The 44,329-nt window shown below is 68.3% G+C and carries 40 protein-coding genes; 26 read left to right on the top strand and 14 right to left on the bottom strand.

Annotation, left to right across the window (positions count from 1 at the left end; all coding sequences use genetic code 11):
- The first annotated feature begins 254 nt into the window (after positions 1-254).
- The 3 genes from B9S61_RS42570 to B9S61_RS24835 all read left to right on the top strand — a co-directional run bounded on the left by B9S61_RS42570 (position 255) and on the right by B9S61_RS24835 (position 4,661).
- A complete protein-coding gene (locus tag B9S61_RS42570) occupies positions 255-692 on the top strand; it encodes a transposase (protein WP_258039675.1) in 438 nt (145 codons plus the stop codon).
- Complete coding sequence (locus B9S61_RS24840) at positions 671-1,603, top strand: IS110 family transposase (RefSeq protein ID WP_258039676.1); 933 nt, start codon at positions 671-673, stop codon at positions 1,601-1,603. Before B9S61_RS42570 ends, B9S61_RS24840 begins: the two co-directional genes overlap by 22 nt.
- A gap of 535 nt (positions 1,604-2,138) precedes the next feature.
- The gene (locus B9S61_RS24835; RefSeq protein ID WP_103544238.1) at positions 2,139-4,661 is read left to right on the top strand and encodes a hypothetical protein; all 2,523 of its coding nucleotides are present in this window, start codon (positions 2,139-2,141) and stop codon (positions 4,659-4,661) included.
- 103 nt (positions 4,662-4,764) lie between these two features.
- Here the strand turns inward: B9S61_RS24835 and B9S61_RS24830 are convergent, their stop codons facing one another.
- Together B9S61_RS24830 and B9S61_RS24825 are read right to left on the bottom strand one after the other, a co-directional pair.
- The gene (locus B9S61_RS24830) at positions 4,765-6,378 is read right to left on the bottom strand and encodes a site-specific integrase (protein ID WP_103544237.1); all 1,614 of its coding nucleotides are present in this window, start codon (positions 6,376-6,378) and stop codon (positions 4,765-4,767) included.
- A complete protein-coding gene (locus B9S61_RS24825) occupies positions 6,375-7,034 on the bottom strand; it encodes a helix-turn-helix domain-containing protein (protein WP_103544236.1) in 660 nt (219 codons plus the stop codon). The genes B9S61_RS24830 and B9S61_RS24825 overlap by 4 nt, the downstream gene beginning before the upstream one ends.
- 92 nt (positions 7,035-7,126) lie before the next feature.
- Between B9S61_RS24825 and B9S61_RS24820 the strand changes: the two genes are divergently transcribed.
- From B9S61_RS24820 to B9S61_RS24810, 3 genes are all read left to right on the top strand, one after another.
- Complete coding sequence (locus B9S61_RS24820) at positions 7,127-7,411, top strand: hypothetical protein (RefSeq protein ID WP_103544235.1); 285 nt, start codon at positions 7,127-7,129, stop codon at positions 7,409-7,411.
- A 485-nt stretch (positions 7,412-7,896) separates the two neighbouring features.
- A complete protein-coding gene (locus B9S61_RS24815; RefSeq protein WP_103544234.1) occupies positions 7,897-8,463 on the top strand; it encodes an ATP-binding protein in 567 nt (188 codons plus the stop codon).
- A 307-nt stretch (positions 8,464-8,770) separates the two neighbouring features.
- Positions 8,771-9,601 carry an RNA methyltransferase gene (locus B9S61_RS24810; RefSeq protein WP_103544233.1) on the top strand — a complete coding sequence of 277 codons (831 nt, stop codon included), beginning with the start codon at positions 8,771-8,773 and terminating at the stop codon, positions 9,599-9,601.
- A gap of 10 nt (positions 9,602-9,611) precedes the next feature.
- On the opposite strand, the gene B9S61_RS24805 is transcribed toward B9S61_RS24810, so the two are convergent.
- From B9S61_RS24805 to B9S61_RS24745, 12 genes are all read right to left on the bottom strand, one after another.
- A complete protein-coding gene (locus tag B9S61_RS24805) occupies positions 9,612-10,613 on the bottom strand; it encodes a glycosyltransferase (protein ID WP_103544232.1) in 1,002 nt (333 codons plus the stop codon).
- Entirely contained in the window at positions 10,610-11,509 is a 900-nt protein-coding gene (locus B9S61_RS24800) for a glycosyltransferase (RefSeq protein WP_103544231.1), read from the bottom strand. The genes B9S61_RS24805 and B9S61_RS24800 overlap by 4 nt, the downstream gene beginning before the upstream one ends.
- The gene (locus B9S61_RS24795) at positions 11,506-12,261 is read right to left on the bottom strand and encodes an HAD family hydrolase (RefSeq protein ID WP_146064942.1); all 756 of its coding nucleotides are present in this window, start codon (positions 12,259-12,261) and stop codon (positions 11,506-11,508) included. Before B9S61_RS24795 ends, B9S61_RS24800 begins: the two co-directional genes overlap by 4 nt.
- Positions 12,258-13,280 carry an NAD(P)-dependent oxidoreductase gene (locus B9S61_RS24790; RefSeq protein WP_103544229.1) on the bottom strand — a complete coding sequence of 341 codons (1,023 nt, stop codon included), beginning with the start codon at positions 13,278-13,280 and terminating at the stop codon, positions 12,258-12,260. The genes B9S61_RS24795 and B9S61_RS24790 overlap by 4 nt, the downstream gene beginning before the upstream one ends.
- 108 nt (positions 13,281-13,388) lie before the next feature.
- The gene (locus B9S61_RS24785) at positions 13,389-14,621 is read right to left on the bottom strand and encodes a polysaccharide pyruvyl transferase family protein (protein WP_103544228.1); all 1,233 of its coding nucleotides are present in this window, start codon (positions 14,619-14,621) and stop codon (positions 13,389-13,391) included.
- A complete protein-coding gene (locus B9S61_RS24780) occupies positions 14,618-15,673 on the bottom strand; it encodes a glycosyltransferase (protein ID WP_103544227.1) in 1,056 nt (351 codons plus the stop codon). The genes B9S61_RS24785 and B9S61_RS24780 overlap by 4 nt, the downstream gene beginning before the upstream one ends.
- Positions 15,670-16,713 (bottom strand): glycosyltransferase family 2 protein, encoded by a 1,044-nt coding sequence (locus B9S61_RS24775; RefSeq protein ID WP_258039841.1) that lies wholly within the window; start codon positions 16,711-16,713, stop codon positions 15,670-15,672. The genes B9S61_RS24780 and B9S61_RS24775 overlap by 4 nt, the downstream gene beginning before the upstream one ends.
- A complete protein-coding gene (locus B9S61_RS24770; RefSeq protein WP_181007513.1) occupies positions 16,710-17,402 on the bottom strand; it encodes a phytanoyl-CoA dioxygenase family protein in 693 nt (230 codons plus the stop codon). Before B9S61_RS24770 ends, B9S61_RS24775 begins: the two co-directional genes overlap by 4 nt.
- Positions 17,403-17,419: 17 nt before the next feature.
- Positions 17,420-18,424, bottom strand: coding sequence for a UDP-glucuronic acid decarboxylase family protein (locus B9S61_RS24765; RefSeq protein WP_103544225.1), 1,005 nt, complete (start codon positions 18,422-18,424; stop codon positions 17,420-17,422).
- A gap of 599 nt (positions 18,425-19,023) precedes the next feature.
- A complete protein-coding gene (locus B9S61_RS24760; RefSeq protein WP_258039842.1) occupies positions 19,024-19,530 on the bottom strand; it encodes a GNAT family N-acetyltransferase in 507 nt (168 codons plus the stop codon).
- Positions 19,531-19,544: 14 nt separating this feature from the next.
- Positions 19,545-20,396: a hypothetical protein gene (locus B9S61_RS24755; RefSeq protein ID WP_103544223.1), complete on the bottom strand. Its 852-nt coding sequence runs from the start codon at positions 20,394-20,396 to the stop codon at positions 19,545-19,547.
- A gap of 613 nt (positions 20,397-21,009) precedes the next feature.
- Positions 21,010-21,426 (bottom strand): hypothetical protein, encoded by a 417-nt coding sequence (locus B9S61_RS24745; protein ID WP_103544221.1) that lies wholly within the window; start codon positions 21,424-21,426, stop codon positions 21,010-21,012.
- A gap of 611 nt (positions 21,427-22,037) precedes the next feature.
- Here B9S61_RS24745 and B9S61_RS24740 point away from each other — a divergent pair.
- The 20 genes from B9S61_RS24740 to B9S61_RS24645 all read left to right on the top strand — a co-directional run bounded on the left by B9S61_RS24740 (position 22,038) and on the right by B9S61_RS24645 (position 44,273).
- Positions 22,038-23,441, top strand: coding sequence for a helix-turn-helix domain-containing protein (locus tag B9S61_RS24740; RefSeq protein WP_181007511.1), 1,404 nt, complete (start codon positions 22,038-22,040; stop codon positions 23,439-23,441).
- A gap of 63 nt (positions 23,442-23,504) precedes the next feature.
- Positions 23,505-24,503, top strand: coding sequence for an asparaginase (locus tag B9S61_RS24735; RefSeq protein ID WP_103544219.1), 999 nt, complete (start codon positions 23,505-23,507; stop codon positions 24,501-24,503).
- 33 nt (positions 24,504-24,536) lie between these two features.
- The gene (locus tag B9S61_RS24730; RefSeq protein ID WP_103544218.1) at positions 24,537-25,004 is read left to right on the top strand and encodes a PPC domain-containing DNA-binding protein; all 468 of its coding nucleotides are present in this window, start codon (positions 24,537-24,539) and stop codon (positions 25,002-25,004) included.
- 546 nt (positions 25,005-25,550) lie between these two features.
- The gene (locus tag B9S61_RS24725; RefSeq protein ID WP_103544217.1) at positions 25,551-26,789 is read left to right on the top strand and encodes a helix-turn-helix domain-containing protein; all 1,239 of its coding nucleotides are present in this window, start codon (positions 25,551-25,553) and stop codon (positions 26,787-26,789) included.
- 109 nt (positions 26,790-26,898) lie between these two features.
- Positions 26,899-27,243, top strand: a complete 345-nt coding sequence (locus tag B9S61_RS24720) for a hypothetical protein (RefSeq protein ID WP_258039840.1) — start codon at positions 26,899-26,901, stop codon at positions 27,241-27,243.
- 95 nt (positions 27,244-27,338) lie between these two features.
- Positions 27,339-27,533 carry a hypothetical protein gene (locus B9S61_RS24715; RefSeq protein WP_103544216.1) on the top strand — a complete coding sequence of 65 codons (195 nt, stop codon included), beginning with the start codon at positions 27,339-27,341 and terminating at the stop codon, positions 27,531-27,533.
- Between the two features lie 219 nt (positions 27,534-27,752).
- Complete coding sequence (locus B9S61_RS24710; RefSeq protein ID WP_103544215.1) at positions 27,753-28,757, top strand: hypothetical protein; 1,005 nt, start codon at positions 27,753-27,755, stop codon at positions 28,755-28,757.
- A 76-nt stretch (positions 28,758-28,833) separates the two neighbouring features.
- Positions 28,834-30,363, top strand: coding sequence for an amino acid permease (locus B9S61_RS24705; protein ID WP_103544214.1), 1,530 nt, complete (start codon positions 28,834-28,836; stop codon positions 30,361-30,363).
- The gene (locus B9S61_RS24700; protein WP_103544213.1) at positions 30,363-31,793 is read left to right on the top strand and encodes a glutamine synthetase family protein; all 1,431 of its coding nucleotides are present in this window, start codon (positions 30,363-30,365) and stop codon (positions 31,791-31,793) included. The genes B9S61_RS24705 and B9S61_RS24700 overlap by 1 nt, the downstream gene beginning before the upstream one ends.
- 31 nt (positions 31,794-31,824) lie before the next feature.
- Positions 31,825-32,322, top strand: coding sequence for a LuxR C-terminal-related transcriptional regulator (locus B9S61_RS24695; RefSeq protein ID WP_181007510.1), 498 nt, complete (start codon positions 31,825-31,827; stop codon positions 32,320-32,322).
- 133 nt (positions 32,323-32,455) lie between these two features.
- The gene (locus B9S61_RS24690; RefSeq protein WP_103544241.1) at positions 32,456-33,340 is read left to right on the top strand and encodes an aminoglycoside phosphotransferase family protein; all 885 of its coding nucleotides are present in this window, start codon (positions 32,456-32,458) and stop codon (positions 33,338-33,340) included.
- The gene (locus B9S61_RS24685; RefSeq protein WP_103544211.1) at positions 33,328-33,513 is read left to right on the top strand and encodes a hypothetical protein; all 186 of its coding nucleotides are present in this window, start codon (positions 33,328-33,330) and stop codon (positions 33,511-33,513) included. The genes B9S61_RS24690 and B9S61_RS24685 overlap by 13 nt, the downstream gene beginning before the upstream one ends.
- A gap of 5 nt (positions 33,514-33,518) precedes the next feature.
- Positions 33,519-34,565 (top strand): phosphotransferase enzyme family protein, encoded by a 1,047-nt coding sequence (locus B9S61_RS24680; protein WP_103544240.1) that lies wholly within the window; start codon positions 33,519-33,521, stop codon positions 34,563-34,565.
- A gap of 201 nt (positions 34,566-34,766) precedes the next feature.
- On the top strand, positions 34,767-36,488 hold the full coding sequence (locus B9S61_RS24675; RefSeq protein WP_258039839.1) for an ABC transporter ATP-binding protein: 1,722 nt from the start codon (positions 34,767-34,769) through the stop codon (positions 36,486-36,488).
- A 60-nt stretch (positions 36,489-36,548) separates the two neighbouring features.
- Positions 36,549-37,715: a site-specific integrase gene (locus B9S61_RS24670; protein WP_258039838.1), complete on the top strand. Its 1,167-nt coding sequence runs from the start codon at positions 36,549-36,551 to the stop codon at positions 37,713-37,715.
- Complete coding sequence (locus B9S61_RS24665) at positions 37,712-39,823, top strand: site-specific integrase (RefSeq protein WP_103544210.1); 2,112 nt, start codon at positions 37,712-37,714, stop codon at positions 39,821-39,823. Before B9S61_RS24670 ends, B9S61_RS24665 begins: the two co-directional genes overlap by 4 nt.
- 65 nt (positions 39,824-39,888) lie before the next feature.
- Positions 39,889-40,992 carry a tyrosine-type recombinase/integrase gene (locus B9S61_RS24660; protein WP_103544119.1) on the top strand — a complete coding sequence of 368 codons (1,104 nt, stop codon included), beginning with the start codon at positions 39,889-39,891 and terminating at the stop codon, positions 40,990-40,992.
- A gap of 16 nt (positions 40,993-41,008) precedes the next feature.
- The gene (locus tag B9S61_RS24655) at positions 41,009-41,359 is read left to right on the top strand and encodes a helix-turn-helix transcriptional regulator (protein ID WP_103544118.1); all 351 of its coding nucleotides are present in this window, start codon (positions 41,009-41,011) and stop codon (positions 41,357-41,359) included.
- Positions 41,356-43,797 (top strand): hypothetical protein, encoded by a 2,442-nt coding sequence (locus tag B9S61_RS24650; protein ID WP_103544117.1) that lies wholly within the window; start codon positions 41,356-41,358, stop codon positions 43,795-43,797. Before B9S61_RS24655 ends, B9S61_RS24650 begins: the two co-directional genes overlap by 4 nt.
- Positions 43,794-44,273 (top strand): hypothetical protein, encoded by a 480-nt coding sequence (locus tag B9S61_RS24645; RefSeq protein WP_103544116.1) that lies wholly within the window; start codon positions 43,794-43,796, stop codon positions 44,271-44,273. The genes B9S61_RS24650 and B9S61_RS24645 overlap by 4 nt, the downstream gene beginning before the upstream one ends.
- Positions 44,274-44,329 lie beyond the last annotated feature (56 nt).

Genomic DNA, 44,329 nt, shown 5'->3' with positions numbered 1-44,329 from the left:
CAGGTCAGTCCTTCTGGTCCCTGTCGGGGAACGCCTTGCCGGCGTGAAAACATGATCGCGGCGCCCGCTCGCCGACTCCGGTAGCTCGTTGGGACACCAAGCCCGCAGGTCAGTCTGGTGCAGGGGCCGCTGCGGGGCCTTGCCTTGTTGCCGTAGAGCACGCCGGTCAGATTTCGTTTCCCCCGTGGCCCCTTGGGGCGGGCGCCGCCTTGTACGGACGGCACGAACGGAACGATCGAAAGGGGCACTCGCCCGTGGCAGAGACGGTTGCCGAGGAGAGCGAGCAGGGCCCGGAGTTGGTGGAGCGGGTCGCGGCGATCGATATCGCCAAGGCGTCCGGGATGGTGTGCACCCGGGTCCCACACGAGGAAAAGCCCGGCCGGAGAGTGCAGCGGGTGTGGCACGTGGCCGCGACCAGCGGCGCCATCCTGGACCTCGCGGACCACCTGATATGCCAGGGCATCACCCGGGTCGTGATGGAGGCCACCTCGACGTACTGGAAGCCCTTCTTCTTTCTCCTGGAGTCGCGGGGGCTGGAGTGCTGGCTGGTCAACGCGCGTGACGTGAAGAACGTCCCCGGCCGCCCGAAGACCGACAAGCTCGATTCGGTGTGGCTGGCCAAGCTGGCCGAACGCGGCATGCTGAGGGCCTCGTTCGTGCCCCGAAGCCGGTGCGCGAACTGCGGGACCTGACCCGCTCCCGCGCGGTCCTCACCCACGAGCGCACCCGGCACAAACAGCGCGCGGAGAAACTCCTGGAGGACACGCAGATCAAACTGTCCTCGGTGATCTCCGACATCTTCGGGGTCTCCGGGCGGGCGATGCTCGAAGCACTGATCGCGGGCGAACGCAGTCCCAGAGCCCTGGCGGGCCTCGCACACGGCACCATCAAGGCTTCTCCCGCCGAGCTTCAAGAGGCACTGGCCGGCGGGTTCGAGGAACACCACGCGTTCATGCTGCGGATGCTGCTGGACACCGTCGACTACCTCACCCTGCAGATCGACAAGCTCACCGCCCGCATCACCACCCGTCTCGGCGAACTCTCCACGACCCCCGGCGACCAGGACGGTGACAGGGACGACGGCCGGCCCGGCCAGGGCATGCTGATGCCGCTGACCGACATCGAGCGCCTGGACGAGATCCCCGGCGTCGGGCCCGCCACGGCCCAGGTCATCCTCGCCGAGATCGGCACCGACATGAGCGTGTTCCCCACCGCCGGCCACCTGGCCTCCTGGGCACGCCTGTCCCCCCGCACCTTCCAGTCCGGCCCGAAGAACACCTCCGGGCCCGCGGGCAAAGGCAACCCCTGGCTGCGCGGAGCACTCGGCGAAGCCGCCGTCTCCGCGGCCCGCACCGACACCTTCCTCGGCGCCCGCTACCGCCGCATCGTCAAACGACGAGGCCACCTCAAGGCCCTGGTCGCCGTCGCCCGCTCCATCCTGGTCACGGTCTGGCACCTCATGAACGACCCCACCGCCCGCTACCGCGACCTCGGCCCCGACTGGCACACCAAGAACCTCGACCCGACCCGCAAAACCCGCGACCTCGTCCGCCAGCTCACCGCCCTGGGCCACGACGTCACCCTCACCCCGGCAGGCGCCTGACACACCACCGCCAGCACGACCAGCAGCCCCGGACCCACCAGAGCCCAGGGGCTACCTCGCCATACCCACCTGACCGTCGAGTTCTCCGGTCAGAACCGCATAGCCCGGCTTGCCAGTTGACGCTGCTTCGTTGTCATCGTGCTTTACCTCAAATCGACCTGCGGGCGGCCCGGTTGGTTGTTGGTTCACCTGATCTAATGAACTCCGCCGTCCTAGTTCGGCATTGCGCGGGAGCGGGTGGCAGATTCCGTTGTGCACGTCGGTGGCTCATCACCGGCGTCCGCCTCATGCCGCCGTCGGCGGAGCAGGAGCAAGCTGCGAGACGTCCAGACGCCACCGAGGCGTTGTTGGGGCTGATCGTTCTTCGGGCGTTGGCAGGTGGGCCGTACGGGGCGAGGACCGCCGCACTCCCTTCTGCAGGGTGTTGGCCCGTTCCTCGCCAGCACGAGGCTTCGGCGCTCGGGCGCGTGACACGCTCCCGAGAGACGGGAGCTTCTGTGTTCGCCCGGCACACCCCGGGTGGAAGGACAACCTCATGGTCGCGAAACGACCTGACGGCATTTTCCCACGCATCGGCACCGACGCCTGGGGCCGTAACCTCGCGGACGCCATCGAGAACACCTGCGCGGAACACGGGGTCGTACCCCCTCCCCGGCAGGCGATCACCGAGGGGCTGGCCACCGCTCTTCCGGACACCGAGATCAAGGGCCTGATCGCCAGCCGGAGCAACAAGAAGGTGCTCAAGCCCTCCGCTTACCGTCTGGTGCAGGCTGGCGAGGAGCAGGTGCTCCTGCTGATGTGTGACGTCCATGGTGCTGCGGTGGTCCCGTGGGACCTCAACGACCGCACCGTCAGCTGCTGGTCTCCGCCCGTTGCTGAGGCCAGCCAGCGCGTCAAGGACCTCATCGCCGCCGAGCTGGCGCTGCATGAAGCCAGGAAGACCGCGAAGACCGCTGAGAAGGAGCGGGAAAGCTGCCGCCGCGCGGCCGGTGACGACACATACGCCGCGCAGGCCCTGGCGGCAGCCACGCAGAAGCATAAGGACGCTGAGCGCCATGTCGGGGAACTGGAAGGCGAGCGCCAGGCTCTCCTCACCGCCCTCGGTGGCCGGCGGCCGCGTCCTGTGGTCCGGGCGGCGGAGGAGGACGGGGAGCCGAAGGCAGCGCTCACCCTCGCCGAGCAGCCGTACGACGTGGCCGTCCACATGCAGCGGTACGCCGCCGAGAATCTGGAGCGCGCTGGGAAGACACGCGGCTACGACCTGGCCGAGTCCCTCGTGGACGCAGGCCAGCTTTCCAAGGGCATGAACGTCCTGCAGCAGTGGCAGATCACCCGCCCCGACGGCACGGTGTCGAAGCTGTGGCGGCTGGCCGCCGTGACCGGGAACAACCGTGCACTGGCCCGTCTCAACATCTTCCGTGTGCGTCCGGAACACCTGGTCACGGGGATGCCCCAGTCCCTCCTGCCCATGCCGAAGGGCAAGAAGGCCGATCCCGAGCTGCTGCTGCTGAGTCAGCGGGAGATCCTGAACAGGCTCTCCGACCGGCTCAACGAGGCCGCCGCCAAGCCGGAGACGGAGGCGACCGACCCGTCGGTCCGGGCCGGGAAGATCGCCACGGTCTCCGCGGAGATCGTGATCGGCTGCACCAAGCCGGCGGCGCTGGAGCACGTCCTGCGGACGCTGAACGTCAACGACCACCTGCGCGGCATCCAGCCCTACGACGAGGATGCGCGCCTGATCGCCCTGTTCGCGACGCTCGTCGACGCCTACGCCAGGGAATCGCTCCTCGCGGACGCGCTCGCCGAGGCGTTCCCCGACGCGCGAGGCGCGGATCTCCTCGACTTGGCCGGGGTGCGCGACGCGTTGACTGCCAATGGGCCGCTCGACCCGCTGGTGCCGCTCGTGCCTGCGGGCGACGACGTCTCAGCGGCTGTGCTCCGCGACATCGCGGTTCGCGCTATCACCGCGCTCGTGTTCCCCGAGATCCCGCCCGAGGCCCCGAAGCGGACGAACGCTCGCACCGTCCGGGACACGGGGCGCTTCTGGCCGATTGTCAGGGGGACGCTGCAGGAGCCGGCGTGGAGCCAGACCAAGGCGAGGACGGCAGAGGCACGCACCCGCCTGTGGTCCGCCGCCATCGCCCAGCTGTTCCTGCACCGGGGCAACATCCTCTCCGCCCTCGGATTCTTCGGCGTCCCGGAGACCGCGAAGGGCGCCGGGCAGGACCCGCGGTCGCTCAAAGTGCTCCTCCTCGGGGCAGAGGCCGGCGACGCGACCGCCTGGGCCGCCCTCGTTCAGCGCATGGCACCAGCGCTGATCCACGCTCCGCAGCCGTTCATCACCGCTGGCCAGGGCAGCGAGGCAGGCGACGGTCGCAAGGGTGTGCGGCGCACCCCCAAGAGCGCCCTCGCCGCCCTCACCCTGGCGTACACGGCAACCAGCGCCCCGGGCGTCAGCCGGGCCCTTCTCCTCGCGTTCGCGAAGGCCGTGGTGGAGTACCCAGACGCAACACAGCCGCCCGAGGCGGAAGACGGTAAGTCTCTGATCTGTTACGGCGAGCAGCACTGGCTTGAGGGCCGGACGCCGATCACCGCGGGGATGGTGATTGCTCCTGACACCGAGGGCCGGCCCACCCACTACGTCGCAGACAAGGCATGGTTCGACGAGACCTTCCCGGTGGAACTCGGTCACCCGGCCCCTGGCGGCCCCGGAAGCACCAACACTTCCCCCACGGCCGGAACCAGCACGAATCCCACTGCCACCACCGCGCACGGCGCTCCACCTGCAGACCCGCACGACCAGCTGGCCGCGCTGCGCCGGGAGCTGCCCGCCCGTGTGGAACTCGTCGAGGGCGGCTACCAGCAGGCCGTGGATTCCGCCCACAACCTGATGACGGATTTCGAGGAGGCGCACCGCCTGCGAGTACAGCTCGGAGAGGACGCGCTCCCGCCCGAGCAGCGGATCGAGTGGATGGAGAAGCTGACGAAGGTCCGGGCCGCGGCCCAGGCCAGCGTGACGACGCTCGAACAGGTAGAAGCGCTGATCCTGCAGGTCTGACCGGCCCAGCGAATGGACCACTAGACGGTCTCGGTACCGTCGCGGCAACATGCCGGAGCCCCGGTCAGATTCGAGCTGACCGGGGCTCCTCTTCATCGCTCACTCAGGCGGAGCGCTCCTCCGTCGACACCCTCTTGGTCTTCCGGGGCGGAGTCATCCTCGGCCTGCGGCTGGGGGCCGCAGCCTCGGTGTCCTTGACCACTGTGAGGGGCTTCCGCGCCCGAGGCACGAGTTGCACGACCTTCTCGGCGGCGTCGCGGGCGAGGTCGTCCAGGACAGCCTGGTAGATGTCGCGGGTGATACGGGTGTCCGAGTGCCCGAGGGTCTCGGAGACGACCTTGATGTCGACTCCGGCCGCGAGCATGAGCGTCGCGGAGACATGGCGCAGGTCGTGGAGCCGTATCGGAGGCAGACCGGCAGCGGCGACCAGACGCTCGAAGAGGTCGGAGACCTTGCCGGGGTGGAGAAGGGAACCGTCCTCCTGGGTGAAGATGCGGCCGGTGTCCTGCCAGCCATCGCCCCACGCCTCCCGTTCCTGCTCCTGGCCGGCCTTGTGCCTGAGCAGGACCTGATGCGTCTCGTCGTCGAGGGCGATCAGACGGATGCCGCTGTCGGTTTTGGGGGCACCTTCATGGATCTCCCAGCCGTCCTGGACGAGTTGGATGGCGATGGCCAGGGACTGCGCGGCGGCCGAGTGATCCACCCAGCGGACGCCGCAAGCCTCGCCGCGTCGTGTTCCCCGGAAGGCGATGAGCCGCCACAGCGGATACAGCCGGTCCTCGGCGACGAAGTCGAGGAACTGGCCGGTCTGCTCGGGTGTCCAGACCATGACCGGGGAGGGCTTCTCGCCGGTCTCCTGCCAGTGGGCGATCCGCTCGTCGGTCCAGATGAGGGCCTTCGGCTTGGTTCCGGGCAGCAACTCGACGTGGGCGGCCGGGTTGAAGGCGGGCATCACCTGCTGGGCGATAGCGACGTTCAGCGCGGCCCGCAGGGTGTCGCGGATATGCGGCTGGGTGTTGAGGCCGGTGATGCGCCGGAACGGTGGCATGGCGTCGAGCTGCGCCTGCAGCCACTTGCGACGAGCCCGGTTCTCAGCGCCCTTCCACGGCGTCGCCTTGAGTTCGTCGCGCACCGCGCGCCGCTGGGCGTTCTGCTCCTGGATCTCGATGTTGCGCTCGTTGATCGCGTCGAACATCGTGTTGATGTGGTGCACGCGGAGCTTGTCCAGCCGCAGGTGGCCCAGGTGCGGCTTGAGATGGACGCGGATGTCGCACTCGTAGCGCGCCGCCCCGCCGCGACGCAGGCGTTTGCGTCCGGCGAGCCAGGTGTCGAGCCACTCGGCGACGGTGGTCTTGGAGTTGAGGGTCTGCCCGGTCTGGAAGCGGCGACGGGTCTCGTCGTAGTCCGGAAGCGGCTCCTTCTCCTTGAGGCAGCTCTCGATGAGGTCGCTGATCTGGGTCTTGCCCCAGGCGTCGTCCTCCTCGGGTATGGCCATGAGAGCGCGGACCTTGTCCAGCTCTTCCTGGGCCTTGGCCGAGCTTTCGAAGCCGCCGCGACGGAACCGGCGACGGCGGCCGTCCTGAGCAGGATCCAGCTCCTGGAACACACTCCAGACGCCGTGTCGCCGCGACTTGAGCTTGGGGCATGAGGCCCCGTAGTCCTTGCCGGTCGCGGGATCAGTGCACCGGCACCGCCGGGTGATGGTGCCGTTCTTCACTCGCTGTCCTCTACCTGAGTCTCTATTTCGGGCTGGTCGACGAAGGCAAGCTCGTCGGGAAGGGCCGGAGGCACGAGGGATCGCGCACGCATCCGGGCTCGGAAGGCACGCAGCTCCTGGCAGTCCTCGAAGGCGTGCTCCTCGTAACCCTCGGCGCGCTGCAGGAGCGTGGCTCTGCGAGCCCGGTCCAAGGTGGTGCTCGCCGCACGCCGTCGCTCCTTGGCCAGGGCAGTGGATACTGCCGCCGCAGCCACCAGATCACCGTGGCTGCGGAAGACGTCGAGGACATCGCGGGCGGTGCCCTCGGGGGCGGGCTGGTCCATGGGTGTCTCGCCGGTAAACCACGCGAGCGCGTCCCAGGTGGACACCTCCCGTCCCGGCAGGACCTCCACCGTGGCGGAGGAACCGAGCGGAAAGAGGAGGGTCACGGGCGGAACGCTAAGGACGTCAGCCAGCACGACGAAGTCGGCGATGGTCATGCTCGCCTTACGGCCGGACTCCAGGTTCTTCACGGACTGCTCGGTGATTTCCGTCAGTCCGCGGTCGGCACACCCCTGGGCGACCTCGCCCATGGTGAGGCCGGCGGCCTTGCGCGCCTCGCGCATCTCTTGGGCGATCCGGGCGGTGAACGCCGCTGGCCAGTGATCGGGTTTCATGGCTGCACTTTAAGGCGATGGAAAGTGCAGCGGCAACTACGTGATACATCTGGGCCCGACATTGCGGCACCTGAAGGCATCAGGAGGGCATCGTGAAGGCACCCGCTTCTTCCCGTGAAGTGCGAGGGCTGACGAGTGACGAGCTGCTCGCTCTTCCGGCGGTCATCGACCTCGACACCGCGAACCGGGCGCTGATGATCGGCCGCTCCACCGGATACGGGCTCGCCAAGCAAGGGGGGTACCCCGTCAAGGTGCTGCGGCTCGGCAATGCCTACCGAGTAGTGACTGCCGACCTGCTGAGGCTGCTCGGGCTGGAGCGCCAGCAGCCGGACGGCGGTCCCGAAGCCGCCGGCGAGCAGCACAGCCTGTGTGCGTAGAAGCGCTCGCATCCCAAAGCGCCGCTTGCCGGCGCAGGGCGACGCCTATGATCGCCCTGGCCTGGTCCTGCAGCTGCGAGGCGTACTCGACGACCCGCTCACCGTTCTTCCTGACTGCCCACACAGTCAAGTCCCTCCAACCGGTCCGCGAGGCCCGCCTGTGGGGACGACCGTCAAGGGCGCCCGATTCAGCCGCTATACGGACAGGGGATAGCTGCGCCGGACAGTGCACGAGCGTGATGGCGCATTACTCCTCGTCCACGGCCTCCAAGAGTGGTGGTCTGAGGTGAGGTGCGGAGGGGTACGGTCTACGCGACGTGTGTTTCCGGTGTTCGCGGCCTCAACAGAAGCCGACCCGTACCACAACACGTCGAAGCGTCAAGGCGTCTTGCCGGGCGTGCCTACGGACAGACTGTCCTCCCACAGCCCTTGTCGGGTGGAAGGCTTCTTTGTCACTGAGGCCACTACCAGGTGAGGTTGTCGTCATGGCGCGTCGCAGTCCCGAACGTCCGACGTACGGATTCACGGTTGCGGCTGCTGTCGACGCTGTCCCGGCCGCACGCCGCCAAGTTGTTTCGCTAGCCCGGGATCTGGGGCTTCCGCTGTCGGACCAGACACTGGAGACCGTCGAGTTGCTGGCCGGCGAGGTGATCGCCAACGCTGTCCTTTACACAGACGCTCCGTGCGACGTCTCCGTGACGCGGGCCGACGAGCGGCTTCGCGTCGAAGTCACGGACACGGATGCATCGTTGCCAAGAAGTGTTGAGGCAGGGCCGAACGACGAAAACGGTCGGGGCCTCCTGCTCGTGAGCGCCTTGGCGGCCGACTGGGGGATGCAACCGGAACCCTCGGGCAAGACGACATGGTTCGAGATCACGTCGGAGCCCTGGGCCGAGGACACGGGCGACTACCGTGCGGATGCACTGCCTTCACCTCACGTGGGTGACGCTGCCGTCCGACGAACCGAGTGTGACGCTCGTAGGGCCTTGCCGGCCGACTCGCAGTCGTCGTTCGGCGCAGCAACTGCTGGGAAGCGACATCAGGCTGCATGAGGCTGTGATCCCAAGCGGCCGTCCCCGGCGACCTCGAGACGGAACGGCTCGTGGCCGAACTGCACGCGGGTTGAGGGATGGTCCGGTCGTAGAGAAGCCGTTGGAAGTCAGCTGGTCGTTCCCGGCGAGGTCGTAGCCGTCGCCAACAGGGCGACCTCGTCTGCGCTGCCGCCCGAAGCCGAGACGCCTGCACAACGGATGGACACGTACAGTCACGATCCAGTCCGTGTAACCTGCTGGGTGCCCGGTGCCGTGTTACGCCTGGGACAACTGGGTTCGCAACGATCATCTTCGGCTTGGAGGACGGGTGGCAGTGCAGCGGATCACGACCCGCAATGCCCGTTTCCAGCAGCTGCAGACGCTGCTCAACAACCGCACCAAGCGAGGGCGTGCCAAGGAGTTCCTCGTTCAGGGCGTGCGGCCGATCACGATGGCGGTGGAGCACGGCTGGACCGTTCGGTCCCTGCTCTACGATGCCAGCCGCCCGCTCTCCCGATGGGCCGAGGATCTACTGCGCGGTGTCGGCGCCGAGCGCGTCGCGATGGCGCCGCAGTTGCTCGCCGAGCTCAGCGAGAAGGCCGACGGGGCCGCGGAGGTCCTGGCAGTGGTCGAGATGGCACCGGACAGCCTGTCGCGGATCAAGGTCCACGATGACTTCCTCGGCCTGGTCTTCGACCGGCCGACGCAGCCCGGCAACATCGGAAGCATCGTGCGATCGGCCGACGCCTTCGGCGCGAGCGGGCTCATCGTAACGGGGCACGCCGCGGACCCCTACGACCCCAAGTCGGTACGTGCCTCCACGGGATCGTTCTTCGCCGTGCCCGTGGTGCGGAGCCAGTCGCACCACGAGGTCATGGAGTGGCTGGAGAAGGAACGCGCTCAGGGGCGGCCGGTTGCCGTCGTCGGCACGGACGAGGACGGCGATGCCGAGGTCTCGGAATTCGATCTGACCCAGCCGGTTCTACTGCTCATCGGCAATGAGACCGCCGGCCTCAGCTCGGCCTGGCGAGAGCTCTGTGACCACGTGATCAGCATTCCGATGACGGGCTCGGCCAGCTCCCTGAACGCGTCGAACGCCGCCTCCGTCGTTCTCTACGAAGCGCGCCGTCAGCGTCTGGCGAAGCAGCGTAAGGCGTGACCTTCCGAGGTCACGTCCAGACCTCGCCGCTGACCGCTCTCTTGTAGACCGCCAGGTACTGGCGGGCGATGGTGTGGTGGCCCCATCGGTCCACCGCTGTTTCGCGCACGACCTGGGCCGTGGGAAGCGACGCCAGCACTCCCTTCGCGTCGCCGGGTGTGATCTCCCCTCCGATCGGCAGCACCGTACCGACGCCGGGGACGATCTCCGGCAGGCATCCGTTGTCCGTGGCGATCACCGGGGTGCCGCTGGCGGCGGCCTCCGAGACCACGGTGGCGCCGGGCTCGATCCATCGTCCGCCGAACGGTCCTCCCCACGGCTGGGACAGCACGAGTTGCGCTCGGGCGCGTGCGATCAGCCGGGTACGGGCGCTGCCGCCGACCTCGCCCACATAGCGGACGGTGTGCGGGAAGTCGGCCAGCAGCGCGTCCAGGTAGTCCTTCTCCCAGGCCGGTCCGGCGACCCTCAGCGGCACGCCGGCGGCGCGCGCGAACGCCGCCGCCTCGCGCACGCCCTTGTGCGCGGAGACCCGGCCAAGGAAAAGGAGATAGTCGTCCTTCACCTCCTGGAACTGACAGCGCGCGGGGTTGACCGGTAGCCGGATCACCGGCGCGGAGACCGATCCCGCGGCAGTGCGTTGCGCGCGGGAGAGGTAGACGCCGTTGGTCTGGAGCTCCGGCACGCTGTTGAGGTGGTGTGTGCTCACCGTGGGTCTGTGGTTGCTGGCTGGCAGCGCGGCGGTGTTCGAGTGGTCGTGGACGATGTCCGGGCCGAAGGCTTCGATGGCGGCGTGGATATCGGCCGTCTCCACTGCGTCGGACACCGTGACGCCGTCCTGGACCGGGCTTCCTGGAGCTCCGAGGAGGAGGATCTCGCACCCGGCCTCCAGCAGCCCGTCCATGAGCGTGGCGACGACCCACTGGATGCCGCCGTAGCCCTGGGGCGGCACGGTGATCCACTGGCTGGGGTCGGCACCGTACCGGTAGGGCGGAATGACCATGGCTGCCTTCATCGATCGCTCCTGGTTTCGGCGTCGGCGGCGCTGGCCCGGCTCCGTGTGATGGCCTCCCGACACACTCCTAGAAGAACGCTGGCGGTGTAGAGCAGGGCGAGGGCGGCGCGCATCGGACGGGTGCCGTCTCCCGAGCGGTTGCGGTTCCATTCCTTGGCGATGCCTCGCCGTGCGTCGTTACGCCGTGCTTCGCTGCGGCCCTGCCATAAGGCGCGGCGCAGCAGGTAGGACAGGGTCAACCGGTGGGCAGGGATCAGGTGTTGCACCTCGGCGTCGTGCAGGATCGTCGCGGTGGCACCGCACGCGGTCATCTCCCGTACGAAGGTGGTGTCCTCGGCGGAGATGAGGGAGCCGCCGATCCGGCCGAGGCGCTCGTCGAAGCCGACTCCCAGCAAGCGGGCGTGCTCGACGTCGATGGCGAAACTGCCGCCCCAGATCGACGCCGGCTGGGCCGGCGCGTGGGAGCCGAGGTAGTGCAGCTGTCCCGAGGTGAGGAACCACGGGCGGCGGCGCCCTTGAAGGTGGGCAGTGATCCTCGTCCCGGTGACGTGTGCGCCGGCGGTCAGGGCTTCGCGTATGCGGGTCAGTGCCTCGGCGGTGGGGACGATGTCGTCGTCGAGGAAGACGACGTGCTGCGTCGTGGCCTCCTTCATGGCCTTGTTGCGGCTGTGGGCGAGTCCCTGGTTCCCCTCGTTGCAGATGACGCGGATGCGGGACGGAGGCGGCGAGGCGTCTGTGGGCAGCGTGGGTAGGTGCTGGGCGGGCATGTCCGCGATGACCAGGAGCCGGTCCCTGAGGCCCATGGTCGGGGCCGTGCGGGTGACAGCTGCCGGCAGGCTGTCGGGGCGGTTGCTGCAGATGACGATGGTGAGAGGTAAGTCGGCGCCGAGGGTCATGGGCGCACCTCCTGGCGGGGGCGTGGGCTGTGCCCTTGGTGGCTGATGGTCCGCAGCACATTGGTCAGGTCTCCGAGGGCGGCGATGGCCCAGTGGCTCGTGCTTCCCTCGGTTGTGTGGACGTGTTGGATTTTCAGCTCTCGGTAGGCGGTCACGATCTCGGGAGCGACCCCAGCGGGCGCGCTCCAGCCGCTTTCGACGTGGACGATCGCTGCCGAGCAGCCGAGAGCGAGTGCAGGTGCGGCGTCGTGGTCGGGCCGGTCGCCGATGACCATGGTGTGTTCCGGCTTCCAGTTCAGCCGGTCCATGGCCCACTTGAAGAGGCGGGGGTCGGGTTTGGCGTAGCCGACGAGGGAGTCGAGCGCGACGAGTTGGACTTGCTGCTCGATTCCGAGGGTACGCAGGGCGGCGAGGCATTCCGGGGGCTGGTTGGCGACGATGCACACGTCGTACTCCTCGGCGAGGTGGCTGAGGGCGTCGACGGCTCCGGGAACGGGCTGGACCAACGAGGTCCAGCGCTCGCGGACGCCCCGCCAGCTCTTCGTGCCGTTGGGCGGGAACAGGCTGGGCGGGGGCGATCCGGGCGCGCGTCCCTGGTAGAAGTCGTGCGTGGCCTGGAGGAAGGCGTCCATGGTGAAGGCGGGATCGTCCGCGCGCGTGAGCTCCCAGACGCCCTGGAGCCAGGCGAGGTCGAAGGGCTCGTCGTAGTAGAGGACGCCGCCGACGTCGACGGCCAGGGTGCGGCGCGTCATGACGTGGCCGCCCGTCCGGCGGCCCAGGTGAACCACTCGGGCTTGTCCGCGGTGTCGTTCTCGATACTGAGGGAGGTGGCGGGTTCCACGGGGCCGTGTTCACGGGCCCAGGCCGCAGTGCGTCGCAGACCTTCGGCGAGCGGGGTGTCGGCCCAGTCGCCGAGCGTTCTACAGGCGAGGCTGTTGTCGGTGTACGCGGCGTGGACCTCGTCGCGGGCAGCCAGGTGCTTGATGGGGTGGTCGGGTACGCCCATGGCGGTGCGCACGGCGTGCGCCATGTCCAGCACGGTGCTCGTGTGTGAGGAGCCGACGTTGAAGACCTGGTTCCAGGCGGCTGGCTGGTCGGCCGCGGCGAGGAAGGTGCCGACGATGTCCGGGGCGTAGGTGAAAGCGCGGATCTGGCTGCCGTCTCCGTACACGCTGATCGGCTCGTCGCGCATGATCTGGTTGAGGAAGATGGCGACGGCGTTGCGGTACGGGTCGCCCATGTTCTGCCGCTCGCCGTAGACGTTGTGCATGCGCAGGGCGAAGTACGGCAGGCCCTGCAGCTGCATGGTGACGGCGAGTTCGCGCTCCACGGCGAGTTTCGCGTTGCCGTAGCTGTCGGCGGGGACGGGCCGCTCGTCCTCGCGCATGGGGACGTGTCCGTGGCCGTACACGGCGACCGACGAGGCGAAGCCGAAGAACCTGACCTTGGCGGCCAGCGAGGCGTTGATCAGGTTGATGCTGCCGAGCAGGTTGACGGAGTAGTTGTGGCGCTTGACTGCGTGGCTGATGCCTTCGGCGGCGAAGGCGGCCAGGTGGTAGACACCGTCGAAGCGGTAAGAGGCGAAGAGTTCGGCGACCGTGGCCTGGTCGGCGACCGAGTCGACGACGAGGGTCGCGCCGGCGGGCACGTTCTCGGTCTTGCCGCCGTCGAGGTTGTCCAGGACGACGACGTCGTCGCCGCGCTCGATCAAGGACGCGGCAAGGTGGGACCCGATGAAGCCGGCGCCGCCGGTCACCAGATGTGTGGGCATGGCGTGTCTCCCTTGGCGTGAGTGGGTCCCGCCGCGGCCCTGGACTGGGCCGCAGCGGGTCGTGCGCGATGCGGTGCGGGCAGGCGGACCGCCTGTGCGACTGGTGGTTCAGGCTCCGAGGAGCTCGTTGATCTGAGCGAAGTCGCTGCGGGCGCGGTCCGTGATCAGCGGGAGCCGCTGCCGCAGGGTGGTGCGCAGTGCGGTCGCGTCGGTGTCGTTGATGAGCCGGCCGATGACCGTGGTGTCCTGGGTGAAAGCGCGGACGTCCGCGTGGATGCCGTCGACGTCGACCGTGTGACCGTAGGTTTCGGCGAGCACCCCGTTGAACTTGTGCGAGTGGCCGATCGCAATTGCCGGGGCGCCGCCGGACAGTGCGCCGATCGCGGCGTGCAGGCGCTCGGAGATGACGAGTTCGGCCTGTGACAGCACGCCCTTGTAGTCGGATGCCGTTAGCGCGCCCGGCAGCGCCATGACCTCGGGCATGTCGGCCGCTTCGGCGATTCGGGCGGCGAGGATCCGGTCGTCGTTGTGCGGGCGGGAGTCGTGGCAGTGCGGGATGAGGACGACCGGCATCCTCCGGGTGCGGACGAGGGAGGTGGCGAGTCGCGTCAGTGCTGCCGCGTGCTGGGACTCCTCCAGGGTGCTGAAGCGGGTGATGCCCTGGCTGGGGGCGAGGCAGAGGTAGGGGTCTTCGGGGGCGAGCCCCAGAGGCCCGAGCACGGCCGCTGTTCGCTCGCCGGTAGCGGCTGGCAGCAGGAAGGCGGGGTCGGAGGACAGCCGCACACGGTGTTCGGGAAGGCCGAGCTTGCCCACGAGGTAGTCGAGGGAGACGCTCTCCCGGACGGTGAGGAGATCGCACCGGGTGGCGACCGCGAGCCATGCCTCGGCATCGGCCGGGTCGTCGAAGGGGCCGACGGACTGGCCGATCATGGCCGTCGGGATGTCCCGCTGTTGCGCGGCGGTGAGGACCCGGAGGTACGGCGTGGAGACCCCGTAGTCCGAGGTATGCAGGTCGCCCCCGGTCGCGATGACCAGATCGGTTTGGGCGAGGAGCTGTTCGCGGCGTTCGGCCAGTTCGGCGGGGCTCTCCTGGGGGCGCATCTGCTGCCAGGAGCGGGAGACGACGAACGGGTCGGCCACGCAACGGGCGCTGGTGGGGGCGAGGGATTCCGCGTCGAGCACCGGGGTCTGGGTGAGAACGGTGACGTTGTCGCCTCCCCCGGGGCCTTCGGTGTTCAGCTGCTCGATGATGGAGCGGGCCAGGGCCTCGACGCCGCGACTCTCACAGCTGGTGATGCCGGTGATCAGGACGTTGGACACAGCAGACCTCTCAGGGATCATCGGGTGAACCGGATGAGTTCCGCCAGAACCGCGCGGTAGTTGAAGCGTTCGTGTACTCGGCGCTGGATGGTCGCCAGCCGCTCGCGGTACCGGATCGGCTCACGGATCATCCGGGCGAGGCTGTGGGCCGGATCGTCGTCGAGCAGAAAGAGCTCCACGTCGTCGCCGTAGAGCGCGGACAGGTAGCCCAGGTCCGGCCAGAGCGCGGGGATGCTGCCCGAGGCGAGGGTTTCGAACATGCGGGGGGTCAGCAGCTCCATCCGCGAGAGCAGCGGACGAGCCAGTACCGGCGTGATCGCCGCCTGGGACATGGTGGAGACCACGTGCCCGAACGGAACGGGTGGCGCCACCTCGACACCGTGATCCCGCATCCAGCCGGGCACGTTGGTGGTGGCCGTCTGGTGGTCGGGGTGCGGGTCGCCGGTCCACCAGCGTCCGCACACGCGGATGCGTCGGATCGGCGGCTGGGCGTCGGCTGCGGCCCGGATGAGGCTGGTCATCTCGCTCCAGCGCCACCAGTTCGCGCCGACGTACTGCAGCTCGTACGGCAGTGCCCGCGGGTGCGGGAGGTCGCTGGCGAGCCGGTGGATGTCCGGCATTCCGAAGTAGCTGAAGAACTCGGCCCCGTCGGGGAGGCGTTCGTTCATGCGCGGCTGCAGGATCAGATCGCTGAGGTCGGCATACAGCTTGTGCCAGGACTCGATGGTGTCGGCACCCGCGTTGTCGTCCGCGCCGGCGGTGACGTACGGGCCCCAGTGGCCGTCGGGATCGATGATGATGCGCCGCTGCAGCGGCACGGCCTCGCAGAGTTCACGCTGCTCGGGCGAGAGGAACTGCCTGCTCTCGAAGACGAGGACCAGGTGGGTGGCCCAGCTGATGTCGTCCACGAGAGGCAGGTGGCCGTTCACCGTGCCGTCCAGGCGCGACAGTTGGCTTGAGACGCCGACCTCGCATCCGGATGTCGAGGCGACCCGGGCGTACTCGGCGATCATGTGGCTGGAGCCCGCGTTCCAGTGGAAGACGCCGGCGAACAGAATCCGGGGTGTGGTCATTGCGCACCCCTTGCCTGCGGTTGAGCGTGGCTGCCCGTCGGCGAGCCGAGCCGGCGGTGGGCACGTCGCCGGGCCCGGATCAGAGGTGCGCGGCGCACGAGCCAGCACACGGCTTTCGCGGTTTCCCAGGTCCCGCGCCACCAGGTGGTCACTCCGCCCACGCCACGTCCGCGCAGATCGTCCCTCAGCCACCGGGACGCCAGGCTCAGCATGGGCAGCGGGCGCCAGTCGATGTCGGTGAGGAGGTAGTAGTAGCGGTTGCGGCGCATCTGGACGCGCCGATAGCTGCTGCCAGCCGTTCCCCCACCGCCGAAGTGCTGTATGCCGACGTCGAGCAGGAGCGCGACGCGCCATCCGGCCCAGCGGGTGCGGCGGCACAGGTCGGTCTCCTCGTAGTACGTGTGGAAGACCTCGTCGAGGAGTCCGACGGTGCGCAGCAGCGCGGCACGTACGAAGAAGGCGGAGCCCTGGACGTACGCGTGCTCCAGGGTGTTCGGGGCCCGGCCTTCGGGTGGGCTGGCCGGCGAGGGGTGGTTCGGCCAGTCGCCGGCGAAGGCGTGCTGCTCGCCCCAGCGCAGAGCGGACTTCGACCAGTCGTTGTACGCGCCCAAAGCGGTGCTGCCCGACTCGTCGTACTCGTACTGCATGGGGCCGACCACGCCGTAGTCGGTCCAGGTCTCCATGAACTCGGCCAGGTCGCGCACCAGCGACTTCGGGGTCTGGGTGTCCGGGTTGACGAGGAAGACGTAGTCGGCGCCGTCGGCGAGGGCCGCGCGCATGCCGATGTTGTTGGCGCGGGCGAAGCCGACGTTGCTCTCGTTCTGGATGACCCGCACCTCGGGAAAACGGTCCTTTACGAAGGCCGTGCTGCCGTCGTAGGAGTCGTTGTCCACGTACCAGACCGTCAGGTCGATCCCGGGGACGTCGCTGTCCAGGAGCGTGGCGAAGCAAGGCTCCAGCCAACGGGACTCGTTGGTGCCCACCGTGATGGTGGCCACCCGCACCCTGGCACTCTCGCCAGTGGGGTTGGGGATGGTCACGGCAGCTCCCGGTCGGCGGGGGCGAACTCGATGACGATGCTGCGGCGGATCCTCGGGGAGGTGTTGCGGCGCGAGGCGTGGGCGATACGTACGTCGTGTACGGCGATGTCACCGGCCGAGAGCGGGAGGGCGCGGACCGGACCCCGCACCTGGAGCGCCTCGGCCTCTTCCGCGTCGGGCGTCAGGTGGGAGCCCGGCACGAACTCAAGGCATCCGTTGCCCACGTCGGAGTCGTCGAGGAAGACGCTGAGGTTGCACACGGTGTGCGGAGGAACATTGGTCCGGTCACGATGCCAGGGCACTGGAGCGGCCACTCCCGGCAGCTTGACGATCATGGCGCAGGCGGTGGCGCGTACGGGCCCGCCGAGGATGGCGACGGCCATCGGGTGCAGAGGGCTGTCGTCGGCGTAGAGGCGTGTCGCCGCCGGGGAGCCCTGGTTCTCCAGGTTGTGGATGCGGTAGAGAACGGGCGCGTCCGTGCCCGCGGGGGTGAAGTGCCAGTAGTCGTCCGAGCGGAACCCGTCCTGGGTGAAGCGCCGGATCAGGGCATCAGCCTCCGTGCGGAGGGCTTCGAGGGACTCTCCCGCGATCTTCTGGGATAAGAACGCGTAGCCGTCCGCACGGAAGTCCTGGAGGAACCCGTCGCCGAGCTGCTGCCTGTGCGACAGGGCCTCGGCGGACTCCGTCATTCGTGGTGCGTGACGCGTCATCGTTCCCTCACTGCGGTGTCGTTGAGCTGCGCAGCGAACCAGTCGATGGTGGTGCTCAGGCCCTTGCGGGGATCGGTCTCGGGCTTCCAGCCGAACTGCTCCCAGGCGAGGGCGATGTCGGGTCTGCGGCGCTCCGGGTCGTCGACCGGGCGGTCGACGAACTCGACGGGCGCGGCGGAGCCAGTCAGTTCACGCACCAGGTGTGCGAGTTCCAAGACCGTGGTCTCGGTGGGATTGCCCAGGTTGACGGGGCCGGGGTGGCTGCCCGCAGCGACGGCGAGGATGCCCCTGACCGTGTCGCCGACGTAGCACAGGGACCGCGTCTGCGAGCCGTCGCCGGTGACGGTCAGTGGCTCGCCCGCCAGCGCCTGGCGGATGAAGTTCGGTACCGCTCGCCCGTCCTCCGCGCGCATCCGCGGCCCGAACGTGTTGAAGATCCGTACGATCGCGGTGTCGACACCGTGCTCGGCGCGGTAGGCGGTGGTCGCCGCCTCCGCGAACCTCTTCGCCTCGTCGTACACGCTGCGCGGCCCCACCGGGTTGACGTTGCCCCAGTAGGACTCCCGCTGAGGGTGCTCCAGCGGGTCGCCGTACACCTCGGAGGTGGAGGCGAGCACGAAGCGGGCCTTCTTCTCTCTGGCCAACTCCAAGGCGCTGAAGGTTCCCAGGGAACCGGCCTGAAGCGTCTGGACCGGCAGACGCAGGTAGTCCTGCGGAGAGGCCGGCGAGGCGAGGTGGAGTACGAGATCGACTTCCCCGGGTATCGGGATCGGGTCGGTGACGTCGTGGACCATCAACTCGAACCGGTCGTCCAGCTGACGGTGTACGACGTTGTCCTCCGTGCCCGTAAGGAAGTTGTCCACGCACACCACCTCGACACCGCTGTCGAGCAGCAGATCGCACAGGTGTGAACCGACGAATCCAGAGCCGCCGGTGACGACCACGCGGCGGAAGGGGGCCCGGTTCGAATCCGGGCCGTGCCTCCGTAAAGAGGTACTCATAATGCCTCATTCCTCACAATGTGAACGAAAGTTGGCATGGCTGTGCCACACAGCAGGTGTGGCGAGAAGTGCGACGAGCTCAGCGGCGTTCGGCAGGGTCGGCATGTAGCCGCCGTGCCCGGTGAGCGCAACCAGGAGCAGGTTTCGGTCGGCCTCGGAGATTTCGCCGGTGTCCCTCAGCGGGGGTCGGCGACAGCCTGGTCAGTCACTTCGACGACGACATCGTCATCGGCCTACCAGGCTTCACCCCGTCGCGCCGGAGTCCCCTGTGGTTCTATCGGCGTCGGCGACGAGTTCGGCCTGTGACCAGGCCGTCGTCCTTGACGGCGTCCGGGCCCGGCCAGCCGCTGAAGCAGCGGTGGACGGTGCGGCGTGCCACGCCGGCAGCGACCGGTTCGGCCGCCAGAGAGCACCGGAGCCGAGGCGTCCTTGTGGACTGCCTGGTGTTGAGCGTCAAGGTCATCATCCGGCCCTTGCCAGACGTGGTCCCTTGCCTACGCACGGCTTCACCTCCATGGGGAGCCACCGCGAGATGCGGAGCACGCGCGGTCGGCCCGCACTCCACAATGACGGTGAACAGCCCTCCTGCTTATGAGTGTTTATGAGCGTGCTGTCGTCGCCCCGTCCGACAGGCGTTCGCGCATGGGGACCGTGCTCCTGGCCCCCGGGGCGAGGTTCCTCATGTACGTGATGGCCTCCGCGGAGCGGCCGGTGCGGGTGAACCCGGACTCGATCAGCACCCGCCCGGAAGCGTGGTTGTCGGGGTGGTGCTTGGCGTCAACGGAGGCCAGGCCGAGCGTGGTGGAGGCGAAGTCGAGCACGAGCGCCACCGCCGTGGTGGCGTACCCGTGACCCCATGCGTCGTCTCGAAGGATGTAGCTGAGCGCCGCCGAGGTACGGGCGCGGCGTAGCTTGATCACGCCGACCAGGTCGTCAGCGTGATCGATGCCGAAGCAGTACAGCATCCGCGGCGTCGCACGACTCTCGGCGATGCGATCGGTCACCCAAGCGGCAGCGCTCTCAGCGGTCAGGGGCGCTCGCGGCAGGTACCTCACGGAAGCGGCGCTGTAGATGCGGCGGACCGCTGGTGCGTCGGTCAGGGTCACCTCGCGGAGCGAGATCACGGCTCGACCTTGAGCAGGAGCTCCGCCAGCTCGCCGGCCGTGGGCCTGTCCTCGGGTACGGCAGCGAGCGCGGGCCGGAGGGCGTCCTGGAGCTCGGGCCACACGGCCGGTGCGAACGGCAGACGGCCAGTGGCGATCGCGTCTCGAACCCCGTCCGGGCCCGCGGCCTTCCGGTCGATACCCGCGGCCTTGTAGTCGAGCGGCCAGCCTCCCGAGGCGCACGTCCACAGGACACCGGCGAGGGCGTACGTGTCGCTTGCGCGCGTCGGCGTCACCGGACCGTCTCCGCGTGCGACGGCGGCAGCGAGTTCCGGCGCCATGAGATGCACGATGCCACCGCTGAAGCCGCTGACCGGCTCCTCGCCCTCGTGCCAGGACCAGGCGAAGTCGATCAGGCGGACGCCCGCCGGGGTGTGGATGCCGTGGGAAGGCTGGAGGTCGGCGTGGATCCATCCGGAGGCGTGCAGGTCGGCGACTGACCGGCACAGGTCAGCGCCACCTCGGAGAGCGGCCTCACGTCCGCTAGTGCCCTCGCGAGCGGGGGTGAAGACCGCCCAGGTGGAGGGGCCGGTGAACCAGGGCGTGACGAGCCACGAGCCGCCGTCGTACGAACCGGAGATCGCCTCGTATTCGGCAACGCCCATGGACACCATGGTGGTTGCCTCTCGCAGCGTGGCTGCCACACCGTTGTCGTATCCGATTTTCACCGCGACCGTGCCCTCGGGGCCGGCGGCCTTCCAGACTGCGGAGCCACGCCGGTTGGTCAGCTCCTTCAGGTCGACAGTGCCGCCGCAGGCGGCTTCCGCGGCTGCGAGGGCTTCGGGTGGACAGGGAGGGAACGCGACCATGCCTTTACCGCCTGCCAATCGTGTGGGATTCGCTCGAGGACATCGCTCCCATCGTCTACCGCGACCGAGAGAGCATCCGCGAGATCAGGGGTGTCCTTCAGAAACTGCGGGTCGCGGGCTCTCACGGCGGGGCGAACAGGGAGGAACGAACACGGGGGAGGCGGGATCGGGCGGCTTGCTCTGTCGAGCCGCTGCTCGCCTCCCTGGAACTTCCCGAACATGACACCGACAGGGCCGTACAGGTTCTTCAGCGCCCAGTGCGGCCACGCCATCAACTCACGGTGTTCGACTCCTTGGATGTCCCCCAGGATGACGACGTTCTCACAAACGAGAGCGCCTCTCGGGCGAGTCGCGAGTGGACGAACCCACTCCGCGGCCTGCACTCCCGCATGGAACAGACCAGCTTCCACGGACTCGGGATCGCTGCTTGCGATCTCGTACACCGTCCAGGCCGTCAGACCGTGTCGAAGGGAAGGCACGAGGTAGGGGCAGTGCGCGGACACACGGTCGAGGTAGCCCGTGATGTCCACGGTCCGCGGAGCCGTGGTACGTGCCTCGACCAGGCGGAGCGCCCTGGCACGGGACCAGGACGCTCCGGTCAGAGGGCCGGTCGTCATCCGGCCGCGAGTGCCGAGATCTTCGGTGCGACGTCGCCGCCGTCGCCCGGGATGGGGCTGCAGTCCCACTCCGCCCACACCTCGCCGGTCTCGCGGTAGCGCGCCATGGCCCGCTCGTCGAGCACCCCGTCCGCGCCGGTGAACCACACCTCGGGCAGCGGGCCGAACATCTCCACGTAGGCGTCGACCCAGGAGATCCGGCCGTAGCCGGTGTTCTCCACGTGGTTGATCAGCCGGCCGGCGCTCTGCGCGCAGAACTCCGCGTACTCGGGCTTGCCCAGGAGCTGGTGCCACTCGGCGTCGATGGCGGCCGAGAACATCTCGGGCGCGACCTGGCCGGCGTCGAACTGCCGGACCGAAACCTGGAAGAACTTGCCCAGCTCGGTCCTCTCGGGGGTCTGGACAGCGGTCACGCTGAACTCCTCTCGTCTGGCGGAAGTGGTCTTGGAACGTGTGCCGGGAATCCCTCGGGACTGACTCCCAAGGCCGGTTGGCACCCGCCGTGCAGTTGATCGCGGAGACTTGGCGGGCCCCGCGCGGCTGCGCCGACCGATCTGGTCTGGGCGCTCGGATGACCGGCATCTCGTGGTGAAGACCCTTCCAGTTCGCACACATCGTGAGCGGACAGGTTGTCCGCAGGTTTCCGGAGCGAGGAGAGTTGACGGATCAGCATGTTGTGCTAGGGGCGGCGAACCAACTGTGCGGATTCGTAGTGCAGTTGAGGGGTCGGTTCAGGAACCCGAAGAAGGGCTTTCAAGGGACCGGCCACCTTGCTACCGAGCTTCCGCCGCCGTGTTTGGGTGATCGGCCGGCGCGGCAAAGTAGTCCTGTGAAAAGTTCGGCAGCTGGGGGATACGCCTGATCACCTAGGGGTGAGACCGGGATGGCTCGCGGGGTGGAACGGCACTGTTCGGTGTGCCGTGCGACGCTCAGCCGATTCAACGTAGGACCGCGGTGTGGGCCCTGCCAGGGGGGTGGTGCAGCACCCCGAGTCGGACGTGAGTTCTGGGTGGAACCCGCAGTCGTGGCGGCGATCCGTGCCTGGGATCTCGGTGTGGTCGTGCGGCTCTTCCGGCAACACACCGGCCTCTCACAGGCAGCGGTCGCCCGGCTCGTCAACATCGACCAAGCCGAAGTGAGCCGGCTGGAGCGAGGCCGGAAGAAGATCCGCGACCGTCGCCAGCTCGCACAGTGGAGCGAGGCCCTTGGAGTGCCTGACGGCCTCATGGGACCGTTACCCGACGTCGACCGGCCGTCGTCGATGGCGGACAGCTCGGGCAACCACCTGACGCTTCCTGATGGACACGGGCAGCTCCTTCTGCCCGCCGGGCGGAACCTGCCGCCTACGGCGCTTCCCACGCTGACAGGGCCAGTCGCCTCCTTACAGGGCGGCGCTCTGCTTCTCGCGTCGAGCGGGGAGGCCGAGGCATGGAGTCGGATGCCGCTCAGGGCCCTGCTCGTCGTGCGCCACAGCGGAGACGGGACACAGCGGTACTTCGTCACGGACGCGCGCGGGGGCGTCCGTGACGAAGCCGGAATGCCTTTCGCCATTCCCATGGCCTACGAGTTCGACGACTTCACCTTGGGGATCCTCTGGGCTGCGGCAGGGTTCGACTCCGCCATCCTTGGCGACGACGCGGCGCTTTACGGAGAGCTGGACCTTGCATCACAGGACTTGTCAGGAGTTGGCCGTCAGTCGGTCACTCTCGACGGGCTTACCGACGGCTCCCAGATGCTCGTCGGCTCGCGGGCATGCGCCCGGTTCATCCTCGACCAGCGCGACCAGCTGGCCGGCGATCCGGTCTTCTGGACCCGCGAACAGCGAGGGGAGGAAGCCGCGACCTGGCTGCTCTTCGAGCACAAGCACCGCTACCTCGAGTTGATGGCTCCCGCGCGAGCACACGACGGCGTTGGACGAGCCTTCTGCGTTCCCCACCAAGAGGTCGCCGCCTCGCCCATGTACGAGCGCGTGTTGCTGTTCCTCGCGATCGCGCTGATGGAGTCGTACGGCATCACGACCTGGGTGACCGACGAGGCGGACCTGCAGCAGACGGAGGGCTTCGCGCTTGTTCCTGGTCACCGGGCCGCCATAGCGACCTGGGTACGCGCTGAATCCGCGCCCCAGACCGCTCTGACTTCCGGGGCGCGATCCCTGCGGGCCTTCGCGGGCATCACGGGCCACGCGCGAGCACATAGCGTCACCATGGGATCGACCTCCGGGGAGCGCTTGGCGGCGACTTCGGACTATCTCGGCCTTGACCGAGCGTGGTTGACGCACCGCTGTGGACAGCTTGCCGCTGTGGGAACCACCGGCCTTGCCCGGCCACGAAGCCGCCATCTCAGCCTTGATGCCTTGGACCGGGCCTGCGCGTACGTGGCGGCTGAGTTGCGGTCCGAGGCCGGTGCCCCTGTGGGAGCGACCCGATAGCCTGCACGGAAAGATCTCCGAGGACGAGATCCAACCAGGCTGCGTAGATCGGAAGTTGGGGCGATGGCAGGCGTGACACGAACGGTGGCTGTCTACTCTCTCGGCGGCACCATCGCCATGACCACCGACCCGGCGACCGGAGGAGTCGTGCCGGCTCTCTCCGCCCATGACCTTCTGGCGGCTGTCCCCGGCCTGGATGGCCACGGCATCGACCTGCGCGTGCACGACTTCCGCCGGGTGCCCGGTGCCTCGCTCACCTTCGACGACCTCACGGAGCTCGGCACCGAGATCGACAAGGTCCTCGACGGCGGCGACGTCGACGGGATCGTGATCACACAGGGCACCGACACCATTGAGGAGACGGCGTTCTTCCTCGGCCTCCGCCACGGTCACAACCAGCCGGTCATCGTTACCGGTGCCATGCGCAACCCCACCATGGCCGGCCCTGACGGACCGGCCAACCTGTACGCGGCCGTCGTCGCGGCAGCCGACCCGCAACTGCGTGGAGCCGGGGTGCTGGTCGTCCTAAATGACGAGATCCACGCGGCACGGCATGTCCGCAAGGCCCACACCACCAGCCCTGCCGCCTTCGCGTCACCCGGCGCCGGACCCATCGGCCGGATCACGGAGGACCGGGTACGGCTGGCCTCCCCGCTGCCCGAACGACTCGTTCCCCTGGCACCGGCCGTCCGTGACACACGCGTGGGCCTTTACACGGTCAGCCTCGGCGACGACGGCACGCTGCTCGAAGCCTGGTCCGGCCAGTGCGACGGGCTCGTCGTCGCCGCCTTCGGCGTGGGACACGTCCCTCAGCGACTCGTCGAGAGCCTCGAACGGCTCGCCGTACGCATTCCCGTGGTCCTCGCCTCGCGCATCGGCAACGGCCCGGTCCTGACCGGAACATACGGATTCCCCGGGTCGGAGAAGGACCTGATCAGCCGGGGGCTCATCCCGGCCGGCGACCTCGGCCCGTACCAGGCCCGCCTCCTGCTCCAGGCGTTGCTCGCCCAGGACGTGGCCCGCGAGAGCATCGCTGAGCAGTTCGCCGTTTTCGCGCGCTGATTCCGCACGTCAGCCACGCCCGAGAGGACCCGCATGCGTGCCCATGAACTGACCACCGGCCGGACGTTCGGCGTCACCTTCGACCACGGCGAGGACTTCTTCGACGCGCTCTCCGCGTTCTGCCGTGACCAAGGAGTGCGGCAGGGCTACATTCCCTCGTTCATCGGTGCGTTCGCCGAAGCCGAGATCGTTGGCGCCTGCGAGAAGCTCGAAGACCCGGACGCCCCGGTCTGGGCCAAGACGTATGTCACCAACGTCGAAGCCTTCGGTGCTGGGACAATCGCCCACGATCCCGAGACGGGAGGCATCCTGCCGCACATCCACGTCTCCGCCGGGCTGAAGGCACAGTCGGCCGACGGCCGTACCAGTCACCTCCTGAGCGCCAAGGTCCAGTTCCTCAGCGAGCTCTTCGTCGTTGAAGTGATCTCACCGTCCATGACCCGGCCTCGAAACCCTGAACTGTATGACGTGCCACTACTCACTTTCGGCCCTCCGGAGTGACGCCCTCGTGTGACGACAAGGTCGTGATCGTGGACGGCGACGAGCACGCGCGCGGATTCGCCGAGGTAGCGCTCGGTGCGGAGTCGGCTGCTGTGGAGACGCGTGGCGTACCGGCATCCAGTCTCAGCCACTCTCGCCTCCTCCCTTGCACGAGATAGCACGGGTGCCGTACTTCACGTGAGAATGAGCAAACACGCTCAGGTAGTCCCGTCGCGCGAAATGCGTGACCACTGTCCGTAACGGGATACGGCCTGTTGATCGCAGCAGTCGAAGAGAGGCGCGGACAATCTGTCCGTAAGCAATTGTTCCCCAGCCCTTGACGACCGAGTCGCAATGGCACTCAAATCTGGACCATTTTCCTCCCCCTTGCCCGCGTTTATGTAAGTTCCTCAAATTGTGCTGGAGGTCTCGGGCGCGATACCAAAGGGCTTCACCCCATGGGCGCCCCGCTGCCAGCTCCGTTAACACTTGGTGACCAGGGGCGCGAGTTGGGGTGTTTTCCGTACCCTGAGGCGAGTGCTCCATCGCGAAGGGACAGATCCACCGATGAGTGAAAACCTGACGCTGGGAGATCGTCTCCGTACAGCACGCAGGACACGGAAGCTGTCTGCTGCTCAACTGGCACAGAAGGTCGCAGTCTCCCCGAGCTACGTGCAGAAGTTGGAGTCCGGCGCACGGAAGGCTTCACCGTCGCTGGTGCTGGCACTCGCGAAGGCGCTGCGCTTCGGCCCCGAGGTCCTGACCGGCCAGCCTTACTACGGTGAGCCGGAAGCCGAAGACGGCGTCCACGCCGTCATCCCTGAACTTCGCCGCCTCCTGCTCTGCTACGACAGCCCCGACGACTTGGAGATCGCACCCCGTGCGCTTCCCGTGCTCGCCTCGGAAGTCGACCAGGTGGCGGCCCTGCGCCGTGACGCCCGCTACGCGCCGATGGGCCCCCTGCTGCCGCCGATCATCACCGAGTTGACGCACGTAGCCCTTGGCGGCGGCAACGGCGACCAGAGCAAGGCGTTCTGGCACCTGGCGCGCGCCTATCGTGCCGTGAACTCTCTGGCCCACAAGATGGGTCACCACGACCTGTCGAACACGGCGTTGGAACGCGTCCGTTGGGCGGCCGACCGCTCCGGCGACCCCCTGATGCAGTTCACGGCCGGTTACCTCGTCGCGGGAGCGATGCTCCGCCAGGGCGCGTACTCGCCGGCACGTCGCAAGCTCCTCGCGCTGCGGACCGAGCTGGAACGGTTCCAGCCGGAACGCTCCTTCACGCAGGACGCGCTTGCCGTCGACGGCGCGCTGTTGCTGAAGCTGGCCGTTCTCGAAGCCCGTGAGAACAACTCCGATCGCGCCGACGACTACCTCCGGGAGGCGGAGCAGGTCGCGGGCATGGCAGGCAACCGCGACTCCCTGGCCTACGAGATGTCGTTCGGCCCGACGAACATCCGCATCCACGAGGTGCACGCGATGATCGACATGGGTGACACCGAGCAGGCTCTCGCCCGCCTCACCGAATGGTCTCCGGTTTCCGGCGGCGAATGGGCGCCGCCCAGTACGACCGTCGGCGAACGGTCGAGCCACCACTTCATCGACGTGGCCTCCGCGAAGCTCGCTGTGGGCGATCGGCCCGGTGCCTTCGTGGATCTCAAGCGCGCGCGGAAGGTCGCGCCGAACCACACGCGGTTCCACCCGTCCGTCCGCGAGACGACTGCGGCGCTGCTCAGGATGGACGCCCATCCTTCCAACGAGCTGTCTGCGTTCGGCAGTTGGACGGGACTTAGCACAACCTGAGCTTGTGTCAAGGGCTTTGGTGAGCGAACCCCACGGACAGTCTGTCCGCGCACAATAGCTTGCTGAATGGAATGGTCTCCTCACACCCAGTGGTGAGGAGGCCTTTTCCATGTCCGACGACAATCCCGCAGCTCGCGCGGTTCCGCCGCGCTGGATGCCCATCGGCGAGGAGCCGGAGCTGTGCTCGGTCGGCGAGTGGTGGGATGCCGTACGCGCCGTGGAGGCCGTGGGCCAGCGCGCGATCGAGATCCTCGGCGAGGGTGACGAACCAGTAGGCCCTGTGATCCTGGACCACGAGGGTCCGGAGCCCCGGCTGTACTTCCTGGTTCCGGTGGGCACCGCGGCCCGCTGGGAGGAGCCGGGGACCGTTGCGTTGGGGCAGAAGTGCCACGTCGTCGTGCCGTCCGCCGAGAGCACGACACCTCCGGGGATGCACTGGCACGTCTTCCCCTAAGCCCCGCGATTGTTGACCCGGGCCGATGCTCTGCGCCGCGCGCTGAGCCAGGCTCGCAGGGAGCGACGGGGATCTGCGGAGGAAACGGCCTCCTGATGGCTCTGAGCATCTCGTTCGTGCTGTTGCTCGGCATCGTCGTGGTCGTTCTGATCCGCAGCAAGTCCGTGAAACCCGGACCCGCGATCGTCTGCGTGCTCTTCGGGTTCTTCCTGTCGAGCACGTCGATGGCCCCGAGCATCAACCGGTTCATGACCAGCATCGCGGACATGATCGGCCAGGTTCGTTTCTAGGCCGCTCGACTCGGTGCCCGAGTCGGCCACCGCCTCGCCTCCCGACGGCGGTGCACCCACCAACTTCGCGGCCCCACCCCCCCCAACTCGCCTGAGGCCCCCGATGACATTGACCTTCAACCCCGAGCGCACGACACCACCTCGCACCGTTCGAACACGCCGGACGGGCGGCCTCGAACTCGCGTTCCGCCACCGTCCCGTTCACGGCGGGGGACTCTGATGCGCCTCGTGTACCACCCCGCCGGGCACGACGACGACCTGGGCGTGGCCTTGGTCGAGTTGCAGGCCGGCCGCTGGAGAACGGCACGACAACTGCTGCTGGCCACGGCCACGCATTGGGCCCTGCGAACGTCACGCACCCAGCTGCTGGCGGTGGCAGCCGCCCGGTCGGACGTGGTGGGCGTGTGGCTCGACGAAGAGCCCGGCAGCTACGACGCGCAGTTGATGGGTGCCCGCGTTGCCGTCGAGCGGGCGCTGCGCGCGCACAGGCAACAGCATCCACAGACGCTGGAGTTGGAGGTTCGGGCTCGGCGTGATGCGCTGCTGGCGGCTCGTCGCGCGCCGCATGATCCCGTGCCGTGGGTGTGCCTCCTGGCTCTGGCGCAGATCGATACCCGGCAGCTGCGCCAGGAACACCGCGTGAATCCCGGCGAGCCGATGCTGCCCAGCGGTCCGTGGGGGCTGTTGTACGAGGTCAACCGGCGTGATCCGTGCAACCGGGAGGCGTACCACCGGGTGCTGCAGTTCATGCTCTCCCTGGATGGCCCGCCGGGTGCCTCCCTGGCCGCGGTTGTCGACTTCGGTCGGTCCGTCGCCTCTCAGCGGCCTGTCGGATCGTCTCTGCCGCTTCTCCCCGCGTATGCGCAGATCGAGCAGCGACGGCGATCGCGCGCCGACCCGCTGTGGCGGCGGCAGTGGGCGCAGGAGTCGACGCTCGGCTACACGCTGACCGCCTTCCACGACTGGTTCCACAAGACGCACGGCAAGCAGCGCTCAGTGGCTGACCTGAGCCTTCTTGCCTACGCGTTGTGGGCCGGCCACCAGTATCTGGAAGCCGCCGAGGTGTTCGAGGCGATGGGCCCGTACGTGGCCCGCGAGCCGTGGGCGTCAGTGCATGAAGGGGCCGTTGGGCCAGACCCGGGTGAGGCGCTGCTCCTTCGAGCGCGCGCCGAGTCCCTCTCCTACGCCCGTACCCGTAGGCCGCGCGCCGGGCCGCACCCATGAGCGGAATCCGCTGCCCATGAAGTCGCATTGGCATGAACCTGTCCATTCGTTTCTTTTTGAGCTTGGAGGCTGACCTGTGTCTCGCTTGAGTCCGAACCACCGTGCGTCGTCCCGGAAGTCCGATGACGCGTACCTGCGGGAGCTGGGTTACGAGCCCGTGCTGACCCGGCGCATGGGGCCGTTCGGAAACTTCGCGATCTCCTTCAGCGTCATCAGCGTCCTGTCCGGCTGTATGACCCTGTACGGCTTCGGCCTGAACACCGGCGGCCCGTCGGTGATGCTTTGGGGCTGGCTCGTCGTCGGTGCCATGGTGATGTTCATCGGCGCCGCCCTCGCCGAGGTGACCTCCGCTTATCCGACCTCGGGAGCCTTGTACTACCAGGCGGAGCAGCTCGGTGGCCGAAAGTGGGGCTGGTACACGGGCTGGCTGAATCTGCTGGGCCTGCTCGGGGCGATCGCCGGCATCGACTACGGGGCCGCGCTGTTCACGGGTGCCCTGTTCAACCTGCAGTGGGGGTTCGTGCCGACGCCGGGCAAGATCATGGTGATCTTCCTGTGCATCCTCGCTCTGCACCTCGCTCTGAACCTGTTCGGGGTCCGGCTGGTCAGCATCCTCAACAGCATCAGCGTCTGGTGGCACCTCGGCGGCGTCACGGTGATCGTCGGCGCTCTGGCGATTGTCCCCTCCCACCACCAGTCCTCGGACTTCGTGTTCGGTGAGTTCGTCAACAACACCGGCTGGAGCCCCCTCTACGCGGCGGTGCTCGGTCTGCTGCTGGCCCAGTACACGTTCTGTGGTTACGACGCCTCCGCGCACCTGTCGGAGGAGACCACCGACGCGCAGGTGTCCGCATCCCGCGGGATCATCCACGCGATCGGCTGGTCGTGGCTGGCCGGGTTCGTCCTGCTGGCCGGGCTCACGTTCGCGATCCAGGACTACGCGGGCACCGTCGGCACGGCGATGGGGGTGCCGCCGGCGCAGATCTTCCTGGATGCCCTGGGCGTGGCGGGGGCGAAGGCACTTCTCCTGATGGTGATCATCGCGCAGTTGTGCTGTGGCAATGCCGAGACCGCCGCGGCCAGCCGGATGGTGTTCGCGTTCTCGCGTGACGGGGCGCTGCCGGGCTCGCACCTGTGGCGGCAGGTCGACCGCCGTACCGGCACTCCGCGCATGGCCGTGCTCCTGGCGGTCGTGTGCGCCGCCGTGCTGGCCCTGCCGAGCCTGTACAGCCCGGTCGCGTACGCGGCGATCACCAGTATCAACGTGGTCGGCATCACCCCGGCGTACGCGATCCCGATCTACCTGCGCATCAAGAACCGGGACCGCTTCCGGCCAGGCCCCTGGAACCTCGGCAACTGGGGCGTGGCCGTCGGCACGATCGCCGTTGTCTGGGTGGTGTTCGTGACGGTGCTGTTCTGTCTGCCGCAGACGCGCCCCGCCGACGGTGGCCTGGTGTCAGTGGAGACCTTCAACTATGCGCCGATCGCTCTGCTCGTCGTCCTCGCGCTGGCATGGGCGTGGTGGCGGAAGCAGGGCAGCTCGTACGAAGTGCCGGCCCAGACCTTCGACCGCTCGGCGGCCACGTACGAAAACGAGGTCGTCTGATGACGAGAACCACGAGCGGCAACGGCACCGTGGCACGCCTGGCTGCCGCGTCCGTCCCCGAGCACGGCGGGCGCTCCGAGAAGGCCTTCTCCCTGTCCGACCTGCGGAACCTCGTCAAGGCAGGTGCCATCGACACAGTGCTGCTCGCCGTCCCCGATCTGCAGGGGAGGCTGAAGGGGAAGCGTTACGACGCGGACCACTTCCTCAAGCGCGTCGCGCATCACGGCGCCGAGGTGTGCGCCTACGTCCTGGCCACCGACATCGACATGAGCCCGGCGGACGGCTTCGCCCTGACCTCGTGGGAGACCGGCTACCAGGACCTGTCCGTGCAACCGGCCCTGTCGACTCTGAGCGTCGTGCCGTGGCTGCCACGCACCGTTGTCGTACTCGGCGATGCCGTCCACCACGACGGAACGCCGATCGACATCGCACCCCGCCAGATCCTCCACCAGCAGCTGACCCGACTGTCGCGGCACGGTCTGCACCCCAAGGCGGGGATCGAAACCGAGTTCGTCCTCTACAGGGGCACGTACGAGGACGCGGAACAGGCCAACTATCAGGGCCTGCGGCCGTTGACGACGGCGAACCTGGACTACGCCCTCGATCACGACCCCGTATCCGACCGGTTCCTGCGCCGTCTTCAGCGGGCGCCCGCCGGCGCCGGGATGCCCGTGGAAGCGATCAAGACCGAGGCCGGTCCCGGCCAGGTCGAGGTGACCTTCCCGTACGGGGGCGCGCTCACCGCCTGCGACCGGCACCCACTCTTCAAGCACGCCGTGCGCACCCTGGGTCTGCGCGCCGGTCTGGCTCCCACGTTCATGGCGGCCCCGGAAACCGACCGAGCCAACGGCCTGCACCTGCACGTGTCGCTGTGGTCGAAGGCCATCAGCCAACTCAACGAGCCCGGCAGCGAGTACGGACTATCCCAGACCGGTCAGCACGCCATCGCGGGTCTGCTCGCCGTCCTGCCCGAGTTGGGACCGTTCTACGCGCCCAACGTCAACTCCTACAAGCGGTTCACGACCGGCTCGTTCGCGCCCACCACGTTCACCTGGGGCCGCGACAACCGCACCTGCGCGGTCCGCGTCGTCGGCCGCGGTGAAGGGCTGCACCTGGAGATCCGTGTGCCGGGTGCGGACGCCAACCCGTACCTGGCGCTGTCGGCGGTACTGGCGGCCATCGACCACGGTCTCGAGCGGAAGCTCACCCTTGGTCCCGAAGCGACCGGCAACGCCTACCGCGCAGGCGGAATCCCCGTGCCACCCGCCCTCGGACCGGCTCTGACCGCCTTCCAGAACAGCGTCTTCGCGCAGGAAGCCTTCGGCGCCGGGGTGTTCGAGCACTATGCCCATCTCGCCCGCCTGGAACTCGCCCACGACGAGTGCCTCGTCACCGACACCGAGCGGCAGCGATGGCTGGCTCGCGCCTGACAAGCCCGCCTCACCGAAAGGACGCACAACCGTGAGTGCCCGCCCGACCCGCCCGCCCGCAACGCTTCCGCTGACACCCGCACAGCTTCGGATCGCCCAGAAGGTCGCGGAGGGCGAGAGCACCCACGCGATCGCCTCCGAGCTGTCGATCACCGTCGGCACGATCAACGTGCAGCTGAAGCACTGCGGACAGAAGCTCGGCGTGAGAGGCCGGGCCGCCGTCGTCCACGCCTGCTTCGTCACCGGGCAACTTCAGCGTCCCGAGACGGCCGCCTTCCCGGAGGCCTTCTCGGAAACGGAGATCGAGACCTGGCGGATGGTCGCGACCGGTGCGACGTCACAGGAGTTCGCGGACCGGGCCCGCATCAGCCGTGACAGCGCGCTGGCGCGGGTCAGGGACCTGCGGGAGCGCGTCAAGGCCGAGAACGACCCGCACCTTGTGACGCTCGGCTGGAGCTGTGAGGTGCTCGACGAGTCCCTGGCCGAGATGGCCTCCGGGACCGTCCTCCGCGTTCCCACCCCCAGATGACCAGCTCAGCCCGCACTGTCAGTGCCCACTGGCAAGCTACCCACCCACAACAGGACACTGAGCGCATCCGACTCGTCACCCATGGTGGCGCGGTCGGAGGGCTCGGCGAGCGGAAGGGCGCACCGTGACCGACATGCCCAGCGCACTCCACCACCTGGTGGAGTCGGTGACCGACACGTACACGGTGGTCGCCGAGCACCCCAGGCCCGGCGACATCCGGCCTTCCGTCTGGGAACTCAACGGGCCTGACGGCGCGAGGTGGTTCGGGAAGCTCCATGCCGGCCCGAAGCTCCACCACCGCGAGGTGACCGTGTACCAGAAGTGGACCGTGGCCATGGGCGCCGGCCGTGCACCCGAGCTGGTCGCCGCGGACACGCAGGCGCGCACTGTCGTGGTCACCGCCGTGCCCGGACGCGGTCTCGACACGCTGCGTCTGCCGGCCGAGCAGGAACGGGCGGCCTACGAGCAGGCTGGCGAACTGCTCGCCCGGTTCCACACCGCGGCAGCCGACGAGCCGACGCCGGAAGCAACGGGGGAGGCGTGGGACGAGGCGGTCGCCCAACTGCTGGACCGTACGGCGGCGTATGCACCGGAGCACGACCTCGCGATGGTGCGCACGCTCGCCGAGGAAGCTCCTCCGAGCCTGCCCCAGGTATTCCAGCACGGCGACTACATGCCCAAGAACTGGATGTGGGACGAGACCGAACAGCGGCTGCGGGTCATCGACTTCGAAAGGGCCGAGCTACGGTCCGCCGCCTACCGGGACCTGAGCCGGCTGCGCTACCGGATCCTGAGCCACCGCCCCGACCTCAACGCCGCCTTCCACTACGGATACGGCCGCCCCCTTACCACGGAGGAACTTGTCGCATGCCGGGCGTACGGGGCACTGGACGCCCTGGACTCGCTGAACTGGGGGATCAAGCACCGCGACGTCGGCCTGGTCGACGAGGCGCACATCATGCTGGAGAACCTGCGCCTGGAGACCCGCCAGCGGGTGTGGGGTGGGTGGCGTACGTGAACGTCTTCGCTCGAACCTCCGAGGCTCCGCACCTGTTCGGCGTTCGTCGCGATGACTTCGAACTGACCGTCACCAACACCCTCACCCCCTTCGTCGACAGGCAAGTGCCCACGGAGGACAACGCCTTCACCCTCCTCACGGCATGCCGTCCCTCCGCACACGAAGGTCGGTGATCTGTATGGACGAAACAGGCTGGGGCGAGACGTTGACCGCTGACGTGCTGGAAGACCGGTACGGGCTGGTCGTCGACATCGTCGAACCGGTGCACATGGGCACGGACACCATCAACCGGCGAGTCCTGACGGACGACGGGCTGCGGCTGTACGTCAAGCAGTACCCCTCGATGGCCGACCTGGACGAGGCGCGCAACGCGTGGGACATGTCGGAATACTGCCGGGCCGCGAAGCTCCCCGTTCCGCGGGTGTGGCCCGACGCCAACGACAACCTCGTCACTATCGCGGGAGGCAGCGCATGGGCCGTGGTCGACGAGGCTCCCGGACGGGTGAACCCCTCGGCGATGACGGTCCCCCTCGCCGAGCACATCGGCGTCGTCATGGGACGCATGCACCGTGCGCTCGCCGCGTACCCGCTGCCGCAGCGCGTGCAGCAGACCCGCTGGCGGACCGAGCCCGTCGAGGACGCCGCAGCGAAATGCGACGCAGTGCTGGCCAGAGCCACGAGCCAAGGCCACGACCGTCTCGACCAACTGCGCGTCGATCTCGACCAGCGGCGTGAGGACCTGCGGGCCCACGTCCACCAGTTGCGGGAACATCTGCCCGAGACCCTGGCGGAACAGGCACTGCATGCGGATCTCAGCCGCACCAACCTGATCACCCTCGCCGACGCAGTCACCGGCGTCATCGACTTCCGCTGCGCGAGCGCGATGCCGGCCTGGGAGTTGGGGCGGGCGGCGTTCGACCCGCGCACCGTCGCCACCAGCACCGAGTGGGCCGCATGCGCCCTGGCGATGGTCAGGGCCTACCGCTCGGAGCACCCCAGCCTCCCGATGCGGGAGGTGCGGGCATGCGCCCGGATCGCGCTGCTGTACATGCTGTTCAGCTTCTACGGCGCCACCACCGCCGAGTACGACCTGCCGGGGGATGCGGAGGCGGACCTGAAACGGCACTGGCGCGAGCGCCAGATCGCCATCCGCCGCCTGCTCAGTGACCTTGAGGACCTCGAAGACGAGCTCAACGGCCTTGAGGCGAGCGGAGGCACGTCGTGACCATCCAGCACCTTCCGACCGCGCTGAACGAAACGGCTGACGAGCGACAGCCTCAACCACCAACGGCACACTGGGGGACGTCTTGGCGTATCAAACCGTGATCGGTCCGCACCTGGTACTCATCCGCGAACAGCGTGATCCGCTGGGACTCCGCACGCCCTCCCCGGCCGGCCACCGCGTGTCGGCGGAGGGCTGGAGCCGATGACAACCATCCCGAAGCCCACCGCGACAACCGCGCCGACCGGCGAGGCGGAGGTCTCGGATGAGGAACTGAAGTTCGTCATCCCCGGCGACCGCCGTATCGAGGCCGCCAACGCGATCACGACCCGTGCGATGGCCCGACGCCTGCCCCAACTGATCCGCCGGTCCCTCGCACTGGGCTGGCAGGTCGACCGCGCTGCGGTCATCGCCCTGCTGGGCGTGCAGCTCCTCTCGGGGGTGCTGGAAGCGTTCGGGCTGATGGCCACCACCGGGGTTATCAAGCCGCTGATCGCCTCGCAGCACATCAGCGGCGATCAGCTCCGCTCCGCCGTACCTTCCCTTGCCGTTCTGTCGGGGGCCATCGGTCTGCGCGCCCTGCTGGGCATCGCCTCCACCGCGCTGTCGGCCCGGCTGGCCCCGCGTATCGCCCGGGAGGCCGAACTCGAGCTCCTCGACGCGGCGACCAAGGCGGAACTCGCCGCGTACGACAACCCCGGATACAACGACCGTTGGGACGCGGCCGACCGCGGAGTGGAGGTCTCCAGGGACCTCCTCACCGAAGCCCAGTACATCCTCGCCGCATCGGCATCGCTGATCGCCTCGGCGTTTGTCCTGACCGCCGTGCACCCGATCCTTCTGCCTCTGCTCCTCTTGGCGGCCCTGCCGAAGGGCGTGGCCAGCGTGCGGGCGGCGCGCATCAGCTACATCGCCTCGCTCGCCACGACGAAAGACCGGCGGCTGCTGGGCATGCTGCGCTGGTACATGGTCGACAAGCAGACCGCCGACCAGGTCCGCTCCGGCACCATGGCGTCGTTCCTGCTCGACAAGTACCGCACGGCCGGGGCGCGGATCGACAGGACCACCGACCAGGCCACCTGGCGCTCGGCCAGGATCTCCCTGCTGGGCGGGGTTGCGGGAGGACTCGCCCACGCGGTGGTGTGGGTGGCCCTAGCGCTACTGGTGTTCGCCGGGCAGATCTCGGTCGCCGCCGTCGGCACCGCGTTCCTCGCACTGGGCCGGGTCAGCGCGGGGCTGGACGGGATCGTCGGCTACGGGGCCCAACTCTTCCGCACCGGAATGTACTTGGACGACTGGGCGGACTTCATCGACGAAGCCGGCGGGCATCGCATCGACCGCGGCTCTCAGACGCCGGCCGCCCCCACCGTCGTACGCGCCGAGAACATCACCTTCCAGTACCCCAGCGCCGACCGGCCCGCCCTCGACGACGTCTCCTTGGAGGTCCGGCGCGGCGAAGTCGTCGCGCTGGTGGGCGAGAACGGCTCCGGCAAGACCACCCTGAGCAAGATCCTGTCGGCTCTGTACCTGCCCGATCAGGGAGCCGTCTCCTGGGACGGAACCGACACCCGGGAGTTGGACGCGCATGCCACCTGGAAGCGTGTCGCCGTCGTACCGCAGTCCTACGCGTGCTGGCCTCTGTCGGCGAGAGAGAACATCACCCTCGGCCAGGCCACCGAGCAAGGGGACGCCGCAGTGCTCGCCGCGGCGCAAGCCGCAGGCGCCGACGAGGTCATCGACGGGTTGCGCAGCGGGCTGAACACCCTGCTGGCCAAGGAGTGGTGGGGTGGGCAGGAACTGTCCGGCGGACAGTGGCAGAGGATCGCGCTCGCCCGCGCCTTCCATCGGCCGGCCGGACTGCTCGTCCTGGACGAACCGACCGCGGCCCTCGATATCTATAGCTCCTGCAGTCCGGCAGGGACATGAGTCCTTGACCCTGACCGTCTGCCTCGTGAGAAGTATCCGAGAGTTGTAGGGACGTTAGGTATGTTCGTGATCATGATGGGTGGGTATCGCGCCGAGAGGGCGCTGAGGCCGGTGGATGGGTCCATAGCCTGGGTTGTTGTGGATGGTGGGTTCTCGCTGCACGAGGAGTCGTGTGCGTTCTTGGCGGGGCTGCGGGCGCGGGGCCGGTCGTCGAACACCGAGCGGATGTACGCCGGCCGTGTGGCGGTTTACCTGTCGTGGTGCGAGGCGAGTGGTGTGGACTGGGCCCGCCCGGGGCTGCTTGATCTGGCTCGGTTCCTGCGATGGCTGGTGGCGGAGCCGCTGCCGACGCGTGGGCGTGACGGCGGCGGAGTGCCCCGGTTTCGTACCGAGGCGACGGCGAACGCGGTGATGACTGCGGTGTGCGAGTTCCTGCGGTTCGGGAGCCGGCAGGGCTGGGTGCCGGTCGAGGTGGCGGCGTCGTTGACGGAGCCGCGGTATCTCGTGTATCTGCCGTCTGGATTCGACCCGGGGGAACAGGGCCAGTTCCGCAACGTCCGGGCACGGATGCTGAAGTATGCCGCAGCGGTGGAAGGCCCGCAGTGGCTGTCGGATGAGCAGATCCAACAGCTCCGGGCGGCCGCCGTTCGGGGCCGGGACCGCTTCTTGGTGTCGCTGCTGGCCTGCACCGGGATGCGGATCGGTGAGGCGTTGGGGCTGCACCGGCAGGACATGCACTTGCTGTCGAACTCCTCGATGCTGGGCTGCCAGGTGGCGGGGCCGCACGTGCATGTTCGGCGCAGGCTGAATACCAACGGGGCGCTGGCCAAGTCCCGTTTCTCGCGGTGGATCCCGGTGACCGAGGACCTGGTCGACGGGTACGCGGAGTACCTGCATGAGCGGGCCGCGCAGTTGCCGGGTGAGGTGGACAGCGACAGCGTGTTCGTGAACCTGTATGCGGGGCGGCGGGGCCGGCCGATGACGTATGTGGCCGCGAAGGACATGTTGGACCGGCTCGCGCGGCGGGTGGGGTTCGAGGCCCGCCCGCACATGTTGCGGCATTCCGCGGCCACCCGCTGGATCCGCGCGGGCGTCGACCGCGATGTGGTGCAGCGGCTCCTCGGCCACGCCTCGGCGTCGTCACTGGATGTGTATCTGCACGCCGGTGATGAGGAGCTTCGGGACGCCGTGACGCGGGTCGCAGCCGGCCGGAAGGTTCAGGCATGACGCTGGCCGTCGTCCCGGAGCCGGTCGCGAGCGGCCCGGAGGGCATCGATCTGCAGGCGTGGAAACGCTGGCTGCGCAGCGCCGTTGAGGCCGACTGGCGGCCTGGGGAGTGGGACGGGCAGTCGCTGCTGTTCACCGGCGATGTGGACAACCCGCGCACCCGCGCCTACTCCTGCCGGACCCTGGCCTGTTCCACGGTGGTGCACACCAACAGCTTCTGCTTTCGGTGCGCCCAGCAGATGAAGGCCGGCGGCCAGTCGGCTGAGGAGTTCGCCGCCGTCTATGTTCCGGCGCGTTTGGCCGTCGCCGGCGGGCAGGATCCGGCTCGCTGCGCGGTTCAGCGCGCGGGGCGCCGTTGCGGCTACCCGGCCTCCTCGCGGGGGCTGTGCATCGTCCACTACCAGGGCTGGCGCAAGCACTCCGGGCAGCTGACCTTCACCGGTGCGGAGCTCACAGCTTGGGCGGCGGAGTCCGTGGTGCCTATCGAGGACCAGGTCCCTGCCTGCGCGGTGCCGGGGTGCGGCAGTGCGGCGGCGCCGCGTCGGATTCTGTGCGCGTACCATCACCGGGCTCGGGCGGCGGCCGCCCGGCGTGGGGAGGCGGGGTCGGACGCAGCGTTCTGGGCGGAGGGACAGATCCCGTTCTTGCTGCAGCATCAGTTCTCGCTGCGCCCTCTCGGCGAGCTGGTGCGCTTGGAGTTCTTGTACGCGCTGCAGCAGCGTGATGCGCGCGGCGCGAAGCTGGACACACAGTGCGTACGCCACATGGCGCGCACGCTTGTAGGCATCGAGAGTCTGCTGCTTATCGACCGGGCGGACGCTTTGGTACTGGTGGAGCGGGCGTCGAACAACACCCGTGCGCACGTCAAGGAGTTCTTCCGGCACACAAGGGCCGGATACGAGCAGGCCCTGGGGCACGGCCCGCGCGACGGCGAGGTGTGGGACGCAGTCAGCGCCAAGCTGGCCTCGCGCTACAGCCGCTCCGGACGCCGCTACAACCAGGGCACGATCGACTTCACGAAGATCGCCCAGCCGTGGCTGCGCCACGCGACGCTGGAGTGGGCACGGGCCATGGACCCGGACACGTTTGTGCTCCGCCGCACCCTGGACTCTTGCCTGCGTGCCTCGGTGGCGCTGCACACGCGCCCGGGCGGCGGGCATGACCCGGCCGGTCTGACGTTCGCCGACATGGATGCGGTGGTCGATGCATTCAAGGACGCCCGCAAACCGGACGGCGAACGCTACGCCTTCACCGTCCGCCGTGACCTTTTGACGAAGTTCTTCCAGCTGCTGGACTTCGGCCGCAAGGCCGGGCTGCTGGAGGAGTTGGCCGGCGGTTTCGCCCGCCACCAGTCGCACATGATCCCCACCGAGGAACGCGACGACGGGGAGGCCGGCAAGGCCATCCCTGAGCCGGTCATCGCTCAGCTCGACGCGCACGTGAACACTCTCGGTGTCGGCTTCCCTTACGGCCAGATGGCACCCGCCGATGTGCAACTGATGTTCCAGACCGCTTACGTGGTGCTACGTGACACCGGGCGCCGCCCCATCGAGGTGTGCTCGCTCAAGGCCAGCTACCTGGAGATCGACGGCGACGACGTCACGCTGATCTGGGACAACCACAAGAAGAAGCGCTACCGCCGCCGCCTGCCGATCACCACCGACACCGCCAGTGCGATCCAGCGCTGGATCCGGCGGCGCGAGCACCTGGACCTGCCGCCCCGCAGCCGTACCTATCTGTTTCCGGCGATCTCCGCCGATACCGGCGTGCCGCACCTGGTATCCGGCAACTTGGCCAGGGCGATCCGAGCCTGGGTCGACGCCCTGCCGCCCCTCCACTCAGGGAACCTCGATCGCGACGGCGCCCCGATGCCCTACGACACCGCGGGAGTCTTTCCGTATGCGTTCCGGCACTCCTACGCACAACGCCACGCCGACGCGGGGGTGCGCCCCGACGTACTGCGCGATCTGATGGATCACCGTTCGGTGGACACCACGATGGGTTACTACAACCCTCGGGAATTGCATCAGACGGGCGAGAAGTCGCAGGTCGCCAGGTCACGGCGAGAGCTTGAAGGACTCCGAGGCTACTACGACCTAGCTGCCTGACCAGGCATGTTGCCGATCGTATCCCTTCTGATGCATGATCCTCCCTCCAGAAGGGATGGTCTGGAGTGGTGCATCAGCGCAAGGTGGCCCTGGCCGGGGCGGCTCAACTGGAGCTCGTCTCCGGGGTGGTCCAACTGCGTCCTGAGGACGCGATGTTCGACGCGATGCTGAGGGGCTGGCGTGCTCAGCAGAAGTCGCGGGGGTTGAAGGACGACACGATCGATCCGCGGGAACGACTCATACGCCGGTTCCTGGAGTTCGCGAACGACTACCCGTGGCAGTGGACGCCGGCCCACGTGGACGAGTGGTCGGTCTCATTGACCAGTGAGAAGCACCTGGCACCGTCGACGATCCGCAGCTACCAGGGCACCGTGCGGCTGTTCAGCGAGTTCCTCATCGATAGCCGCTACGGATGGGGCCCTGCCTGCGAGGAAGCCTTCGGCACCTTCCCGGTGGCGGTCTGTCACGAGTGGAACACCATTGCCCACCTCAACGATTACGAGGGCGACCCGGAGGCCAAGCCCTTCACCCGGGAACAGCTGCAGCTCTTCCTCGACTACGCCGACGACCAAGTCGAACGAGCCCTGCGGGCGAGACGCAAGGGCGCCCTGGCGGCCTACCGTGACGCCACCCTCTTCAAGGTGATCTACGGGTGGGGACTTCGCCGGACCGAGACCTCCAAGCTCGACGTGGTCGACTTCGGGCGCAACCCGCAGGCCCGGCAGTTCGGCCGGTACGGCACGCTCAACGTCCGCTACGGCAAGGCCAAGAAGGGCCAGCCGCCCCGGCGCCGGAACGTCTTGTCGGTGATGGACTGGGCCGTCGAGGCAGTTGCCGACTACGTCGAGAACGTCCGTCCGCGCTTCGGATTCCCCGACCACCCCGCTCTGTGGATCACCGAACGTGGTGGACGCCTGCGGCCCGGCTCGATCAACGACCGGTTCGAGGCATACCGCGACGCCCTGGGCCTGCCGAAAGAGCTGGTCCCGCACTCCTTGCGGCATTCGTACGTCACGCATCTGACCGAGGACGGGGTGGACCGCCGCTTCATCCAGCAGCAGGTCGGCCACGAGAGCGACAGCTCCCTGGCCATCTACACGCACGTCAGCGACGACTTCATGAACACTTCCCTGCACAAGGCACTGGCCCCGGCGTTCACCGGGGTCTGACAGGAGGGACCCGGCGATGGCCGCCAAGCTTGATTACCACTGGCACCTGCGCAAAGTCATGGCCGACCGCGGGATGTTCTCCACCACCGACCTCATCCCGCCGCTCGCCGAGCGCGGTATCACGCTGTCCTCCAGCCAGGTCTACCGGCTCGTCGTCGAGCGACCGGAGCGACTGAGCCTGAAGATCCTCATGGCCCTGCTCGACATCCTGGACTGCACCATGGACGACCTCATCGAGCCCATAGCGGTGGCCGGAGCCGTGAAGAAGCCGAAGAAGGCCGCCGCCGGCGGCACGGCCCCCGACACGGAAGGGCTCGGCGGACTGCGGCCAAAGCGAGCCCGGATCAAGGGTATTGACCGGCCGTGACTACCACCGGCTCTCTCGACCGCTCCGTCACGGACCCGATCGGCCTGATCACGGACCTGGTCGCGGATGCCGAGAGCGAACTCGGCTCCGAGACCATCCGGACCGTGGTCACCGCGATCGCGGGCGGCCGCGCGAAGTCACGGAACCTGGCCAAGTTCCTGGCGACGCGCCCCGCCGCTCTGACCGATGGCCGGTCCCCGGCGCCACGGGCCGTCGGCGATCTCCTCATCGCCCTTCGCAGGGCCGGCGCCTCGGCGATCTCGCCACCGGTCTGCGCGGACTGTGGGAAGGGGCTGCGAAGCCTCCAGCGGCAGGGCCAGGACTGGTACTGCTCGGTCTGCATCAAGGAGACCACCGAGTGCGCCGCCTGCGGCAACACCCGGCGCGTCACCTTCCGGGACCGCAAGGGCCTGCCCCGCTGTTCGATGTGTCCCGACCACGATGACCGCGACCCGGCCACGGTCGTCCACACGGTGATCAACACGATCGCCCCGGGCGCCGACCCCGACGTGGTCGCCGAGGCTCTGCGCCGGTCGGCGCCCCACCGTCCCCACTATCGCCAGCGAGTGGTCTGGGCCCTGGAGGAGAACCCCCGCCTGCTGACCGGCGAGGCCCATATCGCCCCGCACCGCGCCATCTTGAGGTTCATCGACCTTCTGCACGAGGCCGGTGTCGCCGGGATCGTCCGGCCGTCCTGCCCTCGTTGCCACCGAGTGGTTCGCATCGACAAGCCGCTCGACGGGCAGCGGGTCTGCCGCAACTGCATCGCCAAGTCCCGCATCGAAGAATGCGTACGCTGCGGAGCCCGACGCGAGCCGGCCACCCGCGACGAGCAAGGGCGACCGCTGTGTCCGAACTGCCTGGTCACCGACCCTGCGAACGCCGAGGTCTGCATCGGATGCAAGGAACGGCGGCGAGTACACACGCGCACCGCCGAGGGCCCGCTCTGCCCCAACTGCTGCCCCCTGCCGGTCCTGGTCTGCTCCATCTGCGGCCTCACCGCTCCCGGCAACCACTCGAAGCTCACCGGCCTGCCCCGCTGTCGCGGCTGCTTCCAGCGCCAAGCCCGCTGCACCACCTGCGGACGCGTCCGTGGCATCCATTCCGGCACCGCGGACGCTCCGGTCTGCGGCCCCTGCACCAAGCCGGACGCCGAGCTCTGGCACCCCTGCCCCACCTGCGGGCAGGCCGAGCGGCTGCGTTCACCGGGGCCATGTCGTCGTTGCATTCTCAAGCAGCGGCTCCACGAGCTTCTCGCCGACGACTCGGGCTCCATACCCCCGAAGCTGCAGGCCCTCAACGACGCCCTGGCCAAGACGGAACGGGTCGGCACGGCGATGCGCTGGCTGGCCGGTGGCATCGTCTCCACCGTCCTGTCCGATCTCGGCTCCGGCCATCGGCCCCTGACACACGAGGCCCTGGACGAACTCCCGGCGGGCAAGGTCGTCGAGCACCTCCGCAGCGTGCTCGTGGCCACCGGCACGCTGCCCCAGCGGGACGAGCAGATGGTCCGCCTGGAACGGCACGTGAACGATCTCGTCACCTCCCACGCCACTGCCGAGGGACGGAAAATCCTGCACCGGTACGCGACCTGGCATCTCCTGCGACGGCTCCGCCGCCGCAGCCGCGGCAACGACATCACGCACACCCAGCTCACCGTCGTCCGCCAGCATCTGCGGGCAGCCATCCATCTCCTCAACTGGATCGAGGTCCAGGGCCTGACACTTGTGACCTGCCGTCAGGCCGACCTCGAACGCTGGATGACCAGCGACGATGTCCGTCACCGCCGGGAGGCGGGCCACTTCGTGCGCTGGGCTCTCGCCCAGAAGATCGCCCGCGATCTCAGCTTCCCGGCCGTCCGATGGAACGGCCCGTCCCAGGCAATGGACGACGAGGCCCGCTGGGCCACCGCTCGCCGTCTGCTGCACGACGACACCCTCAAGTCCGAAGACCGATTCGCCGGCCTGCTGTTGCTCCTCTATGCCCAGTGGCCCGCGGCGATCTCCCGTCTCACCGTCGACCACATCGAGGAGACCGACGGAGCCGTCCATCTCCGCCTCGGCGCCGTCCCCGTCGAGCTGCCCGCACCCGTCGCTGAACTCGCCCTCCACCAGGTCGCGGTCCGCCGCAGCCATGCCGTTCTCGCCCGGACGGATTCCCCCTGGCTCTTCCCCGGCGGTCAGCCCGGGCGCCCGATCAGCGTCTGGGCCATGGGCGAACGACTCCGCAAACTCGGCATCCGGCTCGCCGAGACCCGCTCAACTGCCCTGTTCCAACTCGCCACCGAGCTGCCCGCCGCGGTCCTCGCCCGCACTCTCGGCATCGACATCACCGTCGCCGTCAAATGGCAACGAGCCGCCGCCGGAGACTGGGGCGCCTACGCAGCCGAGGTCAGCCGCCGGAACAGCCAACCCGACCCGATCAGGAACGGACGATGACCACCGACCAGCAGCACCTTTGGACCCTCCTGAGGAAGCTCGACACCTCCGGAGACGCGGAGTTCCCGCGCAACTTCGACCGATCTGCTACCCGAACGCGGTTCAACAAGCTTGCTGCCGACATCGACAGGGAGTTCGCCTGCACCTGCACTGTCGAACGGGACGTTCAGGAGGCCAGCTACCACGGAAGGATCACTATCCCCGTCGCGGCCACAGCGAGTGCCGACTTCATCACGGTAATCGTCAGCAACTTCGGTGATCTGGCTATCGTCACTCTCGGCAACCCCATGAGCTACGACGAGGAGGAGACCAGTTACCTGCTCGATTCCACCGACCTCAGCCGTCTCATCGGGATACTCAGCGAACTCGGATACGTCACCGTCCCCGAACACTTGACTTGGGCCGACTACGACGGCGCGTTGGAGCTCCGCTCTCACGCCAGGAGCTGGTTCGACCGCTTCTTCTTCTACACGTGATCTCAGCCCGTGAGGGCTAGGCATTCGGTGAGTTCCAATACCCGACTCCACCATTA

It is taken from the genome of Streptomyces sp. SM1 (assembly GCF_002910825.1).
GTDB classification, from domain to species: Bacteria; Actinomycetota; Actinomycetes; order Streptomycetales; family Streptomycetaceae; genus Streptomyces; species Streptomyces okerensis.
Note: the sequence above shows the minus strand (reverse complement) of the source record. Positions and strands in the feature narration are given on the sequence as shown.

Coding starts and splice junctions, on each gene's coding strand:
- B9S61_RS24835 (WP_103544238.1), top strand. CDS start 2,139: ATGGTCGCGAAACGACCTGACGGCATTTTCCCACGCATCGGCACCGAC.
- B9S61_RS24825 (WP_103544236.1), bottom strand. CDS start 7,034: ATGAAACCCGATCACTGGCCAGCGGCGTTCACCGCCCGGATCGCCCAA.
- B9S61_RS24815 (WP_103544234.1), top strand. CDS start 7,897: ATGGCGCGTCGCAGTCCCGAACGTCCGACGTACGGATTCACGGTTGCG.
- B9S61_RS24805 (WP_103544232.1), bottom strand. CDS start 10,613: ATGAAGGCAGCCATGGTCATTCCGCCCTACCGGTACGGTGCCGACCCC.
- B9S61_RS24800 (WP_103544231.1), bottom strand. CDS start 11,509: ATGACCCTCGGCGCCGACTTACCTCTCACCATCGTCATCTGCAGCAAC.
- B9S61_RS24795 (WP_146064942.1), bottom strand. CDS start 12,261: ATGACGCGCCGCACCCTGGCCGTCGACGTCGGCGGCGTCCTCTACTAC.
- B9S61_RS24790 (WP_103544229.1), bottom strand. CDS start 13,280: ATGCCCACACATCTGGTGACCGGCGGCGCCGGCTTCATCGGGTCCCAC.
- B9S61_RS24785 (WP_103544228.1), bottom strand. CDS start 14,621: ATGATCCCTGAGAGGTCTGCTGTGTCCAACGTCCTGATCACCGGCATC.
- B9S61_RS24780 (WP_103544227.1), bottom strand. CDS start 15,673: ATGACCACACCCCGGATTCTGTTCGCCGGCGTCTTCCACTGGAACGCG.
- B9S61_RS24770 (WP_181007513.1), bottom strand. CDS start 17,402: ATGACGGAGTCCGCCGAGGCCCTGTCGCACAGGCAGCAGCTCGGCGAC.
- B9S61_RS24765 (WP_103544225.1), bottom strand. CDS start 18,424: ATGAGTACCTCTTTACGGAGGCACGGCCCGGATTCGAACCGGGCCCCC.
- B9S61_RS24755 (WP_103544223.1), bottom strand. CDS start 20,396: ATGGTCGCGTTCCCTCCCTGTCCACCCGAAGCCCTCGCAGCCGCGGAA.
- B9S61_RS24735 (WP_103544219.1), top strand. CDS start 23,505: ATGGCAGGCGTGACACGAACGGTGGCTGTCTACTCTCTCGGCGGCACC.
- B9S61_RS24730 (WP_103544218.1), top strand. CDS start 24,537: ATGCGTGCCCATGAACTGACCACCGGCCGGACGTTCGGCGTCACCTTC.
- B9S61_RS24725 (WP_103544217.1), top strand. CDS start 25,551: ATGAGTGAAAACCTGACGCTGGGAGATCGTCTCCGTACAGCACGCAGG.
- B9S61_RS24720 (WP_258039840.1), top strand. CDS start 26,899: ATGTCCGACGACAATCCCGCAGCTCGCGCGGTTCCGCCGCGCTGGATG.
- B9S61_RS24715 (WP_103544216.1), top strand. CDS start 27,339: ATGGCTCTGAGCATCTCGTTCGTGCTGTTGCTCGGCATCGTCGTGGTC.
- B9S61_RS24710 (WP_103544215.1), top strand. CDS start 27,753: ATGCGCCTCGTGTACCACCCCGCCGGGCACGACGACGACCTGGGCGTG.
- B9S61_RS24700 (WP_103544213.1), top strand. CDS start 30,363: ATGACGAGAACCACGAGCGGCAACGGCACCGTGGCACGCCTGGCTGCC.
- B9S61_RS24690 (WP_103544241.1), top strand. CDS start 32,456: ATGCCCAGCGCACTCCACCACCTGGTGGAGTCGGTGACCGACACGTAC.
- B9S61_RS24680 (WP_103544240.1), top strand. CDS start 33,519: ATGGACGAAACAGGCTGGGGCGAGACGTTGACCGCTGACGTGCTGGAA.
- B9S61_RS24675 (WP_258039839.1), top strand. CDS start 34,767: ATGACAACCATCCCGAAGCCCACCGCGACAACCGCGCCGACCGGCGAG.
- B9S61_RS24670 (WP_258039838.1), top strand. CDS start 36,549: ATGTTCGTGATCATGATGGGTGGGTATCGCGCCGAGAGGGCGCTGAGG.
- B9S61_RS24665 (WP_103544210.1), top strand. CDS start 37,712: ATGACGCTGGCCGTCGTCCCGGAGCCGGTCGCGAGCGGCCCGGAGGGC.
- B9S61_RS24655 (WP_103544118.1), top strand. CDS start 41,009: ATGGCCGCCAAGCTTGATTACCACTGGCACCTGCGCAAAGTCATGGCC.
- B9S61_RS24645 (WP_103544116.1), top strand. CDS start 43,794: ATGACCACCGACCAGCAGCACCTTTGGACCCTCCTGAGGAAGCTCGAC.